This is a genomic window from Eximiradius sp. (genome assembly GCA_937127445.1).
Classification (GTDB): Bacteria; Bacteroidota; Ignavibacteria; order Kapaibacteriales; family UBA2268; genus JAKIZO01.
In genome coordinates this window covers 235,687-293,357 of record CAKZLY010000014.1, presented here as the reverse complement: position 1 = coordinate 293,357, position 57,671 = coordinate 235,687, and the positions used below count along the sequence as shown (strand labels likewise).

General features: G+C 37.6%; 44 protein-coding genes and 1 tRNA gene (2 of these 45 only partly in view). 24 read left to right on the top strand and 21 right to left on the bottom strand.

Going from position 1 to position 57,671, the window contains the following annotated elements:
• The 7 genes from atpD to AC6QZF_RS04000 form a co-directional block, all read left to right on the top strand.
• On the top strand, window positions 1–1,038 hold the 3' portion of the coding sequence (gene atpD, locus AC6QZF_RS04030) for a F0F1 ATP synthase subunit beta (RefSeq protein WP_499798585.1). It extends 372 nt beyond the left edge of the window; the window shows 1,038 of its 1,410 coding nt (coding positions 373–1,410); the start codon falls outside the window, past its left edge; the stop codon is at window positions 1,036–1,038.
• Window positions 1,039–1,052: 14 nt separating this feature from the next.
• Window positions 1,053–1,466, top strand: a complete 414-nt coding sequence (atpC, locus tag AC6QZF_RS04025; RefSeq protein ID WP_499798584.1) for an ATP synthase F1 subunit epsilon — start codon at window positions 1,053–1,055, stop codon at window positions 1,464–1,466.
• A gap of 26 nt (window positions 1,467–1,492) precedes the next feature.
• A complete protein-coding gene (gene guaB / locus AC6QZF_RS04020) occupies window positions 1,493–2,956 on the top strand; it encodes an IMP dehydrogenase (RefSeq protein WP_499798583.1) in 1,464 nt (487 codons plus the stop codon).
• A gap of 17 nt (window positions 2,957–2,973) precedes the next feature.
• Entirely contained in the window at window positions 2,974–4,095 is a 1,122-nt protein-coding gene (locus AC6QZF_RS04015; RefSeq protein ID WP_499798582.1) for a M24 family metallopeptidase, read from the top strand.
• Window positions 4,096–4,097: 2 nt separating this feature from the next.
• Complete coding sequence (locus AC6QZF_RS04010; protein ID WP_499798581.1) at window positions 4,098–5,411, top strand: glycosyltransferase; 1,314 nt, start codon at window positions 4,098–4,100, stop codon at window positions 5,409–5,411.
• Between the two features lie 189 nt (window positions 5,412–5,600).
• Window positions 5,601–8,879 (top strand): TonB-dependent receptor, encoded by a 3,279-nt coding sequence (locus AC6QZF_RS04005; RefSeq protein WP_499798580.1) that lies wholly within the window; start codon window positions 5,601–5,603, stop codon window positions 8,877–8,879.
• Between the two features lie 129 nt (window positions 8,880–9,008).
• A complete protein-coding gene (locus tag AC6QZF_RS04000; protein WP_499798579.1) occupies window positions 9,009–9,524 on the top strand; it encodes a hypothetical protein in 516 nt (171 codons plus the stop codon).
• On the opposite strand, the gene era is transcribed toward AC6QZF_RS04000, so the two are convergent.
• Genes era through AC6QZF_RS03980 form a run of 4 tightly spaced genes read right to left on the bottom strand, consistent with a single transcriptional unit; the run spans window position 9,505 to window position 12,684 of the window.
• Window positions 9,505–10,416, bottom strand: a complete 912-nt coding sequence (gene era, locus AC6QZF_RS03995) for a GTPase Era (RefSeq protein WP_499798578.1) — start codon at window positions 10,414–10,416, stop codon at window positions 9,505–9,507. The two genes, AC6QZF_RS04000 and era, sit on opposite strands and share 20 nt — an antisense overlap.
• Before the next feature lie 6 nt (window positions 10,417–10,422).
• Complete coding sequence (locus tag AC6QZF_RS03990; protein ID WP_499798577.1) at window positions 10,423–10,722, bottom strand: DUF3098 domain-containing protein; 300 nt, start codon at window positions 10,720–10,722, stop codon at window positions 10,423–10,425.
• Window positions 10,723–10,738: 16 nt separating this feature from the next.
• Window positions 10,739–11,428 carry a 2-C-methyl-D-erythritol 4-phosphate cytidylyltransferase gene (ispD, locus tag AC6QZF_RS03985; RefSeq protein ID WP_499798576.1) on the bottom strand — a complete coding sequence of 230 codons (690 nt, stop codon included), beginning with the start codon at window positions 11,426–11,428 and terminating at the stop codon, window positions 10,739–10,741.
• Between the two features lie 59 nt (window positions 11,429–11,487).
• Window positions 11,488–12,684 (bottom strand): aspartate aminotransferase family protein, encoded by a 1,197-nt coding sequence (locus AC6QZF_RS03980; RefSeq protein ID WP_499798575.1) that lies wholly within the window; start codon window positions 12,682–12,684, stop codon window positions 11,488–11,490.
• 132 nt (window positions 12,685–12,816) lie between these two features.
• Here AC6QZF_RS03980 and AC6QZF_RS03975 point away from each other — a divergent pair, with 132 nt between their 5' ends.
• From AC6QZF_RS03975 to AC6QZF_RS03940, 8 genes are all read left to right on the top strand, one after another.
• A complete protein-coding gene (locus AC6QZF_RS03975; RefSeq protein WP_499798574.1) occupies window positions 12,817–13,872 on the top strand; it encodes a tetratricopeptide repeat protein in 1,056 nt (351 codons plus the stop codon).
• A 119-nt stretch (window positions 13,873–13,991) separates the two neighbouring features.
• Window positions 13,992–14,888, top strand: a complete 897-nt coding sequence (rsmI, locus tag AC6QZF_RS03970; protein WP_499798573.1) for a 16S rRNA (cytidine(1402)-2'-O)-methyltransferase — start codon at window positions 13,992–13,994, stop codon at window positions 14,886–14,888.
• A 102-nt stretch (window positions 14,889–14,990) separates the two neighbouring features.
• The gene (locus AC6QZF_RS03965; protein WP_499798572.1) at window positions 14,991–16,328 is read left to right on the top strand and encodes a KamA family radical SAM protein; all 1,338 of its coding nucleotides are present in this window, start codon (window positions 14,991–14,993) and stop codon (window positions 16,326–16,328) included.
• Window positions 16,329–16,498: 170 nt separating this feature from the next.
• The gene (locus AC6QZF_RS03960; RefSeq protein WP_499798571.1) at window positions 16,499–17,686 is read left to right on the top strand and encodes an MFS transporter; all 1,188 of its coding nucleotides are present in this window, start codon (window positions 16,499–16,501) and stop codon (window positions 17,684–17,686) included.
• Window positions 17,687–17,764: 78 nt separating this feature from the next.
• Entirely contained in the window at window positions 17,765–18,757 is a 993-nt protein-coding gene (locus AC6QZF_RS03955) for an adenosine kinase (protein WP_499798570.1), read from the top strand.
• Window positions 18,754–20,082, top strand: a complete 1,329-nt coding sequence (locus tag AC6QZF_RS03950; protein WP_499798569.1) for a sugar-binding protein — start codon at window positions 18,754–18,756, stop codon at window positions 20,080–20,082. The genes AC6QZF_RS03955 and AC6QZF_RS03950 overlap by 4 nt, the downstream gene beginning before the upstream one ends.
• Window positions 20,072–20,305: an AtpZ/AtpI family protein gene (locus tag AC6QZF_RS03945; RefSeq protein WP_499798568.1), complete on the top strand. Its 234-nt coding sequence runs from the start codon at window positions 20,072–20,074 to the stop codon at window positions 20,303–20,305. The genes AC6QZF_RS03950 and AC6QZF_RS03945 overlap by 11 nt, the downstream gene beginning before the upstream one ends.
• Entirely contained in the window at window positions 20,302–20,886 is a 585-nt protein-coding gene (locus AC6QZF_RS03940; RefSeq protein ID WP_499798567.1) for a class II aldolase/adducin family protein, read from the top strand. The genes AC6QZF_RS03945 and AC6QZF_RS03940 overlap by 4 nt, the downstream gene beginning before the upstream one ends.
• On the opposite strand, the gene AC6QZF_RS03935 is transcribed toward AC6QZF_RS03940, so the two are convergent.
• Genes AC6QZF_RS03935 through AC6QZF_RS03925 form a run of 3 tightly spaced genes read right to left on the bottom strand, consistent with a single transcriptional unit; the run spans window position 20,863 to window position 25,407 of the window.
• Window positions 20,863–22,941 (bottom strand): chemotaxis protein CheW, encoded by a 2,079-nt coding sequence (locus tag AC6QZF_RS03935; protein ID WP_499798566.1) that lies wholly within the window; start codon window positions 22,939–22,941, stop codon window positions 20,863–20,865. The two genes, AC6QZF_RS03940 and AC6QZF_RS03935, sit on opposite strands and share 24 nt — an antisense overlap.
• A complete protein-coding gene (locus AC6QZF_RS03930; RefSeq protein WP_499798565.1) occupies window positions 22,928–23,452 on the bottom strand; it encodes a chemotaxis protein CheW in 525 nt (174 codons plus the stop codon). Before AC6QZF_RS03930 ends, AC6QZF_RS03935 begins: the two co-directional genes overlap by 14 nt.
• Entirely contained in the window at window positions 23,452–25,407 is a 1,956-nt protein-coding gene (locus AC6QZF_RS03925; protein ID WP_499798564.1) for a hypothetical protein, read from the bottom strand. The genes AC6QZF_RS03930 and AC6QZF_RS03925 overlap by 1 nt, the downstream gene beginning before the upstream one ends.
• Before the next feature lie 188 nt (window positions 25,408–25,595).
• Here AC6QZF_RS03925 and AC6QZF_RS03920 point away from each other — a divergent pair, with 188 nt between their 5' ends.
• Window positions 25,596–29,942, top strand: a complete 4,347-nt coding sequence (locus tag AC6QZF_RS03920; RefSeq protein ID WP_499798563.1) for an acyl-CoA dehydratase activase — start codon at window positions 25,596–25,598, stop codon at window positions 29,940–29,942.
• On the opposite strand, the gene waaF is transcribed toward AC6QZF_RS03920, so the two are convergent.
• The 5 genes from waaF to AC6QZF_RS03895 are packed head-to-tail and all read right to left on the bottom strand — an operon-like array spanning window position 29,901 to window position 34,479.
• On the bottom strand, window positions 29,901–30,926 hold the full coding sequence (waaF, locus tag AC6QZF_RS03915; RefSeq protein ID WP_499798562.1) for a lipopolysaccharide heptosyltransferase II: 1,026 nt from the start codon (window positions 30,924–30,926) through the stop codon (window positions 29,901–29,903). The genes AC6QZF_RS03920 and waaF overlap by 42 nt on opposite strands.
• 1 nt (window position 30,927) lies before the next feature.
• Window positions 30,928–32,004: a glycosyltransferase gene (locus AC6QZF_RS03910; RefSeq protein ID WP_499798561.1), complete on the bottom strand. Its 1,077-nt coding sequence runs from the start codon at window positions 32,002–32,004 to the stop codon at window positions 30,928–30,930.
• Complete coding sequence (locus AC6QZF_RS03905) at window positions 32,001–32,741, bottom strand: glycosyltransferase family 2 protein (protein WP_499798560.1); 741 nt, start codon at window positions 32,739–32,741, stop codon at window positions 32,001–32,003. The genes AC6QZF_RS03910 and AC6QZF_RS03905 overlap by 4 nt, the downstream gene beginning before the upstream one ends.
• Before the next feature lie 6 nt (window positions 32,742–32,747).
• A complete protein-coding gene (locus AC6QZF_RS03900; RefSeq protein WP_499798559.1) occupies window positions 32,748–33,290 on the bottom strand; it encodes a TRM11 family SAM-dependent methyltransferase in 543 nt (180 codons plus the stop codon).
• Window positions 33,291–33,315: 25 nt separating this feature from the next.
• On the bottom strand, window positions 33,316–34,479 hold the full coding sequence (locus AC6QZF_RS03895; RefSeq protein ID WP_499798558.1) for a glycosyltransferase: 1,164 nt from the start codon (window positions 34,477–34,479) through the stop codon (window positions 33,316–33,318).
• Window positions 34,480–34,560: 81 nt separating this feature from the next.
• Between AC6QZF_RS03895 and AC6QZF_RS03890 the strand changes: the two genes are divergently transcribed.
• From AC6QZF_RS03890 to AC6QZF_RS03880, 3 genes are read left to right on the top strand one after another with little or no spacing between them, the layout of a single operon-like run.
• Entirely contained in the window at window positions 34,561–35,370 is an 810-nt protein-coding gene (locus AC6QZF_RS03890) for a class I SAM-dependent methyltransferase (RefSeq protein WP_499798557.1), read from the top strand.
• 47 nt (window positions 35,371–35,417) lie between these two features.
• Window positions 35,418–37,364, top strand: a complete 1,947-nt coding sequence (locus AC6QZF_RS03885) for an NAD(+) synthase (protein ID WP_499798556.1) — start codon at window positions 35,418–35,420, stop codon at window positions 37,362–37,364.
• Complete coding sequence (locus tag AC6QZF_RS03880; protein ID WP_499798555.1) at window positions 37,361–38,023, top strand: response regulator transcription factor; 663 nt, start codon at window positions 37,361–37,363, stop codon at window positions 38,021–38,023. Before AC6QZF_RS03885 ends, AC6QZF_RS03880 begins: the two co-directional genes overlap by 4 nt.
• An 81-nt stretch (window positions 38,024–38,104) precedes the next feature.
• Here AC6QZF_RS03880 and AC6QZF_RS03875 read toward each other — a convergent pair whose 3' ends face one another.
• The 4 genes from AC6QZF_RS03875 to AC6QZF_RS03860 are packed head-to-tail and all read right to left on the bottom strand — an operon-like array spanning window position 38,105 to window position 44,355.
• Window positions 38,105–41,218, bottom strand: a complete 3,114-nt coding sequence (locus tag AC6QZF_RS03875; RefSeq protein WP_499798554.1) for an efflux RND transporter permease subunit — start codon at window positions 41,216–41,218, stop codon at window positions 38,105–38,107.
• 10 nt (window positions 41,219–41,228) lie between these two features.
• A complete protein-coding gene (locus tag AC6QZF_RS03870) occupies window positions 41,229–42,266 on the bottom strand; it encodes an efflux RND transporter periplasmic adaptor subunit (protein WP_499798553.1) in 1,038 nt (345 codons plus the stop codon).
• 23 nt (window positions 42,267–42,289) lie between these two features.
• On the bottom strand, window positions 42,290–43,711 hold the full coding sequence (locus AC6QZF_RS03865) for a TolC family protein (protein WP_499798552.1): 1,422 nt from the start codon (window positions 43,709–43,711) through the stop codon (window positions 42,290–42,292).
• Window positions 43,711–44,355 carry a TetR/AcrR family transcriptional regulator gene (locus AC6QZF_RS03860; protein ID WP_499798551.1) on the bottom strand — a complete coding sequence of 215 codons (645 nt, stop codon included), beginning with the start codon at window positions 44,353–44,355 and terminating at the stop codon, window positions 43,711–43,713. Before AC6QZF_RS03860 ends, AC6QZF_RS03865 begins: the two co-directional genes overlap by 1 nt.
• Window positions 44,356–44,549: 194 nt before the next feature.
• Here AC6QZF_RS03860 and AC6QZF_RS03855 point away from each other — a divergent pair.
• From AC6QZF_RS03855 to AC6QZF_RS03845, 3 genes are all read left to right on the top strand, one after another.
• Window positions 44,550–44,631: transfer RNA gene (locus AC6QZF_RS03855), tRNA-Ser, on the top strand.
• A 348-nt stretch (window positions 44,632–44,979) separates the two neighbouring features.
• Entirely contained in the window at window positions 44,980–45,597 is a 618-nt protein-coding gene (lspA, locus tag AC6QZF_RS03850; protein WP_499798550.1) for a signal peptidase II, read from the top strand.
• Window positions 45,584–46,666 carry an RluA family pseudouridine synthase gene (locus AC6QZF_RS03845; protein WP_499798549.1) on the top strand — a complete coding sequence of 361 codons (1,083 nt, stop codon included), beginning with the start codon at window positions 45,584–45,586 and terminating at the stop codon, window positions 46,664–46,666. Before lspA ends, AC6QZF_RS03845 begins: the two co-directional genes overlap by 14 nt.
• Here the strand turns inward: AC6QZF_RS03845 and AC6QZF_RS03840 are convergent.
• The 5 genes from AC6QZF_RS03840 to ppk1 form a co-directional block, all read right to left on the bottom strand.
• Window positions 46,663–47,853, bottom strand: a complete 1,191-nt coding sequence (locus AC6QZF_RS03840; protein WP_499798548.1) for a sensor histidine kinase — start codon at window positions 47,851–47,853, stop codon at window positions 46,663–46,665. The genes AC6QZF_RS03845 and AC6QZF_RS03840 overlap by 4 nt on opposite strands.
• A gap of 18 nt (window positions 47,854–47,871) precedes the next feature.
• On the bottom strand, window positions 47,872–48,486 hold the full coding sequence (locus AC6QZF_RS03835; protein ID WP_499798547.1) for a hypothetical protein: 615 nt from the start codon (window positions 48,484–48,486) through the stop codon (window positions 47,872–47,874).
• Window positions 48,487–48,488: 2 nt separating this feature from the next.
• Window positions 48,489–48,866: a response regulator gene (locus AC6QZF_RS03830; protein ID WP_499798546.1), complete on the bottom strand. Its 378-nt coding sequence runs from the start codon at window positions 48,864–48,866 to the stop codon at window positions 48,489–48,491.
• 10 nt (window positions 48,867–48,876) lie between these two features.
• On the bottom strand, window positions 48,877–50,166 hold the full coding sequence (locus AC6QZF_RS03825; RefSeq protein ID WP_499798545.1) for a peptidylprolyl isomerase: 1,290 nt from the start codon (window positions 50,164–50,166) through the stop codon (window positions 48,877–48,879).
• Window positions 50,167–50,269: 103 nt separating this feature from the next.
• Complete coding sequence (ppk1, locus tag AC6QZF_RS03820; RefSeq protein WP_499798544.1) at window positions 50,270–52,363, bottom strand: polyphosphate kinase 1; 2,094 nt, start codon at window positions 52,361–52,363, stop codon at window positions 50,270–50,272.
• Between the two features lie 271 nt (window positions 52,364–52,634).
• Here ppk1 and AC6QZF_RS03815 point away from each other — a divergent pair, with 271 nt between their 5' ends.
• Together AC6QZF_RS03815 and AC6QZF_RS03810 are read left to right on the top strand one after the other, a co-directional pair.
• Entirely contained in the window at window positions 52,635–55,745 is a 3,111-nt protein-coding gene (locus AC6QZF_RS03815; RefSeq protein WP_499798543.1) for a PAS domain S-box protein, read from the top strand.
• A 14-nt stretch (window positions 55,746–55,759) separates the two neighbouring features.
• Window positions 55,760–57,671, top strand: the 5' portion of a protein-coding gene (locus AC6QZF_RS03810; RefSeq protein WP_499798542.1) for a PAS domain S-box protein. 1,820 nt of this gene lie beyond the right edge of the window; 1,912 of the gene's 3,732 nt are visible here — the first part of the coding sequence; the start codon lies at window positions 55,760–55,762; the stop codon falls past the right edge of the window.

Here is a 57,671-nt window from a genome sequence, read left to right as displayed (position 1 = left end):
GCTCTTTCGACAAAAAAAGAAATGTTCGAAACAGGCATTAAGGTTATAGATTTAATTCAGCCATTTACAAAGGGTGGGAAAACAGGGCTATTTGGTGGTGCAGGAGTGGGGAAAACAGTAATTATTCAAGAATTGATACATAATATTGCAAAGCATCATGGTGGTTATTCTTGCTTTGCAGGTGTAGGTGAACGCACACGTGAAGGGAACGACCTTTATCTTGAAATGACAGAATCAGGAGTAATCGATAAAACTGCTATGATATTTGGTCAGATGAACGAACCGCCCGGAGCACGTTCGCGTGTTGCACTCACAGCGCTAACAGTTGCTGAATATTTCCGCGATGTGGAAGGGCGTGATGTATTGCTTTTCATCGATAACATATTCCGCTTTATTCAGGCTGGCTCAGAAGTATCAGCACTTTTGGGACGTATGCCGTCAGCTGTGGGTTATCAACCGACATTGGCAACAGAGCTTGGGTTTTTGCAGGAGCGTATTGCTTCGACCGATAGAGGTTCGATTACATCTGTTCAGGCTGTGTATGTTCCTGCGGACGACCTTACGGACCCGGCACCTGCAAATACATTTACTCATCTTGATGCAAAGACAGTGCTTTCCCGCCAGATAACTGAACTTGGAATTTATCCAGCGGTAGATCCACTTGATTCAAGTTCGCGTATTATGGACCCACTTATTATTGGTGAAGAACATTATAATGTTGCTCGTGCTTGTGTAAATGTTCTTCAGACATATAAGAATTTGCAGGATATCATCAATATTTTGGGTATGGAAGAACTTTCCGACGAAGATAAATTAACAGTATATAGAGCACGCAAAATACAGAAATTTTTCTCGCAACCGTTCTTTGTTGCAGAGCAGTTCACAGGTTATCAAGGACGTTATGTAAAGGTAACAGATACAGTAGCAAGCTTCAAAGCAATTTTGGACGGCGAATGCGATGATATCCCAGAAACATTCTTTAGTTATGCTGGAACAATTGACGAAGTATTCGACCGATATAAGAAAAGTAGAGCATAATAAAGGTGCAAAAGTTGGAAGCAAAAACGTTATATATAGAACTTGTTACTCCCGAAAAGAGAATATTTTCGGGGAATGTGCAATCTGTGTGGTTTCCGGGTTCGTTGTCACCTTTTCAGGTATTGCCAAATCACGCGCCGATAGTATCTTCGCTTGATGCAGGAATACTTAAATTTCTTGATGAACAGAACAAAATTGTAAAATATGCGATTACGGGTGGGTTTGTTGATTTGCACAACAACAAAGCAAGCATAATGCTTGAGAAAGCCGTTTCAGCAGATATTTTGAAGCTTGACGCTGTAAAATTGCAGTTAGAAAAAGCAAAAGAAAATCTAAATAAAACAAAGCAACCAGAAGAAAAAATAAGAGCACAGAAGGAATTAGATTTTGCAAAAGCTTGCTTAAGTATTTTGCAAGAAGAAAATTGATATTTTTGATTGAAGAAGAGGCGTTTATGGAAGAAAAAATATTGTTTGAAGGGATTACATACGATGATGTTTTGCTAATTCCGGGATATAGTGAGGTTTTGCCAAGGGATACTGACGTTAGCTCGCGCCTTACTAAAGCAATAAAATTGAATATACCGATACTTAGCGCTGCGATGGACACAGTTACCGAAGCCGAAATGGCTCAGGCTATTGCACGTGAAGGTGGTCTGGGCGTAATTCACAAAAATTTGAGCATTCAGCGACAAGCAGACCAGGTCGATAGAGTGAAGCGTTCTGAAAGCGGTATGATTAAAAAACCTATAACTTTGACAGGAGACAAAACTGTTGCTGATGCGCTCGAAATGATGGCTAAATATAAAATTTCTGGCATTCCTATTATTGATGAGAACAAAAAATTAATCGGAATAGTTACTAATAGAGACTTGCGGTTCAATCCCGAACGAAGTGAGTTGCTCGAAAACATAATGACAAAAGATAACTTGAAAACTGTACCTGTTGGAACAACACTAGAAGAAGCTGAAACACTACTTCAAAAATATAGAATAGAGAAACTTCCGGTTGTTGATGAAAATTACACTCTTTGTGGATTAATTACTTTTAAGGACATACAGAAAAAAAAGCAATTCCCTCGCGCCTGCAAAGATGAACAGGGACGATTGCGAGTTGGTGCAGGTGTGGGGATTTCGGCGGATACGATGGAACGGGTGGCAGCCTTGATAGAGGTTGGAGTTGATGCTGTATTTGTTGATACAGCACACGGTCACAGCCGCGGTGTAATTGAAATGGTGAAATTGATAAAGAGCAAGTATCGCGAATTACAGGTGATTGCAGGTAATATCGCAACAGAAGAAGCGGCAGAAGCACTCATTCGTGCCGGTGCTGACGGGTTGAAAGTCGGAATTGGACCGGGTTCGATTTGCACAACGCGAATAATAGCCGGGGTGGGTGTCCCGCAGCTTAGTGCAGTGATGAATGTATCGAAAGTAGCAAAGAAATATGACGTGCCAGTAATTGCTGATGGTGGAATAAAACAAACTGGCGACATAGCTAAAGCAATTGCCGGCGGAGCTGATAGCGTAATGATTGGGAATTTGTTTGCTGGACACGAGGAAAGCCCGGGAGAAAAGATTATATATGAAGGTCGAGTTTATAAAATTTATCGTGGGATGGGTTCACTTGGTGCGATGAGCCAGGGTTCAGCAGATAGGTATTTCCAGGACGTGGAAGAAGAGATATCCAAATTTGTGCCTGAAGGAATAGAAGGACGAGTTCCGTTCAAAGGCAATGTTGGTGATACAATATATCAGATTGTCGGTGGATTGCGAGCATCGATGGGATATTGTGGCTGCCGAACAATTCGAGAGATGCAGCAGAAAGCACAGTTCAATAGAATTACTTCGGCGGGATTACGAGAATCACACCCACACGATGTAAGAATCACCAAAGAATCGCCAAATTACTATGTATAATATATAATGAATCTAAAATGACTTATTCTCAACCAAATTTTATAACGCAATATCCAAAAATTGTAGACAAACGTTTTCATCAGTTGCGTTTCAATATTGAAGAAAACAAATGCGAAGCAGCGGTAATAACAAAACTTTCGAATGTCAGGTATTTAACTAATTTTTCGGGGTCATCGGCTTTTCTATTTGTTACAGATGACGAAGTGCATTTCGTTACAGATGACAGATACGAAGAACAAATAAAGACAGAGCTATATGATCTACCAAATTTACAGGTACATATTACCAGAGATGTGTGGGGATATCTTGCTAAAAGCAAATTTTTGAAGAAAGTTGAAAATTTAGGTTTCGAAGCAGATCATATTCCTTATGGCGAAGCAGTCGAAATTCGTAATCGAATCAGACCATTAAAATTCAAGCCAATCAATAATTTAGTAGAACGTTTTACATATCCGAAAGCACCGGAAGAGCTTGAATACATAAAACAAGCTTGCAAAATTGCCGAGAAAGTATACGAAGAAATGCTTAATTTCATACAGCCGGGAATGACAGAAAAAGATATAGCAATCGAAATTGCTTATCGCACACGCAAGCTTGGCAGTGAAGGCGATCCTTTTGATATTATTGCTGTATCGGGACCACGCACAGCGCTAGTTCATGGCAAACCATCGGACCGCAAGATAAAAAAGAATGATGTGATTTTACTTGATTTTGGTGCAAAGGTACAAGGTTTCGGTTCGGATATTACACGAACTTTTTGTGTAGGCAAAGCAACAAAAGAGCAAAAAGCAATTTATAAACTGTTATATGATGCAAAAAAAGCCGCTTGCGAGGCTGCTCGCCCGGGTATGAACGGGAAATTGCTCGATGCAGTTGCACGCAAAATGATTGATAATGCGGGTTATGGGATAAACTTCCAGCATTCATTAGGTCACGGAATTGGACTGGAAGCGCACGAGGGACCAATAATTACCTTCCGACGCGACGACCAGATAATTCCCGAGGACGTTGTGCTTGCTATCGAGCCGGGCGTGTATTTCCCCGACAAATTTGGAATGAGAGTGGAAGACGACATTTATATAACCCGCAATGAAATAACAATGTTAACTAATGCACCAGCAGAATTAATTGTCATTTAACTATGGATTTTGAAACTGACGATAAATTAGCGGGAAATAATTCAAGCAATCTCAATACACTATTTATTGCTTATTATTTCCCGCCGATGGGACTTAGCGGTGTTCAACGAAGCGTAAAATTTGCAAAATATTTGCCTGAAAATGGGTGGGACGTTTCTATACTAACCACAACACCAGCAGTTTACTACGCTTATGATGAAACATTGCTTGAAGAGTTGAATAATCTAAAAATTTCTATTTACAGGACACCACCTGATGCAACGCGTCTGGCTAAAAAAAAAGGTTCAAACTTAGTACAATATCCATCACATTTATCTCAGAAGTTAAAAAGAATAATTCTGCAATCTTTTTTGCAGCCCGATAGCAGGATTGTTTGGAAGAAGAAAGCAATAAAGCTTGCCCAAGAAATTATAGAGAATAATCATTTTCATACACTACTGGCGACCGCCCCACCATTTACTGATTTTCTAATTGCTCGTGAGTTATCTGATAGATATGAGCTACCATATGTAATTGACTATCGCGATCTCTGGGTAGATAACGCATATTACTATTATCTTACACCCTTTCACAAGATGAGAGCAATTAGGATGGAAACAGAAGTGCTGACCCGAGCAAAACGAATAATAGTCATCAACCGATTTATGAAAGAAAAATTGCTGCAAAGATATAAATTCCTATCTCACGAAGATATTACAATTATTCCACACGGTTACGACGAAGAAGATTTTGCACCATACAGGCAATTGCAGCCAGACCCAAATTATTTCACAATTACTCATTCCGGATTGTTCCCGGACGACCTTACACCCAAGTATTTCTTGAAAGCTTTGTCTATGTATTTGAAGAAGACACAGGAAGCAAAAAACAAAATAAGAGCTGTGTTTATCGGACTTATGAGAAAATCGCACGAGAAGCTTATAAAAAAGTATAATTTAGGTGACAACGTTGTGCTGAAAGGCTATTTGCCACATAGCGAATGCATAAAGGGACTGATGCAGTCCGATGTGTTGTGGATGATGTCACCAAATAACATAGTAACCCCTTCGAGATTGTATGAATATATTGGTGCACGAAAGCCAATTTTGATTTCAATACCGGATGGGAATATCAAACAAACAGCACTCGAAACAGAAGCCGCCATTGCAACAGAGCCACGCAACACAAAAGCAATAATCGAAGCAATTGATGCTTATTTTGAGATGTGGAAGAAAGGCTCTTTGCCCCACCCCAATATTAAAAACAGTCAGAATTATGAACGCCAATATTTAACAAAATTGCTTGCAAGAGAATTAGCATTTTCCGCAAATTACTAATGTGGAAAAGTTTATTTTTCAATTCTCTGCAATTATTATTAACTTGTTAATAATCAAGGTAGTTCGTTGTTTAGAAAGAGTTTCAGATTAGTTTATCAAAAATTAACAATACGTTGTGAAAGAATTAAGAAAAAAGGATTAATTTGCATAAAATAAACTGTTTTATTTTTCATAATAAAAGGGCATCATATGCTAAAAAAAGTATCCTTAATTATTCTTGCTTTCTTAGCAATAATCAATTTTGCTTATTCGCAAGGCGGAACAACCGCATCAATTAGCGGTCGTGTTACTGATGCAGACGGCAAACCATTGGCAGGGACAACCGTAAAAGTTGTACATCAACCAACGGGGACAACCGCCGGTGCAGTAACAAACAATGCCGGAAGATTTAACATTATGGGTTTGCGCGTAGGTGGTCCATATACTGTTACAATTTCGATGGTTGGATATGAATCGCAAATCAAGGAAAATATCACATTAGGTATAGACCAGAATTATAGTATGAATATTCGCCTTGTGGAAAAAGGTGTCAAAACAGGGACAGTAGATGTAATAGCAGACAAAAATGAAATTATCTCATCGAATAGAACGGGTGCATCACAATCAGTAACAGAAAGTGAAATTAAGAGCTTACCGACGATTGCTCGCTCAATACACGACTATTCGAGATTGTCTCCTCATATAATTTCATCAACTTCGGAAGGTTCGAATGTCGGCGGAAGAAACAGTAAATACAACAACATACAGGTAGATGGTGCGATAATGAGCGATGCATTCGGATTGTCGTCTGCTGGCACGCCCGGTGGTCAAGCAGGGACAGAGCCTATATCGCTCGATGCAATTCAGGAATTTCAGGTAGCAGTTGCACCATTCGACGTTCGTTTAGGTGGATTTACAGGAGGATTGATCAACGCTATAACTCGAAGTGGTTCAAATTACTATCATGGTTCAGCATATTTTTATGGTAGGAATGAAAAATTAGTTGGAAATGCGGTGATAAAAGGTCCAGATGGCAAGTACGCACCGTATCCAGATTATACAGATTATCAGGCAGGAGGACGCATTGGGGGGCCAATCATTAAGGATCAGCTTTTCTTCTTTGTAAATGGTGAGATACGTCAACGTGCAGAACCACAAACTCTTGCATACAAAGGTGAAAGCGGTCCGAATGTTTTCGGTCTATCAAGAAATGAACTTAAAGCATTACGTGATAGTGTAATTACAAAATATGGTTACGACCCTGGTTCTTACGATAAATATACTCGCGATGTAAATAACTATAAGATATTTATGCGTTTGGATTATAACATATCTAATCAGCATAGATTGACTTTACGCCATAACTTTGTAAACGCTGACCAAGATAATTCTGTTACTCGTTCAGCAACTTTCTTTTCGTATTCTGGACAAGAATATATATTCAAAAGTATGCAAAATCAAACTGTATTGCAGTTAAATAGCGTTTTAGGTAAAGATTTTGCAAATGAATTTCGCCTTGCTTATACACAAATTAACGACGAACGTGACCCGCAATCTAAGCCATTCCCAAGTGTTACTATCTCATCGTTGGGCGACGACAAGCGAAGCTCGGTAAGTTTCGGCGTAGAACGTTTCTCGCAAGCAAATGCTTTGGACCAAAGCATTCTCGAAGTAACTGATAACTTCAACTATTTCTTTGGCGATCACGTATTTACTATTGGGACAACCAATCAATATGTTACGTTCAGCAACTTATTTGTTCAAGATGCTTTCGGAACATATACATTTTCTGGATTAGATAATTTTTATAATAATAAGCCAAACAGATATTATTACAGTTATTTGTTACCGGGTGGCAAAGAAAGAGCAGAATTTTCGTACTGGCAGTTAGCATTCTATGCACAAGACGAATGGAAGATAATGCCAAACCTTAAACTTACATTTGGATTACGCGGTGATCTTTATACCTTCCCAGATGAACCTTCATATAATGCAAAATTCGATAGCGTTTTTAATATGAAAACGTCAGAGATGCCAACAACATTTGCATTTTCACCTCGTTTTGGTTTCAACTATGACGTATTCAGCGATAAAAACACACAGGTGCGTGGAGGTGTAGGGCTTTTTGCTGGTCGCACACCTGGTGTATGGATTGGCAACCAGTATGCAAATACGGGTGTTGACTACGGACGCGTTGATGTTACAAGCAATGTACCTGCATTCGAACCTGACCCCAAGAAACAGCCAAAACCCGGCGACCCGGGCTCAACACTTCAACCTGTAAAAACAACTGAGGTAAATATTACAGACAAGAACTTCAAGATGCCACAAATATTACGTTTTAATGTTGCCATAGACCAGCAAATAACTGAGGGATTAATTGGAACTCTTGAATTTATTTATGGAAAATCTATTAATGAAGTATTGTTCCAGAATATTCTACTTGTTGATTCACTTGATAACAGTGGCAATAGAGTTACTTCTATAGACGGCAGGCCGCTTTATTTGAGATACAGTAGCAATCCAGTACTAAGAAGTAATAGTTATACAAACGTAATTTATATGACAAACACAAGCAAAGGCGATCAATTAAGCATTTCGGCTCAATTGCAAAAACCATTCAATCAAGGTATTTTGCCAAATTTGAGTGCTAATTTTGCTTACACATATTCGCTTGTTCGCGATGTGAATAGTGCTACCTCGAGCCGTGCTATTTCTAATTGGATGTATAATCCAGTACCAGATCCAAATAATCCAAAGCTTTCAACTTCTTTGTTCTCCATTCCTCACAGAATCTTAGCAAATGTATCATACAGATATGAATACTACAAGAATGCTGATATTACAGTAGGGCTATTCTACGAAGGACGTTCCGGTTCGCCGATGTCATTCTTGTATTACACTCAAAGCAATATCACGTGGGATAGAGATGTGCTTATAGACACACGCGTTCGTGACGCAAACAATGATAATGTGTGGGGCAACGACCTCTGTTATATCCCAAACAAACTAACTAACAACAACGGCGTTTGGCAAGATGATAAGATGATACTTGTCAACGGAGATCAAACTTATACCGCACCAGATGGAACACAGATGAAATACGCCGAAGCTTTAGAGAAGTTCTTAAGCGATTGGGATGGCCTCAAACGCGGTAAAATTATGGACCGGAATTCATTAAATCAACCGTGGCGTCATCAAGTTGATTTAAGAATTAGTCAGGAAATTCCAACAATTGGCAGACAAAAAGTAGAGCTCACACTCGATATCTTGAATGTATTAAACCTTCTCAATAGAGAATGGGGACAGGTAAAATATGTAAGTAACAGTACATATAGCTTGATGCGTTTCGAAGGTTACGACAAATCAGGTAAAATTCGTGCAAGCTACTTCCCGAACACAAGAGGATACAAAGGCGACGACATATTCGAAACAAGCGACTTCTGGTCTCGCTGGCAAATGCAAGTTGGTATTAGATATACATTCTAATATTTGGCTATTGCAATAATTTGAACGAAGGCACAACTAAAGGTTGTGCTTTTTTTATATTTTTTTCGGAATTTCTCGCTTTGAATAATTAATTTGCAAATATTATTCTGTGGAAATAATAAAACAAAAATGGAACAGAAAACAAAGATATTTCTAAATTTAACAAATGGAATTGAAGCCATAGAACGATTTGGGTTGAAACTGGAGGGAGTATCGTTTATTCGTTTGCAGTCCTGCCATTGCGAAAGTAAAAAGTTTGTAGATATATTGAAAGAACTGGATTATAATTTTCTGATGCATCTGGCGATGGGTTATCGCTGTGTTGTGTATGATTTTGGGGCCAAAAGTCCAACAAGCAAAGCCTTGTATATTGGACTTACGTGGGTAAGATATGTGTTATATAGGCGTTGGTTTGGGAAAATCACACCAGTAGAAATAAAGGGATGGGATTTAAGTCATAGATTTGATATGTTCTATAAGCAAATTGATGACAAAACAAAAAGAAAGCTGGACTATTTCAAGAAATTTCTTTTTACTGATGAAATATTCATAGAAACAATATCGGACGCAACAATAAATGATAACAAACCAGATTATTTTCGAGGAATAATAGAAAAAGAATTGTTCAATAGCCAAAAGATTTAAGTTGGCGAGGATTTTGCCGCCATTTAGGACGAACCTTAACAAATAAATCCAGATAGATAGATTTATCAATATGATTTTCGATAGCAATTCGAGAAAGTTCGCCAATTTGTTTAATTCGCTGCCCATCTTTGCCAATTATTATTGGTTTTTGAGTAGTGCGTTCAACGATAATTTCGGCATTAATATACCATTTACCTTTTTCTCGTTCTTTAAATTCGATAATTGAAACTTCCGTAGAATAGGGAATTTCTTCTTCACAAAGCAAGAAGATTTGTTCCCGAATAAGTTCGGAGACGAAAAAACGTTCGTTTTGGGTGCTTAGAATGTCTTGATCATAGTAAAATGGGGATTTTGGAATGTATTTAGCAATAATTTCAATTGCTCTTGTAACATCATTAGGTTCGTAGGCAGAAATAGGTAAAATTTCAGAGAAAGTGTTAGTTTTTGCAAAGAAGTTAATTGCAGGAAGTATAGTTTTTTTGTCTTTTAGCAAGTCGATTTTGTTGAGTAGAAGAATTTTAGGAGCAGGAGATTTATCAAGCAGTTCAAAAAAAGTGCTATGGAAAGGTTCTTTGTGGGTAGAATATTCAGAAACGTCATATAAAACGAGCAGCACATCAGCTGAAAGCACTTCTTCGGAGACATATTCCATCATAGCTTCGTGCAAAGCATAACGCGGTTTAATAAAACCAGGAGTATCGACAAACACAATTTGAAGGTTATCTTTTGTGTAAATACCCAAAACACGTTTGCGAGTAGTTTGGGGCTTCGGAGTAACAATTGATAGTTTTTCGCCAAGAACAGTGTTCATAAAAGTAGATTTGCCGGCATTGGGTTTTCCAATTATCGCAACAAAGCCGGCAAATGTATCTTTTGTATGAGTATTATTCATTATTCATTATTGATTATTCTCGGGAGAATTCTTTTTTTTCGAAAAGAATTTAATTAAGCCCAAAGGAATAATAACACAATAACCAATCACAAGTAGGAAAGGGGACACAACAGTTGCGAAAGGGTTGTTCCATTTGCCATCGGGAAGTGCAGGTTCATCTGTTACTCCTGTAGCCATAAGCAAATATCCGAGCAGAACCACAGCTATTCCCACACCAATAACAATCAAATCCTTTTTTTCGAGCGGGAATTCCCACTTAACAGATTTAGCCTGAACATTAGAGTGAATATTTCTTTTCTTTTTCATAGCTCACCTATTCACTTTAATTTTTTTCTTTCATAATTAATTCAGCAATTTTTAAATCGAATGGAGTAGTGATTTTAATATTTTCATCTTCTCCATCTATAACGGTAACTTTATATCCGATGAACTCGACAAGAGAAGCTTCATCGGTGCCAAAGAAGCTGGCTTCCTTAGCTTTACGGTAAGCAGAAGTAATAATATCAGTCCAAAATCCTTGTGGAGTTTGGATAAGTGATAATTTGTGCCTTTCGAGAGTTTTCACAACAAGCCCGTTACTTGTCTTTTCTTTGACAGTTTCTTTTGGTGGAATTCCTGGAATAACAGCACCAAAATCTTCTGTTTCATTGATAATGCGCTGGACAAGCTTTGGAGAAGCGAAAGGACGAACGGCATCGTGAACCAAAACAATTTCAGAATTCTTCACTGTTTCAGAAAGCAAACCATTATAGACGCTATCCTGACGTTCCAAACCACCGATAATAATTTCTTTAACTTTATCGCATTTATATTTTTCGATGAGTTCTTTGGTAAAGGTGTACCATTCATTATGAACAGGGATAACAATGGCTTCGACATCTTCAACAGTATCAAAGATGCGAATTGTGTGGACGAGAATAGGGACACCTCCCAGCTCTGCAAATTGCTTTGGCACTTGTGAACCGAAACGTTTTCCTATCCCCCCAGCAGGAATAATAACACTACTTTTCATAAATAATTTTATTTTTTTAATTTATTGTAATTAGTAAATATAACGATTTTTTTCGTAAATTACTGTAAATTAATTTTATTTTCTAAGCTGACAAGCGATAGATGCAATTTAGTTAAGAACAGTTCTGCTTCGTCTTTTGTGATAGTAAGCGGCGGAACAATTCTCAGCGCATTGCCTGAAGCAGCATTAGAGATTACTTGATTTTTCAGTAGTTCGTCTACAAGCAACTGAGCATCGAACGAAAGAAGAAGCCCGAGCATAAGCCCGTGACCCCGCACTTCAACAATCATTTTTGGGAAATGCTCTTGCAGCTGAAACAATTTGTTTTTCAGATATTCACCAATATTAAAAACGTTTTCCATTACACCATTGAAAAGTTCCTCGACAACGACAAGTCCGGTTGCACAAGCAACAGCATTACCACCGTAGGTGGTACCGTGATTGCCGCGGTCCCACACATCAGATAAAAATTCTTTTGCAAGAATAGCACCAAGAGGCAATCCTCCTCCAATTCCTTTTGCCATAGTTACAATATCGGGGCTAACTCCGAAGTGCTCGAAACCGAAGAATTTCCCTGTGCGTCCCGCACCGCATTGAATTTCATCTGCAACGAGCAGGAAATTAAATTTATTGCGCAATTCTTCTAATTTATCGACAAATTGCTGAGTTGGCGAAACAATTCCTCCTTCTCCTTGAACAAATTCAAGAAAAACGGCAGCAGTTTGGTCGTTTATGTTGCGTTCGAGTTCTTCAATATCATTAAATTTCAGGACCAAAGTATCGGGAAGAAATGGTCCCATATTTTCTTTGTATTTAGGCTTGTCCATGATTGAAAGAGCACCATATGTTCGCCCGTGAAAACCACCGGTGAAAGCAACTATTGTCTTTTTCCCGCGACCAAAAGAATATTTGCGAACCAGTTTAATAGCACCTTCGGTTGCTTCGGTTCCGGAATTAGTGAAAAAGACACGTGAGTAACCTGTATGCTGAGAGAGTTTCTCAGCTAATAATATTTGCGGTTCCTGGTAGAAATAGTTCGAAACGTGCATATATTGAGAAATTTGCTTTTGTACAGCTTCAATGATTTTTGGGTGGCTATGCCCAAGAGCATTGACAGCAATTCCCGCAAGGAAATCCAAATATTCATTGCCGTTGCGGTCCCAAATTTTTGCACCGCTTGCGTGGTCTATTTCAATTGGCAGACGTTTATAAGTTTGGAAAAAGACCTGATGTTCACGATTAATTAAATCATTCATTTTTTCTCCGCCATTACATTAAAAAAAAGCAAAATTATAAAAAAGTTGACTATTTCGGCATTTAAATTGGAGAATATATTAATAAAACATACAAATATTATCGAAAATGTTGAAAATAAAGGAAATATAGAAATGAAAGGCAAAATTCAACACATTAAATCATGGAGAATATCAGCAGTGTGGCTGATAATATGCACATTTACTTTTGTTGGATGCGCTCCATCAGCAGTACGAACAGGAAACAAACCAATCAAAAAAACAAGTTCCGCCAAAGTACAAAAACAGGAAATTCCTATTAACGATAAAATTGCTGAATTCGAAAAAAAAAATAATGTTCAAAGAAGCGAAAGTAGTTCTCAAAACAGGATATTACCTTCATTAGAGGAACAGCTCACCGCAATCAGTAATGAACAAATAACAATGAAGAATCAAATCGCGAATTTGCAAAAAGATGTTGATGAATTGCGTTACACGCTCGACGAAATCAAAGGTTCGCTCGAACAATCGAATGTTGTAGGAAAGAGAAGTGCCGTAGCAGGAATTCCAGTAAGTAGCGAACAATCCGCAGAGACAAAACAACATAGAGCAAGTAATGCTTCTAATTCGAACATTTTGCTTTCGGACGAAGAAGCCGGGAAAAATTACATACAGCAAACCCAAAAATCTGCATCTTTAAGTACACAAAAAGCAAGTAATTCAATAAATACAAATTCAATTAGCAATCAAGCTGTTCAAAAAAGCAGTTCGATTATACAAAAGAGCACAGCTCGGGCGGTTGAAAAGACGCAAAGCAAAGTAAACGAAGGCAACCATCAAGAGAATACCGAAAAAGTCGATATGACGCAATCATTAACATTAATGAGCCAAAGACAATTCGATAAAGCTATTGATGAGCTTGAAAAAGTTGCAAACAATACAAAAAATGAAACAATTAGAAATGAAGCAAAGTATTTGCTTGCTGAAAACCATTCGCAGCTTGGCAATTATGAACAAGCAGCAGAAATATACACTGAACTATTAAAAAAAGGCAGTGGCGAAAAAACAGCAGAAATTGCAATTAAGCTTGCAGATTGCAAAATAAAGTTGGGACGAATAGCAGAAGCAAAAAATACTTACCGCGAAATTATTGAGAAATATCCAAGAAGCGAATATGTCCCGAAAGCACGCAAAATGCTACAGCAAATGTAGCAATACATAAATGAACTTGAATTAACAAGTTGCCAAATCCAATTTCAGTTAAATTAAGTCGTTAATATTTAGTAAATTTGTAAAATTAGAATTTTACAATTGATTTAGGATATTTTAATTTGGAAAACAAATCGAAAAAAGGGAAGCTTTTTATTGTATCGACACCAATTGGCAACAAAGAGGACATAACTTTACGTGCTTTGGGAGTGCTAAAAATTTGTGATTTTGTCATTTGCGAAGAGCTCAAAGAAGGCGCACGATTACTAAAAAACATAAACCTTGAAAAAGAACTTGTTCCACTCAACGAGCAGAACGAGATAGAGCAGACGTTTAGTGTATTGGAGCGGCTGGAAAAAGGAGACCGTGCTTGTTTAGTGTCTGATTGCGGGACACCTTTGCTTGCCGACCCGGGGCACCATTTGCTCAAAGCGGCACTGAAAACTAGCATAGAAATTGAAGTTGTTCCAGGAGCATCAAGTATACTGACGGCGCTTGTGCGTTCCGGATTTGATGCATCCTCGTTTTTCTTTGCAGGAATGTTGAGCCGCAAGGAAGAAGAACGCGTGCACGAACTCACTCAACTTTCTCACTTCCCAAAGACAGTAATTTTGCTGGAAACACCGTATCGATTGAAGCCATTGCTCGAAGCAGCTGCTCGTGTGATGCCAGATAGGCGTGCCTATATTGGTATGAACCTTACAATGATGTACGAAACACATCATTACGGCACCTTTGCTGAACTTTATGAAAAGTTCAAAGACGAAAATATCAAAGCAGAGTTTGTTATTTGCTTTGAGGGACACAAGCAAAACACTTTTTCGAAAGCAGCAGATAAACTTTACAGCCAGTCTGATTATTCAAGTCGCCCTCGAAACAAAAATTATGGGAATTACAAATCTGACAGAAATTTCAAATCCGATAGGAATTATAAATCTGATAGAAATTTTAAGTCTGACAAAAAGCGTTCATATAAATCTGACAATTTTAAAAAGCCAAAGGACAATTCTTCTTTCTAAAATTGGGATTGATAAACATTTGTTTAAAAGAATTTGCATTTTATAAAAAAAAATGCTATATTCTTTTGTAACGCAATTTTGTTTATCACCTCAACAGCTTAGATGAAATATAAAGCATATACAAGAAGCAATTACAAACAGATACCGCAAATAACGAATTTGACTGAGAAGGAAATTTTCGATATAGATGTGGTAAGCATTATTTTTCCATTCAAGACAAACAATTATGTAATTGAAAGATTAATTGACTGGGCTAATTACAAAACTGACCCACTTTTTATGTTAAATTTTCCACAAAAAGGAATGCTGAAAAAAGAGCATTATCAAGAAATTGCAACTATGCTTCGAACGAATACACCGCAAGAAATAATTAAAAAGAGAGCTAATGAAATACATATGCAGTTAAATCCGCACACAAGCGGACAGTTGGAGCTAAATATTCCACAGATTAACGGGAAAAAGTTGTTTGGATTTCAGCATAAATACAAGCAAACATTGTTGATATTCCCAAGCCACGGACAAACTTGCCACGCATATTGCACATTTTGCTTTCGTTGGCCTCAATTTATTGGTGTAGATGAATTGAAATTTGCAACTCAAGAAACTGAATTGATGGTGGAATACATAAAGAACAATCCGCAAATTACTGATGTGCTTTTCACCGGTGGCGATCCATTAATTATGAAAACGAGCAAGCTGCGACAATATATTGAGCCATTGCTCGACGATAGCATTTCGAATGTACAGACAATACGTATAGGGACGAAATCGCTTGCTTTTTGGCCATATAGATTTACAAAGGACGACGATAACCAAGAATTGCTTGATATATTCCGCACAATTGTTTCAAAAGGGCGAAATCTTGCTTTTATGGCACATTTCTGTCATCCGAATGAACTGGCGACCGAAGAAGTTAAGGAAGCAATAAAACGAGTGCTCTCGACAGGTGCAATTATTCGAACTCAATCACCAGTGCTAAAGCATATTAACGACCAACCGGAAATATGGGCAAATATGCTACGTACGCAGATAAATTTAAATCTAATTCCCTACTATATGTTTATTCCACGTGATACTGGTGCAAAAGATTATTTCTCGGTTTCGCTTGAAGAAGCGTGGGATGTATTCAGAAAAGCATATCAAAAAGTTAGTGGAATTTGTCGAACAATTCGTGGGCCGGTAATGTCGGCAACTCCGGGAAAGGTACAAGTATTAGGTGTAACAAAAATAAAAGAAGAGAAAGTATTTGTGCTTAGATTTATACAGGGAAGAAATCCAGATTGGGTATGCAAGCCGTTTTTTGCAAAATACGATAAAAAAGCACAATGGCTTACTGATTTAGAGCCGGCTTTTGGCGCGAAGAAATTTTTCTTCGAGAGCCAGTTAGAGAAATTCTATCATTCTGCGATAGAAGATATTGAATATTACGATTTCGAGTAGAATTATTAATAATCTTGTAATGAAAAATTAAATTGATTTGCCTCTCAAACGAGTTGCAAAAGCTATATGCTTGAGAGTTTTTATAACAATTTCAAATATAAAATCGCTCAAAACAATTAAGTTTTGTTTTCGTCTAACAACCCTATTTTGATGAATATTTCGGGGGCGAATTGAAGCATATAACCCGAGCAGTGTGGGTATTATCGTTAGTAAGCTTTTTTACAGACATAGCGAGCGAGATGTTATATCCGGTTTTGCCGATTTATCTCAAAATAATAGGTTTTTCAATATTATTCATAGGAATATTGGAAGGAATAGCCGAAGCAACGGCTGGGCTTAGCAAAGGCTATTTTGGGAAACTATCGGACGTTACTGGAAAGAGAGTGCCGTTTGTTCGGATGGGGTATGCATTGAGCGCTATATCAAAGCCGATGATAGTAATGCTTGCTCATCCCATCTGGGTGTTTTTTTCGAGGGCACTGGATAGGTTAGGCAAGGGGCTTCGCACAGGTGCAAGAGATGCTTTGCTATCGGACGAAGCAACACCAGAGACCAAAGGCAAAGTGTTTGGATTTCATCGTTCGATGGATACACTGGGTGCAGTAATTGGACCGCTATTAGCATTGATATATCTGTTTTTTTACCCGCAGGATTACGTAACTTTATTTTATCTGGCATTTATTCCCGGAATTATCGCAATACTATTCACCTTTTTTCTGAAAGACAAGCAAAGAACTACTGAAAAAAATTGCAAAAAGACAGGTTTCTTCTCGTTCATTAAATATTGGAAAGAAAGCCCGCAAACATACAGGAAGATTGTAATTGGATTGCTTTTATTTACTTTGTTTAATAGCTCTGATGTATTTTTGCTTCTAAAAGTTAAGCAAGCCGGACTTAATGATACAATGGTTATCGGCACGTATATTTTCTACAATTTAATTTATGCAATATTTTCGTTTCCACTTGGGATAATGGCCGACAAATTCGGACTTAAAAGAATATTTATAATTGGTTTGGTAATTTATGCAGCTGTATATTTTGGTTTTGCGTTGAACGAGAATTTACATGTATTTTATGGGTTGTTCTTTCTTTACGGCATATATGCAGCAGCAACGGAAGGAATATCTAAGGCGTGGTTATCGAACGTAACAGACCAAAAGGATACAGCAACGGCGATAGGTGCATATTCAGCATTTCAGAGTATTTGCACAATGCTTGCAAGTGCGATAGCAGGGCTTTTGTGGTATAAATTTGGCAGTGCAACAACATTTGTTGCAACAGGAAGTATAGCGATAATTGTCGCGATATATTTTATGCTTATAATAAGGTCTAACGGGAAAGAACTACAGACTCAATAAACTTTTTCTACTATTATCTTTGCTAATCATTAAAAAATCTTTATTTTTGTTTAATTATATGTAACGTTTGGATTTACTATGAAAGATATTCAGCTATTTGGATTAGGCAACGGGCTTGTTGATATTCAATATGAGGTCGAGGAAGCCGATCTTGCTGAATTAGGCTTGAAGAAAGGTGAAATGCGACTTGTCGAAAGTGAGGAGCAACGAGTATTGCTCGAGAAATATTCGCATCGCAAGTTCAATAGATGCAGCGGCGGAGCAGCAGCAAATACGATTATTTGTTTTTCGCAGCTTGGCGGCAAAGCTGCTTATTCAACTGTATTGGGAAAAGATGAATTCGGGGAATTTTATGCAAATGAGTTCTTAAATTTAGGCATAGAATTAAAAGCCGAGATGCTTGACAACTACCCAACGGGGATATGCTTTGTATTTATTACACCAGATAGCGAACGCACTATGCATACTTCGCTTGGTGCAACTGCTTTTTTCGGCAAACACAACATTGACGAAACAATAATATTGCGTTCACAATGGATTTATGCCGAAGGATATAAGTTTACAGCACAAAGCAGCACCGAAGCGCTATTTTATTCAGTTGAATTAGCGAAGAAGCACGGGACAAAGGTTTCACTAACATTTTCGGATGTGTTTATTATAGAAAGTTTTCGCAAGAATTTGCAAAAAGTAGTAAATCAATCCGACCTCGTTTTTTGCAACGAAAACGAAGCGCTTTGCTACACAGGCAAGCAAAGTGTAGAAGATGCTATCGAAGCATTAAGCCGCGAGTGTCCAAACGTTGTTGTAACTCTTGGTGGAAACGGCTCGATAGTTAAATGGGAGGGCAATATTTACAGGATTCCGTCCTATCCTGCAAAGTCGGTTGATACAACAGGAGCAGGTGATTGCTTTGCAGGTGGTTTTATGTATGGGATTATCACAACGGGCAGCCCAGTGATTGCTGGACACATAGCTTCGGCTGTCGGTGCACGGGTTGTTTCGCAAATGGGCGCCAGAATTTCGGGCGATTTAAAAGAACTTCGTGATGAAATTTTATTGAAAGTAAAATGAGAAAATTCGTTAGTGTCGTATTGTTTTTAGTTGTTGTTTGTGAATTTGCATATTCTCAGAGCGGAATACGTTTCCCTGAATTATCCAGACGATTGGAAAATTATTTCAACAAAGAAATGATCCAGGATTTGCAGAGGGAATTCCCACAGGGAAGTGATTATACAATTTGGGGATGGGATGTAGGAGATTTTTCGGGCGATGGTGTTCCAGATGCGGCATTTTCGGTGAGAATTGCCGGGCAGCGTGGGCGAATTATGCAAGTTTATTTGTTTGTTGATATTGATGGATATTTTGTTAAAGCGGGTCAATTTGCTTATGAATTTGTTGAGTTGCCGCTTGAAATTGGAGTTGTAATCAGAGATAATGCTTGCTATGTTACTCAAAAGCACAAGCAGTTCAATTGGTTAATACGCGGTTACCGCTTTGATAATGGTGCTTTGATAATGCTGGATGAATTTATAACAGAAAGAATTGATGAATATACTTACGAATCTCATAAAAATTATCAGAATTTGCAGAATACAGATAAATTCATCGTAACAAATTCAGACAAAATCCGCTTTATTGCTGAATATACCACTATCCCGTCATATAGAAGAGGTCGCCAGATATTCAAAGGTTATAGTTCAGAAGTGTATATTGATAATATAAATTTCGTTCCGAAAGGTGCTTTCTGGTGGGGAGGAAATGAAGATTTGTCTTTTTCAATAAGTTCTGTTTGGGACGAAACTTATTTATATATGACGGTAAAAGTGAAAGATGACAGGATTGTGCCGCAAAATTGCGACACCTGCATTTGCGATTATGTGGAAGTTTGGTTTGACGTAAATACAAATGGGAGCAATCGATTTGCTAATATAAAAGGTAATAAATTAACGTTCAAAGAAAGCATAGAAAGTGGAATATTTAATATCAAAATATATCCAGGCAACTTTTTAGATAGAACTGCGTCGGTAAAGGTAAGCACAACAGACGAATTAGAACCTTATCAGAAAATTGCTGCTCACGATATAATGGCAATTTCGGATATTCAAGATACGATGTATTTGGTGCGTTTCAAAGTGCCATTTGCATTTTTTGGAATACAGGGCAATCCAGTTGCTACTGGCAAACTAATCGAATTTGGTTGCACAGTTTCAGTACATGATTACGATAATGAATTTCGTCCAGAAGAATACACACGCAAGAATAGTTCAGTATTCGACCCGCAAAATCCTGCTACATACGGAGCGTTAGTTCTTGTACCTGACGATATGTGGTATGGCTCATCGAAAAACATATATTTAGAGGACATTCTCAAAACGCTTGTAGAATATGGTTTCTAAAAATAAAGTAAAAGTAAAGGATGCGCTTTTCCGCTCGATGAGAGAGATGGCGCCGTTTATGAATTTAGGTATGCAGATGGCTCTTCCCGTTGTATTATTTACTTTGCTTGGATGGTGGATAGATAGCAAAAACAACTCCTCCCCACTTTTTATTTTATTATTCGCAGCGATTGGAGTATTTGCAGCATTTTATTATTTTTTCAAGGCTATAAAGAAAAAATGATCGAAGGATATATCAAATACAATACAATTTGCATTGGGAATGAATATCCCGAAGCAATACAAATTGTTGATTTGCAAGTTTTGCGAAATGATTTAAAGATAAACAACTTAATTGGAATGCTACCAGATGGGACTGGCTATGGTAACGTTAGCAAGAAGTGGGATAATAAGATCATAGTTACCGGCTCGCAGACTGGTGGCAATGCAATTCTCAATTGTAGCGATTACTCAATAATTCACGATTACGATATTTTGAAAAATACATTAGTTTATAGCGGATTGCGTCCTCCATCGTCGGAAACTATTACCCACATTGCAATTTATGAAGCGAAACCAAATACAAAGTTTGTTTCTCACTTGCATAATAATGAAATTTGGAATAAATTAATCATTAATGGAGCTAAGACTAACGGTTTATCAGAATATGGGACCGTAGAAATAGCGTTAGAAGCGAAAGAATACGTTTCTGGAATTACTGGTAACGCAGGTATTTTTGCATTAAGTGGGCACAAAGATGGAGTAATTGCTTATTCAGATGGGTTAAAGTCGATTATTACTTTAATTCATGAACATATTAAGTAACTTCTGCACATCGATTATCATTACAGGCTTGTTGTTGTAAACTGACGAGGCTGCAACAAACTGGGTTACACTGAGTAGTTTATTCGTGGGAGCGGGGACAAGTTCTGCCTCACCGACGAATTTGTCGAAAATCAGAGCAATATTGATATTAAAGTCGTTCACCAAAAGAACGGGTTTATTTTTGCTAATGTATTCGGCTTCAATATTTAAAACTTCTCGCATATCAATTGATTTGGCGTCGTGGAACTGCTTGCAAAAAGTTTTTTCATCTATAAGAGCTTCGCAATTAAGCAGTGGCACTGCATAGAGATTGCTTGCAACCTCGAAAACAAGAGATTTCAGCAATACATAATTCATATTGAATGAAATAGTAAGTTTTGTGCCGGAATTGGGTTCAGAGTTAATATCAACACGACCGTTGTTATTGTTTATCAAATTGAATAAGCCTTCGGAACGCAAAGCAATAGATGAAGCATTTTCACCTTTGCCATCATCAATAATCTCAATAATAAGTTTTCCGCTCAAAGTACGAGCAGAAAGTGATATTTCAGCTATTTCGGGCTTTTCATTTCGCAAATTAGGTGGCTCGATATTGTGTATGATTATATCGCGGAGCAATTGCGGGAGAAGGATTTCGAGCAAAGTGTACAATTCTGAACCGATTCGGACAAATCTGCCTGAAATTTTGAGGCTAACTTTTTTGTTTGCATAGTTTGCTAAGTCATTTGCAAGTTCATTATATCCACGAACTAAGTCGCCAAAAGCAACTGAACGAAAATTATAAAGACCATTATAGATTGTATTAATTCGACTTTTTATATTTTGTAGATACTCGTCTGCTGTAGTAGAATGAGAATCCAGTTGTGAAATAATTTCATCAAGTTTTTTCGCATTGTTCGTTGCAATTTCGGTAAGAGCCTCTGTATTTGTAATATTATACAAGATATTATTATTATCGAGCTGGATTTGTCGAATGAGCGATTTCAAAGATTTGAGGTTGTTAATAGAATTAGCAATTGGAGCAAGGTTTGAAATTATATTGATAGTAGCATCGAGCAAACGATTATATTTGGAATAATCATTGAGCTGAGACGACTTGTAACCAAAATAATAGAGTTTATTATCGGAAAAAACATCACTATCCGAGCTTAAGAACGGAATAATTTCGTCGCTTGCTAATTTAGCAGAAGGTGTTGGTTTCAATTGTTCCTGTTCGGTAAGGAAGGAGCGCAGAAAATCAGAATAAGTGTCTATATAATCGCTATAATCCTTGATTTTGTCTATGATTGCTATGGCACTTGTTGCGGCAATTCCCTTGAACAATCGATTGCAGTTCAATAATAAATCCATCTGATATGGATTAATCGGGACATTGTGTTCGGCAAGGAAGCGAATAAAATCACCCATAGCGTCAGCAAGGTCGAAGGCTTTCGATACGCCCGCACTTATTGCAGCACCTTTGATAGTGTTCAAAGCCTGTGAAATTGGAACAACATCTATTGCTTCTTTTTGATTTTCAGATTGTTCCAAAACTTGCTCGATAGTGCTAACAGAACGGGCGATCGCGTACTTAAATTTTTCGAGCAAAATACCTTTGCTTTGAAGTTCGTCGGTAGCTGTTTCGGGTTTTGTTTTTGTTGGTTGAACTTTTTTTATTCTATGTGGTGCTGCAATTGATTGCAAATCAGCAGTAATTTCATTGATAATTGCGAATTCCGAATTAAGCAATTCAAGAATTTCGTAAGCGGAAAATTGTATAATTGAATAGTAGAAATCATTTGCACGTAATATCACATCAATATCGTTCGGGAACAAATCTAATCGTTTTTCTTTTGCGAGTGAAATTACTTTAAGCATCACATCAGCAATAAGAACAGCATTATTAACCGACAATTTCTTTGCGGAAAGCCTGATTTGATTAATAGAATTGGCAGTGTTTGCCAATAGTTCCGAAATTCGATATTTTTCGTAATCGAGCAAGCAAGTCTCGATTATATCGCAATGACGGCGGCAAGTTTCCTTAAGATATTCAATATTTTGCTCAATATTGCTCAAATTCGAGTTCTCTAATTAATTCAAATATCATTTCGATATTTAGAAAATAGTAATCTCTTTGCTGAATTTTAAGGCTGCCGTGCAATGAACCGTCAATTTTTGAGGACGTATTGAGAGCAAACGGAAAACGAACAAAGTCCACTTCTATCCCAAATCGAAAATCACCGTCGTTGAAAATTATTGTACAGAAATTCTCGCTGTTGTTCTGGAAATTACCCAGTTGCTGTAAATCAACTATCGGTAAGATAGATCCTTCGTAGGCAATAAGTCCTGAAATCCATTTAGGAAAATCTTTATTTGTGTATTTCTCTCGATTTGGAATTACTATTTCAACAAACTTACTATTAGCAACAAAGTTAATATTGCCAATTTTGAAAGGCAATAAAATAAGTTTTCTATTTATACTACTTAAATGAGATTGTTCGAAATTCTTATTTGAAGACGAGTCAGACTTGAAAAAGTCATTATCTGAAAATTTTCTTTTATAATATTTAATCTTACGGACCGCCATTATATTTTCTCTGAAATATCAATCAAATCTTCAATAATTCCACCGAGTTTTGAAAGGTTGCTTTTTGCTGTTTCCGTATTTTTCAGGATGTTGCGAAATTCGTCGACCACATAATTAAATTTAGTTGAAATAGAAGCAAGGCGTTCGTTGAATTTTGAGTACTCAAGCAGCATTTTGGCGATATCAGATTGGGTTGGAGTGTTTTCCAAAACTATTTCAATAGTTTCCAGGTCGTTGCTACAAGCATAAATTGCATTTCGTGCTTCGGTAGCAAGGTAATAGAGCTGGTCTTGTGTGTTGAGAAGATTTTCGGATATTTTTTTGATTTCGGTAGACAATAATTCCATTTTGCTTGAACTTACCCTTTCGGCAAAGATGGAAGAATTTACTGCGATAAGGTATGTATGGTCTGATATTTTTTTCAGAGCGTTCAGTTCTGCAAAGATTTTATCAAGTTTATCTGTTAAAAGTTTTGCTTTGGTGCGAATGATAATTGCTTTTTGCTTAATTTTTTCTTTTGCCGAATTGTTGTTGAATTTGGAAGAAATTTCCGTGGGTGTTTCCCATCGTGAAAGTTCCTGTGCAGTGGTTGCAAGTTGGGTAATTTTGACAGTCAAGCCGGTAGTTTTCTCAATTAAGTTTTCGAAGGCAAGTTCAGCATTTTCCTTCAGTTGCCCAATTTTATCGATTACGGCGATCAAACGATTAATTTTAATTTCAATGAAATCTTGCAAATCAAATTTATCTTGTTGCAAATCGTAAATAGTTTTATTTATTTTATTTAATGATTTAATTAATTCATCCTTTGCAATTTCACCTTTGAATGATTTTTCGATAACTTCATTTTCAAATTCACGGCTTTTACCTTCGGCAACGTAGTTAAGTAATTTCAGAAAGTTCTGTTCTTTTTCGTTCAATTTTTTGGCAAAATTGTCTGAAACGCGCACAGAATAGAAGACAAGCAACACCGCAACAAGGATAGCAACAGCAAGAACCAATTTCAGTCCATTTACTCGCAAACCCGAAGACATAATTTTGGGTTGCTGTGGGAAATCAATCAATACTAACAAGTTCAATTTACTTGAATAAATAGTTGAACGACCCCAATCATAGTCGCAATTCTGGGAATCTATGTTGTTCAGGTGCAAGCTATCAGCCCAGGCTAAAGTGCTTTTGCGAGGCATTGCCCCGACCGAAAGAAGAACATTTTTAGAGAAGGCATCATAATAAGCGATATTATAATTTAGCTTTGATATGTTGAAATCGATTATGCCCGAAAGTTTGCTGAGAATACCCATCATTCCGATAATTTTGCCCTGTCGGTTGATTAGTCGGCGAAAGGTGACAGAATAAATGTTATCGTTAATGTTTTGCAAAATGGTGAAACTTTGACCTTTGAATATTTTTTCGATTAGTAATGCAACCGATTGATTTTTCCCGGGGCTAATCAAATTAAGTTTAAAATTATCAGGAAGATAGTAGAAGGTGTGATTAATGAGAAACATGTCGCCGCTTTCGCTAATTCTCTGGAATAAGAGAATATCGCTGCCTGAAACTGATTTCAAGAATTGCAGAAAAGGATGTATTTTATTTCTTTCGTTCCTGCTTAAATTAATATTACCGAAGTATAGAGAAGGTATGCTTTCGTAATACATTTTTTCAAATGGGACATCAGGAAGGAGTCGCCAGCCAGGACCAAATTTCAAATTTTCGTCAATAGCATAAGCAGCTCTTTCGAAATTAACAGAAACATTTTGTTCTATGTATTTGCAAAGCAAGTCTGTTGTTTTACTAATTTGTTGCGAAACTTTCTTCTGCTCGGGACTTTGCTCGGTTGGCAAACTGCTCGAAAGAGCATAAATCCCAATTGCAACAATAATTCCGAAGAGGGTGATGCTCCCAAAATTTGCTTTAAGAAGCGTTCGCAAAAAGTATTTTTTTTCGTCGAAATTCAATTTAATTTCGCTCCGTATTTATCAACAATTGATTTATCAAATTTCTTGCCAAAAATTCACAACAGGTAAGTCGCTGTATTCTAACAACTTACAACAGCGCATATTTTGAATAATTTAGAAATAATTAAATGTAAATTATAATGATTTATTTTTAATTTTGTAAAAGAGGAATATAAAAATGGTGTTAGATGCAATTAGCAGCAGGAATTTGTATAGGTGCTTCGAGCGTTAAATTAGCAATTCTCCGCCAAACAAATTTGGAAGGGCTTGCCATTCATAATTGGGAAGTGCAACCTCATAACGGAAAGCCACAGGAAGTAATCAAGCACTTATATAAGAAATATAATCTTCACAAAACACCTATTACATTCACTGGCAGGAAGTTTCGTTCGATTATCAATGCAACCAATATATCAGAACCGGAAGCAACAGAAATTGCATATAACTATCTTTACGGGACTGGAGAATTCGATGCGATTGCTTCGCTCGGTAGTGAAACTTTCCTTGTTTATACTCTCGACAATTATGGGAAAATCTCTGGTATTATCACAAAAAACCAGTGTGCTTCAGGAACAGGCGAATTTTTTCTGCAACAAATAAAGCGAATGCACCTTTCGCTCGAAGAGATAAACGAAATAACCCAAGATGCCCAACCTTTTCGTGTTTCTGGACGCTGCTCTGTTTTCTGCAAGTCTGATTGCACTCACGCACTCAACAAAGGTGTGCCAAAGGCGGAAGTTGCATCAGGACTTTCGCAAATGATTGCCGAAAAAGCTCAGGAACTGCTCGAAAAACATGAAATAGAGCGGGTATTGTTGCTTGGTGGCGTAACTCGCAATAGTGCTGTGATGAAATTTTTGCAAGAGAAGTATCCAGATGCAGAAGTTTCTGATTTTTCGGATGTTTTCGAGGCATTTGGTGCGGCAATATACGCCTACGAAAACAAAGTCGAGCCAATTGCTGATTACGAGCAAATTTTCAAAAGCAAAGAAAGTTCATTTGCGTTTTTGCCACCGATTGCGAAGTATGCGGACAAAGTCAAGTTCGAGAAAATCAGCATACGTCGGGCAAATGAAGGCGAACGCTGCATCATTGGACTGGACGTGGGTTCGACAACTACAAAAGCGGTAGCACTAAGTGCTGAAACAAAGGAAATACTTGCTAAATCTTATCTATACACATACGGCAATCCTATCGAAGCATCTAAGAATTGCTATCGCGACCTTCGAACGCAATTGCCCGGTAGCATACAAATCATTGGCATTGGCACAACCGGTTCGGGACGCCACATTGCCGCACTTCACGCCGAAACCGAAGCTGTCATAAACGAAATTACCGCACATTCGACAGCGGCTGTGCATTTCGACGAGGGTGTCGATACAATTTTTGAAATTGGCGGTCAGGACGCAAAATATACTTACATAGTCAATCGAGTTCCAGCCGATTACGCAATGAATGAAGCCTGCTCGGCAGGAACTGGGTCGTTTCTGGAAGAAGCAGCAAGCGAAAGCCTAAAAGTAGCACTCCGAGAGATTGAACAATTGGCAATGAATGCGGATAATCCGCCTAATTTCAGTGACCAATGCGCTGCTTTCATCGGTTCAGATATAAAAACTGCACAGCAAGAGGGAATATCGCGTGAAAATATTGTAGCAGGGCTTGTTTATTCTGTTTGCATGAATTACGCAAATCGTGTAAAAGGTAACCGTCCGATGGGGAACAAGATATTTATGCAAGGTGGGGTTTGCTACAACCGTGCTGTGCCAATTGCAATGGCTGCCATTACAGGCAAAGAGATTATTGTTCCGCCAGAACCTGGACTGATGGGGGCACTTGGTGTGGCACTCGATGTGTTGAACAAAATAAATCTTGGAATATACAAAGAGAAAAAATTCGATCTCGATGTTCTCATAAATCGCGAAGTATTCTACAAAAAGCCATTCATCTGCCGTGGTGGCAAAGAAAAATGCGACCTAAAATGCACAATAAACTTAATACAAATTGAGAACCGCACTTATCCTTTTGGTGGCGCTTGTGATAAGTATTATTCAATCAATCTTAAACGCGATGCAAACATTCGAAAATTCGACTATGTTTCATTACGAAATCATTTGTTCTTTAAAAAGTATGCACCAGAAAGCGATTTGCTACCAGATGCGAAAACCATTGGAATTAACAATTCGTTTTTGACGCACTCGCTTTATCCACTGTTTTATAACTTTTTTACTCAATTAGGCTTTCGGGTTATAATCCCAGAAAAGCCAGACAAAAGAGGTTTCGAGCGAGAAATCTCATCGTTTTGCTTTCCGGCGCAACTTTCGCTTGGTTTGATGGAAGAATTACTAAATCAAAACCCCAATTACGTATTTCTTCCAGCTGTTTTCGAGATAAACGCAGGCGACAGAGAACTGCAGAGGCTTGATTTCAATTGTACTTGCGTATTTGTAAGCGGTGAGGCGTTCTTTTTGCGGCAGGCGTTCAAGGATAGATTGCAGAATATTCCGATTTTAACTGAAAACCTCAATTTTGCGAATGGTTTCGAGCGGGAATTAGATAAATTTTGCAATATTGCAGCAAAAATTGGCATAACAGACAAAGAAAAAATTCGTTCGGCACTTGAATTTGCAATTGAGATGCAACACCGCTGCCAGCAAGAAGCATACGAGCTTGGTAGGCAAGCGCTCAAAGAAATAGAGCAATCACCTGATAAATTTGGTGTTGTGCTTGTAGGTCGGCACTACAATTCATTTCCTGATTTTGCAAATAAGGGCATACCGCAGAAGTATGCGTCGCGAGGAATTTACGTTTTGCCGTTCGATTTATTCGATTGTTCGGCGGAAACAATCGACGATGATATGTTCTGGGAAGCAGGCAAAAGAATTTTGCGTGTTGGCAAATTTATCAAAAAACATAAACAACTATTTGCAACTTATATAACAAATTTCTCGTGTGGACCTGACTCGATGATTATTAGTTCGTTTCGGGATATTATGAAGGACAAACCATCGCTAACGCTCGAACTCGATAGTCATTCTGCCGATGCAGGGATAAACACACGAATTGATGCTTCAATCGATATTATCAATAACTATCTTCGAATAAATAAAAGTTCTCACTCAAAATCAATAAATTTAGCACGAATTGAATTTGCCGAGCCTGTTGCTCGTTTTGTTACATCTTCGGGGCAAGTTGTGCCACTGAACGATCCAAGCGTTGAAATACTTATTCCCTCGATGGGTGAGCTTTCGGCTAAATTTTTTGCTGCTGCATTGAGAACATTAGGCTTTCGGGCAAAAGCATTGGATGTACCAACACCTGAAGTATTGAAGCTCGGGCGGGCAAATTGCACTGGCAAGGAATGTCTGCCGCTTATTATTATGGTAGGCTTGCTTGTAGATTATATCGAAAATCACTGGGATGGACAGGGGAATATAGCATATTTCACTGTTCAAGGAGCTGGGAATTGTCGACTTGGACAGTATCCGGTATATATACGTCAGTTGCTTGAACGACGTGGTATAGAGAATATAGCACAAATGGTGCTAATGAACGAGGACGGTTTTGCTGGGCTTGGTGAAAATTTTGCTCTGCGTGGCATTCAAGCAATTCTGGCTGCAGATGTTATCGAAGATATTCGCAATGCTATTCTGGCTAACGCTGAAAACCCAGACGAAGGAATAGAGATTTTCCATAAAGAGTATGATAAATTAATTCAAGATTACGAAAGTGCCCCCGAGCAGATATACAATCATCTGGAAAAGTTTGCGTATGCTTTGAAGCACAAAATTCCCGCAAGAATACCAATAGAAAAATCGCGCTATATTGCATTTGTTGGAGAAATTTACGTCAGACGCGACCATTTTGCCCATAAGTGGTTGAACGAGTATTTTGCGAAACGTGGATTTGTTTTGCTTCCGGCTCATATTTCGGAATGGATTTTCTATGTAGATTATTTGCTGCAAATAGACTTGCTCGAAAGCGAAAAATCGCTTCGGAAGAAGTTCGAGCGGCAAATTCGTAATTTCTTCATGCGCGACGCCGAAAGAAGAATCAAAAAGACGCTCGAAAAAAGTGGATACTATAAGTTTCATCGTATAGAAATTGAACCGATTTTGAAGCATAGCAGGCACTTGCTGCCATACGAATTCAAAGGTGAACCTGGTCTAACTCTGGGCATATCTCTCAAAGACGGACTTGAAAAATATTGCGGAATTATCAATTTCGGACCATTTACCTGTATGCCTACACGATTTACAGAAGCAGTAGGGCTACCTGAGATGAACATTGATGGGAAATTGCGGGCGAAAATGCAATGCAATCAGGATATTTCGTTTGCAAGCATTTTCGATGGAATTGAGAGAATACCGTTTTTGACAATTGAAACAGACGGGAACGTGTATTCACAAATAATCGAGGCACGACTCGAAACATTCGCACTTGCCGCTGAAAGGGTTGCCCAAGCACGTGAGAGCCGTACAAATGGAGTTCAAAATTTAAGTTTTCGACAGCGAGTTAGCAAATTTTTCAATGATTAGTTGATGAACATACTCGGGCTTGATTAATTCCATACAGTTGTGATGACCGAGCGGGCAGCGGTGGCCGCCATGCTTGCTGCAAGGACGGCAATCGAGAGTCACTTCAAGCATTTTATCGTTCGGGCGGTATGGAAAGCAACCAAATCGCTGAACAGTGGGACCAAAGAAAGCGAAAACGTCCGTTCCAACTGCGTTAGCAATATGCAACGGACTGCTATCGTTGCAAACAAGTAAGTCCATCTCGCTAATCAATGCAGTGGATTCGAGTAAATTTAATTTCCCAGCCAAATTAAATGTATTTGGGTTTTGAGAATGGGAAATGATTTTTTCGCAAAGTTCATTTTCTTGCTTACTTCCTATAAGAAATACATCAATATTATCTGAAAGAAGCAATTTTGCAAGTTCAGCATAATATTCCCAGGGCCATTTTTTTGTTTCCCAGACGGAGCCGGGAGCAATTGCAATTTTAATATTGTTGGGATTGCTGTATTTGTCAATAATTTCTTTCGCTTTTAACACTTCCGCTTCGGAGAGAAAAATTTCGGTACTATCAGAAAAAGATTTTTTGCTCAGCGGTTCGAGCAATTTTAATACTCTCAAGCGATTGTGCAAGCCTTTGGGAAGAAGCACTTTATCTGATGCAAAAAGTAGTCTTCTGTAACCTATACGGCGACCTATTCCAGCAAATAAAAGAATAAAAGCACTTGTATATGAACTTTGTACCGAAATTCCGATGTCGTATTTTTCTTTGCGGAATCTTTGAATAATGTGAAAGAAGCTAAAAATTTTTCGAACAACACCGCTCTTTTTATCAAAAGTGTAAATTTTATCAATATACGGATTATATTTAAGAATAATTGAGGATTGTGGAATTACAAGTACATCAATTTGTGCTTTCGGAAAAACTTCGCGCAAAGCACGGAAAATTGGCGTAGTCATAATAAGGTCGCCGATGAAGGCAGTTTGAATAACCAAGATTTTCATATTATTCGTTTAGTATTTCGTAATACAGATTAATATTTGCTTTAACAGTTTTATTAATGTCAAAATCTTTTACGATTTCGAGCGAACGCTTACCAAAGCGGTGGCGCAAGTCGGCATTGTCTGCGAGCAGCCGGAGATATTCAGCAAGTTCAACGGGATTATCGGGTTGCACCAGAAAACCATTTTCGTTGTTTCGAACAGCTTCTGGAATTCCACCGACAGCGGTCGCAATAATTGGCAACCCTACCGACATTGCATCGAGTAAAGAAGTGCCCAGCCCTTCTTTTTTTGAAACAAGTGCAAAAATATCGAATGCTTTGAGATAATTGCCAATGTTTGTACGATATCCTTCGAAGTGGAAATTTTCGAGGGAACGTTCTGCTGCAATTTTTTTCATTTGCTCTAAAAGCAAGCCATCGCCCACGGCAACAAAGGCAATAGGTTTGTCTTTAAGTAAAAAGGCAACATCGAGCAGTAAAGGATAATTTTTATGCCCGGCAAATGCGGCAATTGTACCAACAATTATTTTGTTTGGGAACTTATTGCGAATGGGTAAGCCATCTGAATTCTTAAACTTACTTAAATCAATACCGCTTCGGATAGTAGTTAGGCGATTTTTGGGGAAACCACAATCGAGCAAGACATTACAAATTGCATCAGAAATGCAGACAATTTTAGTAACACGTTTGTTAAGATATTTCCATCGATTGAAAAAAGTGAGTTTCACTGGAAAATCAACACGACGTGAAACGACAATTTTCACGTTAGAATTAAATAGAGTTGATATGACCGCAATACTAAGACTATGCGAACAGTGGCAATGAAATATGTTGTAACCAAACTCCTTTGCGATTTTTGCAATTTTATAGGCTGAGGGAATATCAAATTCACTTCGCAATGGGAGCTCGAAATGCGGCAGGTTCAAATTTTTCAATTTTTCGGAAAAGGCAGAAGCAGACGGGACACAGATATTTGTCGCAAACCCCTGATCAAGCATTGATTGGTAGAGGTAAAGTGCTTGCTGCTGCCCTCCGCGCCAGGTGCGACCGGTGTCTATATGTAACACGCGAGGTGTCATTTGCTTTGCTTTTCGATGATTTTCAAATATTTGAGAGCAACACCAAAAGCAGAAATGAACGACAAGATAAGCCCGTTGCGTCCATCGAGGAAGCCGCGGTCGAGCAGATACATTTTACAAAATTTAGCAATAAAGCTGAGGAATGGTTTACAAATGCTATATTTTTTCCCTGTATGTTGCTCTGCGGCAATATCTGTATAGAAGTCGATTTTCCGCAAATGGGATTTTATTGTTGGGTAAGTATAATGATAGATTGGTTCCTTGATTGTGCCGATGGGAACATTCCCGACAACACTTTCGTGAAGCGGCTTATCGTTAAAATTAGCGTGCTTGCGATTGAAAAGACGCTTTGGAAAGTCGCGTTGCCAGCCGCAGTAGTTAATCATTTTGTCCAAATAGAAAGACTTACGCTTAATTCGGTAGAGAAAGAACTCAGGGTTTTGCATTATTTGCTGGATGTGCTGTTTGAGTTCGTCGCTTACTACTTCATCAGCATCGATAGAAAAAATCCAGTCGTTCGAGGCAAGTTCGGTGGCATAACGTTTGGCCCGACCGAAGCCTTCCCATTTTTCAAGCAGAAAAACCTTCGCACCAAGCGAACGTGCAATTTCGCAGGTGTGGTCTGTAGAACCTGTATCGAGCAGAATTATTTCATCGGCGAAGTCAAGCGAACGCAAGCACCGAGAAACATTATTTTCTTCGTTTTTGGCAATTATAACAGCAGAGAGATTAAGCATAGTTCTTCAATTTTCTTTATCATTAAAAGCAAAAATAGATTGAGTTTTTACCTTCCCTTGTATCACACAAAGCGGCGAAATATCAATGCCAATCAAATTTACTCCTAGCAGTTGAGCTTCGAGGGCAGTAGTTCCACTTCCAGAAAAAGGTTCGAACAATGTATCACCTTCTCTAAGCTCAATACTGTTTATCAGAGCCCTAATCATTTGCGGGTGAAGTTTCCCTTTGTAAGGATAAATCCAATGAGTAAGGTACTGATTAATTGAAGAAGTGGTATTTTTTGCAATTATATGATAATAGTCAGTGTAGAAGTTTTCGACTGTTTTAAAATATGAACTTTTTGTTCTAACAAGTTCGATTTTATCATTGGATTTATTTAAAATTTCGAATTCTCTTAATCCGTTTGTGGTTTTATATTCAATTCCAAGCGAAGATAATTCCAATTCAGCAAGTGATAGTTCATAGATAAATTGAACATTATCAAGAAGAACTAAATCAGTGTTTTTCATAATCGCGGTAGAATTGATATTGCTTATTTTATTTGTCATCGAATATCCATTTAAGATAAAGAAACTACATCAACTTAATTTTATTTTTATTTGCATCGGCTTTTTGCTGAACAATTTCGTAGTGCAAGTCTGCAATTTTTCGGGCAAGGCTATCCCAGGAAGCAATAGACTTATAAGTCTGAATATTTTTTTGATATTTTTCGAGCAAGTTTTGCTCGAAGACAATTTTGATTGCATCAGCCAAAAGCAAAGCATCAGGTTTTGCAACAAGATAGCCGGTGTTGTGTGGTTCGACAGCTTCGCGCAAACTCCCGACATTCGTAGCAACTACGGGCAAATCGAAATGGTAAGCGATAGCAACAATTCCGCTCTGTGTAGCCGAGCGATACGGAAGGACGCACACGTCAGCAGCCGAGAAGCAAAGCGGGACTTCACTATCAGAGATGTAGCGAACGTGTTTTGTGATTTTGTTTTCAACTCCGTGCTGTTTGATAAGTCTGTCGTATTTATCGAAGTTGCCGTAGGGTTCGCCAGCAATTAGTAAATAATAATCTTCGGGTAAATATTTCAATGCTTCGATAAGCAAATCGAGACCTTTATAATCACGAATAAAGCCAAAGAAAAGCAATATTTTTTTATCGAAAGGCAAGAAGAGTTTGTCTTGAGCAATTTTTTTCGGGATTTTTTCACCGAAATGGTTGTAAAGCGGGTGAATATGTTCGATATATTTTGCGTCTGGCTTGAATTCTAATAGGTCGTTTTTCACAGTATCGCTCATAACGACAAAAGCATCGTTATGTTTGAGAAAAAAGTTAGTCAATTTAATATCGCCGGGGCGTTTTTCGTGTGGCTTGACGTTATCCAGAATAGAAATTCTAGTAATTTTTTCGGGCAAATACTTGCAAACAGTGGCAAGCGAGGGAGCAAAAAACGGCATCCAATATTTTGTAAGCAGTAAATCTGGGTCGTAGCGGCGTATTTTTTGAGCTGAGCGTAGATAGCTCATCGGATTAATTGTGTCGAGTATTCGTTCAGCAATAAGTTTATCGACTTTATCGGTAGGAGACACAAATTGCGTTTGTCCGGGGAATAGAAGCGATGGGTACTGCCTCGAAAACGTATAGGCTTTGACTTCAGCAAATTTTTCAAATGCACGGAAAAGTGCAGCATTGAACTGAGCAATACCACCACGAAAAGGATAGAATGTCGAAAGATATGCTATTTTCATATAAAAGCAATTATTTATTAGAAATTTCGTTTTTTGATATTTAAATTTAACTAATTTATTAAAAATATCCGATTAAAAATAATGGTAGATGAAATTATCACACAAGCGGAACGAAGCGGTCTTGGGAAGGCAGATTTTTATTATTGGCGTTATCAATATGAATTAGGCAGGGATATAATTGTGCCATATTTTCAGAAAAACATCTGCGAAATAAAGGGCAAGAAAATTGCTGAAATAGGTTCTGCCGAGGGTGGTGTGCTTCATTCATTTGTTAGAGCCGGCGCTGAATATGGGTTAGGCACTGATATAGCTAAAAATAGATTGGAAAGCGGACGAAAAGTGTCCGCTGCTGCGCAACTGAATGTGGAATTTACTTCCCATAATATTCTTTATGATGAAATACCTTCAAAATGGCAAAATTACTTCGATATAGTAATATTGCGAGATGTAATAGAGCATTTATCAGAAACCGAGCTTGCAATTGTAAGAATTCGAGAATTATTGCGTGAAGGTGGATTTCTCTACGTTACATTTCCGCCGTATCGCTCGCCCTATGGTGGTCATCAACACACGCTTGCTGGCAATTTTATAACAAAATTGCCTTATATTCATTTATTTCCTGATTTTATCTTCAAAAAAATGATAAGTTCTGGTAGGCAAATTGACCAAGAGGAAACGCTTAGATTGCGGGAAATTAGGCTTTCCTCAAAAAAATTCAAAGAATGTGTTTATTCGGCGGGCTTAACAATTGCAAAAGAGGATTATTATTTATTGCGTCCAGTATTCCAAAAAAAGTTCGGACTGCCGTCACTAAAAATTGGAGCAATTGGGAAAATCCCGTTTTTTGGAGACTTCCTGTCGCTTGAATGTATGTATGTTTTGAAAAAATAGATTTGGTATAAATTTTGCCGTAATAATCGATAAATGAAGGGGAAAATATGCTGATAAATTTGAACAAATATAATATAGCACGCTTTGCGGTTGTCTCGCCTGAGGTGAGAATTGCCGATGTGCCATTCAATGTAGAAAAAATCAAGGAAGTAGTAGAAACGGGGCTCGAAAACAAGTGCAATTTTTATCTGTTCCCTGAAATGTCGATAACGGGCTATTCTTGTGGCGATTTGTTCTTTCAAGATAATTTAAATCGTGCAGTAGAGCAAGGGTTGCTGGAATTGCAGAAATTTACTCAGCAGCAAGCAGTTACAATTGTGATAGGAGCACCTTTGCGTTCGCTTGGGAAAATGTTTAATTGTGCCGTTTTCATTTCAAATGGTCAAATTTTGGGAGTTGTTCCTAAAACATTTATTCCGAATTACGACGAATATTACGAAGAGCGATGGTTCTCGGGTGATGAGGATAGACACTGCAACACATTAGAGTTAAATGGCAACGAAATTCCATTTGGTGCGGATTTAATATTCGAAGCAAGGGATTTTCCATTGCTTCGAATAGGAATAGAAATATGCGAAGATTTGTGGTCCGTAGTGCCACCAAGTTCTGATTTAGCGCTTGGTGGAGCAAATGTACTGCTTAATTTATCCGCGAGCAGCGAGTATTTAGGCAAAGCAGAATACAGAAGAAATCTGGTAGTATCGCAATCGGCACGCTGCCATGCTGCTTATCTTTATTCTTCGGCTGGGCCGGGGGAAAGCTCGACTGATTTTATTATGTCTGGGCATTGCATTATAGCAGAAAATGGCAGAGTTCTGGAAGAAAGTCGCAGGTTTTCGTTCAACACGCAAATGATCATCTCTGATGTTGATATTGAAAAACTTAATTCCGAACGCTTGAAGAATAGTTCTTTTGCTACGGGACGTACTCAAAAGCAATTTAAAACAATTAGTTTTCAGTTTGGAACAGTATCGACAACTAAACTTTTGCGCCATATTCCTAAGCTACCGTTTGTTCCCCGTTCGTATCAGCAGAAAAAAGAAGTATGCGAGGAAATCCTGAACATACAAATCACAGCATTATCAAAACGCTTGAAACATATTGGGATTCAGAATGTTGTTCTGGGTGTTTCTGGTGGACTTGATTCAACTCTTGCTTTGATTGTTTGTGCTAAAACTTTTGAAAGACTCAGCTTAAACAAAAAAGGTATTTTGGCGGTTTCTATGCCTTGCTTTGGGACATCGAGCCGAACAAAGATAAATGCACAAAAGTTATCTGAGGCGCTTGGAGTTAGTTTTCGTGAAATTGACATAACAAACACAGTTAGGTCGCATTTTGAAGATATTTCGCACAATGAGAATCAGGTTGATATTGTATTCGAGAACGCACAAGCACGGGTAAGAACATTGATATTGATGGATTTAGCAAATAAGTTGAATGGTATTGTTGTTGGAACGGGCGATTTATCGGAAGCAGCATTGGGATGGAGCACATACAACGGCGACCATATGTCAATGTATAATGTAAATTCGGGTGTTCCGAAAACACTTGTAATGTATTTGATTGACTGGGCAAAGGACAATATGTTCGAAGGAGAAGCGTCGCTAATCCTCGGTAGCATTATGAAGACACCGATTTCACCGGAACTTTTGCCTGTAAGCGAGGACGAGCTTGTTCAGCAGACGGAAAAAATAATTGGTCCATATTTGCTACACGATTTCTTCCTTTACTATTTTGCCCGATTTGGTTATTCGCCGACAAAGATTATGATGATGGCGAAAGTAGCGTTTGGTGATAAATTTAAAAATCACGAAATAAAAGAAAGTATGAAAAAATTCATTACACGATTTTTCGTAAATCAATATAAGCGTTCGTGCATACCCGATGGAGTAAAAGTTGGAACAGTTGCTCTATCGCCTCGAGGGGATTGGAGGATGCCGAGTGATGCAGTTATGGAAATATGGATATCAGAAATAGATAGGTCCGAAATATGATTGATTTTTTCGATATAAATAATCCATTATTGATAGTAATAGCGGACGATCACGAAATAGTGCGTGCAGGGCTTAAGCGTTTGCTGAACATTGAAAAATCTTTTAAGATAATTGATGAAGCACACAATGGCGAGGAAGCGGTTGAGCTTGTAAGCTACCATAAGCCACATGTGTTGCTGCTTGACATACTTATGCCGGTAATGACAGGCATCGAAGCATTGCCTTTGATAAAAAAGATGTCGCCCGGTACAATGGTTGTTATGCTTACAGCGTTTGAGGACGCATTACATATCGAGCAGGCAATTGATGCAGGTGCCGATGGTTATCTATCAAAAGATATAGCATCAGCTGATTTAATAGATGCGATAAAAAAAGTTGTTTTAGGCGAAAGAGTGTTCAGCAAATCAATATTGAATATGATGCAACATAATCTGCGCAAATCACAGGAGAATGCCAAACCAATATCTATTACCAAAAGGGAGCAGGAAGTGCTAAATCTTATTGCCGAAGGAAAAACTAATGCAGAAATAGCTGAAATACTGTTTTTAAGCGTTCGTACTGTGGAATCGCATCGTTATAATTTAATGCAAAAGCTTCAATGCTCGAATACAGCGAGTTTGGTTCGCTATGCAATAAAAAATAAAATCGCGAATGTATAAACTTACATTTTTTCGCTATCTAATAAAATCAGGCTGCACTTTGACGAAAAGGCAGCCTGATTAATTATTTTTTATCTGATTTTATGCTGTTTTCCTTTTGAAAATTCGTTTAATTTTGCCGAATACTGCTTTACCAAATGCGTTATTTAAATAATCGGCAGAAGGAATAACATAAATTGTAAGAACAGTCGAGACGAGCAATCCACCTAAGGAAACAATACCGAGTGGCATACGCAATTCTTTGCCGAAATCCCCGATACCCAAAGCCATCGGAAGCATACCCAAAATAATAGCAGCAGAAGCCATAATTTGCGGTTTTAGTTTTGTTGGAGCAGCCTCAATTAGAGCGTCTCTATGGCTCATTCCTTTGCGAACTAATTGGTTAGAGTAATCAAGAATGAGAATTGCGTTGTTGACCACAATCCCCACAAGCATTATTATTGCCATCATAGAAATTGTATTCATAGTTGCACCAGTAATAAACAGGATGCCCAGCACACCAATAAATGATAAAGGCAAAGTGCTCATAATGATAAGCGGTTGGACTAAATCTTCGAGCAGTGCAGCAAGCAACATATAAGTAAGCACAATTGCAATTAAAAACGCGCGCAACATTTCTGCAACAGTTTCATTCATCATCTCGGCACTACCACCCCATTTGTAATAGTATCCGGCAGGCATCTCAATTTTAGCGAGACGCTTTTCAATTTCGTCGGTAACCTGACCTAATGGGACACCAGCTGCGGGAGAACCGGTAAATTTAATGGTTGTGAGTTTATCTCTGTGCAAAATCTTTGCAAAACCTTTAGTAAAGCGAACTTCACCTAATTGCGACAAGCGGTATGGACCGTTTGGTGTTGCAATCGGAATATTACCGACTTTCTCTGGTGTGTTGTAAGCATCGTCGAAAAGTTTTACTTTAATATCGTATTCTTCGCCTTTTTCCCTATATGTTGTAGCAACGAGACCTTCCATCGAAGCGCGAAGAGTCATCGCAACATCCATAACAGTAATACCAGCTTCTTCTATTTTTTCACGATATGGATAAATTGTAATTTCCGGTTTGCCAGAACGAGATGAATTATCGAAATTAATAAGCCCGGGAACATCTGATATTTCATTAATAACTTTTGTTTTTAATCGTTCGAGCACCAATGCATCATTTCCCATTAAGTAGAATTCGATTGGAGCGCCGGGACCACCGACATTTTCAGCAAAGTCAACTTTAATTTTTGCGTTTGGGATATCAGAAAGCAAGTTTGTAAATTCAGTTATGTATTCTTGAAGAGTAGTTTCGCGTTTGTTTGCATCGGTTACAGTTACATCCATCGATGCAAGGTTTGTGTTCTTATCCAGTTCGGTTTGTTTGCCTAAGCTTGTAATGATTTTAGTAACGTCTGGGTATTGGCTAATACGGCGTTCAATTTCTGCCATAACAATAGATGTTTCATCAATATTATATCCATCGGGCAATTCCACATCAATTCTAATTTGTGAATCATCAATACGAGGGAAGTTTTCGAAACCAATAGAAGGGCCCAGAACTATAAAGCTTAGAATTAGCAATCCAAATGAACCGAAAGCAACAAACGAAGCATAAAGTTTTCGGCTAAGGACCCACGCAAGAGTACGCTTATAGAATTGCTCCACTTTCGACCAGTATTTTTCTATAGCTGCACCGATCTTTCCAACTTTAATTTGTTTTGGGAGCAAAATAGAAGCAAGCATCGGAGTAACAGTAAACGAAACAAGTAGAGAGAACAATGTTGCATATGTTACAGTGAGAGCAAATTCACGGAAGAATAGCCCAACCATAGAAGTCATTTGGGCAATCGGTAGGAACACAACAAGGTTTGTCATTGTAGCAGCCAGAACAGCGACAACAACTTCATCCGTTCCCTTGGCGGCAGCTTCTTTGTTATCCGAGCCGAGTTCTTCTTTGTGTCGGAAAATGTTTTCAATTACCACAATTGAGTTAGAAACAAGCACACCAACAGAGACAGACAATCCCATAAGAGTCATGGTATTTAACGAAAACCCTGATACTTGCATCAAAAAGAAAGTAGAAACAATGGAAATTGGCATCGCCAGAGCAACGATAAAGGTTGTTCTAATATCGTGCAGGAAGAATAGTAGCACTAATCCTGTTAGAATAACGCCCATATAAATGTTAGAAAGAGCATCGCTGACAGAACTTTTGATAAATGTAGAGCGGTCCAATGCGATATCTAATTTCATGCCTTTCGGCAAAGTTTTTTCTATTTGTGGCAAAGATTTGCGTATCGCATCAGCAACATTTACGACATTACCATCTGGTGACTTAACTATACCAATATTAATCACATTATCAAGTCTGTCTTTCAATTTATTATCAAAGAATACAGCGCGTTCGCGGACATCTTTTCCTTCGTCGAAGACTTCGGCGATTTGCCCAATTTTTTTCAATCCACCGATTGTAGGAATTTGTAATTTTTTAATTTGTTCTGGCGACGAATATTGTCCTTGCATACGAACTGTGTATTCCTGTCCTTGTAGTTTAAAGTATCCAGCAGGAACATCAATATTATGAGCTTTTAAAATTTGAATAAGTTGCGGAAGTGAGATATTGTTTTCGTATACGGTACGGTTGTCGAGTTTTACTTGAATTTCACGTTCTTGCCCGCCAGTGATGGTAACATTAGCAACACCTTCGATTTGAGAGAAGCGGTCGCGAAGCACTCTATCGGCGTAGAAATACAGGTCGCGAGGGTCGGTTTGTTCTCCCGAAAGAATCACATTAACTACAGGGAAAGCCTGCAAGTCCACTTTTTGGATAATAGGCAATTCAGCATCATCTGGGAGCTGGCTCACAATAGCATCAACTTTATCTTTTACTTCCTGGTTAGCAATATCGATATCTTTATCGAGCTCAAATTGAATAATAGAAATGGAAACGCCTTCGAGCGAGTAGGAATCAATTACTTTAATTTTAGAAACTGTCGAAACAGCGTCTTCGATTTTTTTGGTTATCTGAGTTTCAATTTCTTTTGGACCGGCACCTGGATAAACTGTTGAAATGGTTACATACGGGATTTCAACATCAGGCATCTGGTTGAGAGTAAGGCTGAAATATGCCAATCCACCAAATAATACGAATACGATGATAAGCATACTCATCATTATTGGGCGATTGACAGATATATGAGCAATTTTCATATTTACACCTCTAATTTACAATTTTAACTTTACTACCATTGCGAAGCAGGAAAATTCCTTCTGTGATAAGGTGATCGCCGGGGTTCAAGCCTTCGGTAATTTCAATATCGATGCTACTTTCGACACCAGTTTTCACCGCTTGTTTGTATGCTTTACCATTTTTTTCAATGAACACGTATTTATCGTCTCCATCGAAAACTATATAACGACGAGGCACAACGATTGCACTATTTTTCTTATATGCGTTTATGCGAATATCAGCTGTAACACCGCTGCGGATTTTTCCGTGAGAATTGTCGAAGACAATTTCCACGCCATAGGCGTTATGTTGAGGGTCGATGGACAAATCAACAACAGATACTTTTCCAGTAAATTGATCACCATTTATTTTCATTGTTGCGTCCATACCAGGTTTGATATATTGAACTTCAACAGGAGAAGCCCAAACTTTTGCTTTCATTTTGTTGAGTTGAGCAACTGTAAATAAATTGTCGCCGGCTTTGACTTTATCACCTTCTTTAACAAGCATTTGTGTAATTGTGCCACTTATTGGCGATTCGATATAAATCAATTTATATATAGATTCCCAGTTGCGTTTTGCAACTAAATATTGAGCTTCGGCGTTGTCGAAATTTTGTTGTGAGGTTTCGCCTGCAGCAAGCAATTGCTTCATACGCTCATAGAGTTTTTTAGCGTTTTCGTAACCAATTTTTGCTTGGTCATATTGAATACGAGGATTGTCTTTTGGGAACTCAACAATCACTTGTCCCTCGCTAACGCGTGAACCAACTTTAGCATTAATTTTTACGATTTTGTCTTCGATAGCAGCTTGTTGCATTGTTTCTTTAATACCGGAGACTTTAGCAAAAAAGCTAAGGTCTTTTTCAAATCCACGTTCACCAATAGTCATAATCCTAACGGGGACACCTGATTCGGCGCGAATTTGTTCAATACTTTTGCCTGGTTTCACCTTTTTCTGGCAGGCGGAAAGGGACAAAACTACAATTAATCCAAATAAAAGTGTTTTTGATAAATTAAAGCTTTTCATAATTTATATAACTCCTTGAATTATTAATTTTCATCAATATATTTAGAATAAATTGTGAAATATCTGGAACTAATGTTACCGAGCAAGGCTTCAAGTTCGTTTTTAGCAATTGTCCAGTCGTAATACGATTGCAAGAGATTAGTTTTAGCCTGACGAAGAGCAAGGTCTGCATTTTCGATTTCGAGCTGGCTGCCGGTTCCTTCGCGATAGCGAGCGGTAGCAATTTCGTAGCCACGTTCAGCAAGTTTCACATTGCGTTCTTGAGCTTCGATATTAGATTTAATACGTTCCAAATCATTTATTTTTGATTTTACTTGAATAGAAATAGCTTGACGAAGTTGCATAATCTGGTAGTCAGTTTTTTCAACTTCAATGAGGCTTTGCTGAACTTTGTTTGTGGTTCGCATACCGTTGAATAGGTTGATGCTAAAACTCAATCCAACGATAGCACTTCTATAATTATTAAAGTTTAAATTATCAGAAGATCCATTAAAAGAGTAGCTTCCAAATGCAACAAGAGATGGCCAATAATCAGAACGATTCACTTCAACATAAGCATTATTGACACGGCGAAGGTTCTCCAGGGTGAGCAAATCGTAATTGTTTTTCATTGCCTGTTCAACAGCGGTTTGTTCGGGAAGAATATTGCCTTCGTCATAGTCAATTTCACCTTCGACGTCAATATCTTGTGATTGAGGTATAGCCATTGAAATTTTCAATGCTTCCTTAGCCATTTTCAAAGCATTTTCCATTTGAAGCAACGAAGGACGAATGTTTTCTACGCGAACTTCGGCTGTGAGGGCATCGAATTCCGAAACAATTCCTTGTTCGCGTAGAGCTTTCACATTAGATAAGTTTCGTTGAGCATTTTCAAAACTTTCGCGGGTTATATCTAATAATTTTTTAGTAAGAATGACTGAGTAAAAGTTTTTCTTAATTTCTGTTATTTTAGAAACAATATTAGATTTCAATGAAACTTTTGAGGTTTGAAGATAAGTGCCAGATGCGCCGATACCTTCGAAAACTGTGGAGTTGAAAAGGATTTGTGATACCTGGAGTTTTGTCTCGTATGAATTAGTTTGTGCAAACGATTGTAATTTTGTTTTCATTGGCAAAAATTTCGAATTATCGCGAGGCAGCAAACCTTCGTCGAACAGTACTCCGTAGGTTGCATTTGTAAGCATTGAGGCAAAATCTGGAAAAGCTGTTTTTGGCTTTTCGACGAAATGATTGAATCCAGCCGATAAATCCACTGATGGCATAGCATAGCCGTAAGCTTCGCGAACAGCGGCGCGCGCTTTTTCGATTTCGAGAACCGCTTGCTTGATGTCGTAATTGTTCTCTAATCCTGTTCGAATAGCGTCTTCGAGCGTATATACCTTAATCTGAGCGGAGGCAGCAAGCGTGCTTATTGCTATAATGGTTAGGAATAATAGTTTTTTCATCAACTTTCTTGAAAATTTATTGAACATAATTTTTTGCAAAAGTCAGAATATTGTTGGCGAGCTGAGTCGGTGAGCACACCTCTGAACATAACATTAAGAATAGTTTCTACAATCTCTTTTGGCGAGGCTTGCAATCGCATAATCATCGATGGAGTAACAAGATTTTGCACAAGAGTAAGGTGCATATGAAAAAGGACTTCAATATTCACATCAGAACGGAAGAAGCCCATATCGACGCCAGTTTTAAAGATACGGACAAAGTTTTTTTCGATTACTTTTTGGCGAAACTGATAAATTTTATCCCAGAGATGAGGAGTATATTTTTGCATATCATCGAAAAATTCACGGGTAAATTCAATTGCCGAATCAGCATTCAATTGCCATATTTTGTTAATTTCTTCGATTAGATTAGCCTGTGGGTTTTGCTCGACGTATTCAATAATGTTCTCGACGAAAGATTTGATTTTTTCGAGTTCTAAATCGATAATAGCTTCGAACAATTCTTCTTTTGTTCGGAAATGTTCGTAGAGAGTGCGTTTACTAATACCAATTTTTTGAGATAATTCGTCAGTACGGACATTTCGGTAACCAAGTCGAACAAACTCTTCGCGCGCAACTTTAAGTATTTTATCTTTAACGTCCAAAGTAAACTCCAAAAACTTAAAAAACAAAATCAGTTTTTTTGATGCACAAAAATAAAAAATATTTCGAAGAGAATACGTAATTTTTTTACGTAAGTTTCAATTATTTTCAATTATTGATGGAAAAGCGGAGCCGACAAAAAAAATTTTTTGGAAGAAAATAAAAAATAAATTAATTTTGTAGTTCAAGACGCTACGGAGGATTCGCATAATGGTATTGCAGCGGTCTTGAAAACCGCCGGGCGCAAGCCTGTGGGGGTTCGAGTCCCTCATCCTCCGCAAGAGATATACATTCGATTACATTTCTTATTCGAAATATCTTATATAATTGCTCACTTTTTAGTCTTTTTATTTTCGACTTAGTATTTATTGGTACAACCTGCAAATCGTATAGCAACATAAGAGAGGTCTTGTATCTAAAATTTACTTTTTTATTTTTGTAACACTTTTGGAACATATATTTCGTAGAGATGTTATGAGCTGTAAGCAGAATAACACCTTTTTATTAATTATTATTTAAAAAGTTATCATTTATCTCGCGACTAAATTTCAATTTGCACTATTTGCAAAAAATTAGTTTATTTTTTGCTATATTTGTTCTTTATGTGATTTATTAATGAAAAATTTATGGAAAACAGAGAAAATAATAATATATACTTTATCGTTTCTATTTTATTAATAATATTCGATCAAGCGACTAAACTTGCCGTGAAAGGCTTTAATTTGTTCGGGTGGCAGCACGAAGGAATGTATTATGGGGAGTCAATACCGATTTGGGGGACATTACTGCAACTTACATACATAGAAAATCCCGGGATGGCTTTTGGAATAGAATTTGGCTGGGGAAAGATTTTTTTAAGTTTATTTTCCATATTTGCTTCAATTGTGCTCGGCTACTACTTATATAAAATCACTTTTGCTCAAAAAGCTGTGAAAATTGGGATTAGTTTAGTGTTTGCTGGTGCAGTTGGAAATTTAATCGATAGAGTTTTCTATGGTGTTTTTTACGGGACACAGCCTCTTTTTTATGGGCATGTGGTAGACTTCATACAGGTGGATATACCAGACATAAACTTTATGGGCATAAACTACACGCACTTCCCTATTTTCAATATTGCGGATAGTTGCGTTACTTGTGGAATAATTCTATTGATATTATTTCACAATAAACTACCAGGAATAAAAGAAATCTTTGGGAATAGAACGCGAACAGAGGATTTGCAGAAAGAAAATGCAGCCGAATAATAACTATCCTGAGAAAGTCGAAACTATTTATAGATTTAGCATCACAGGCGGGCAAAAGCCTGAACGAGTGGATGTTTTTTTAACACGGGCGATTGCAGGAGCGACTCGCAACCGTGTTCAAAAAGCCATAGATGCAGATTGTGTAAGAATAAACGGGAAACCTGCAAAAGCAAGCCGCAAAATTCAGCCTGGCGATGAAGTTGAATGCATAATTATGAAACTTCCGCCAATAGAGCTAATTCCTGAGCCGATACCAATTGAAATAGCTTATGAAGATGAGCATCTTGTAGTTGTCAATAAGCAGCGAGGATTGGTTGTTCACCCATCGATTGGGCACAGAAGCGGAACACTTATTAATGCGTTGCTCTATCATTTTGGGTTGCGCGAGGCAATAAAACTTGAGATCGAAGAAGAGGACGAAGAAAGCGACAATGATGATGAACTAACCGATGAACAAATTTATGCAAGCGACGCTGTACGTCCGGGATTAGTGCATAGAATTGACAAAGACACTTCGGGTCTGCTTGTTGTAGCAAAGAATGCAACAATTCACGCAGAATTGTCGCGACAATTTGCCGAAAAGACAACCGAACGCGAATATCAGGCAATTATTTGGGGCAATCTGAAGCAAGAGAAAGGCACAATTGTCGGAAATATTGGGCGTTCACCCAAAAACCGCAAGATTTTCACTATTCTTCCGAAAGGTGGGAAATATGCCAAAACTGATTACGAAGTGCTTGAAAATTATAAGTATGTGTCGCTCGCTCGGTTTGTATTGCATACGGGGCGAACACATCAAATCCGTGTTCATTCGCACAACATTGGGCATCCAATTTTTGGGGATCCAACTTATGGTGGGACAACAATTGTATTCGGCGGGGAAAACCCAAAATTTCGTTCCACAGCAGAAAAGTGCTTAGGTATAGCGAACGAGCGTCAAATTTTACACGCAAAAACGCTGGGATTTTATCACCCAGCGTTGAAGCAATTTATGCGTTTCGATAGTCAGCTTCCAGATGACTTCCAGCAGATTCTGGAATTATTCAGAAAAGGCGGTTTTGCTTATTAATTCGGGCAAGTGGGTAATTTTATAGTAAATTTACTTCCAACGCCCAGTTTACTTTCGGCAAAGACTTCGCCACTCATTTTCTCGACAAACTCTTTGCAGATGACAAGTCCAAGCCCCGTTCCAACTTCTTTATTAGTTCCGAGTTTAGATTGTGTTTTATCTAATTTAAATAGGTTGTTTAAAGTGTCTTCGTCCATACCCACTCCGTTGTCTTCGACAAAAATATAAGTGAAATCGTTATCGATACGGCAACTAACTGATATTTTACCTCCATAATTTGTAAATTTAACAGCGTTGGAGAGTAGGTTCCGAATAACAGTTGCGAGTAAATTACTATCGCAACAAACAGTTGAGTTGCAGTTTTCGGAGATGTAAAAGGAAATTTTCTTCACTACTATCTGTGAAGATATATCGTTTGCAGCCAATTTAATTATCTCGGACAGATTATGTTGCTCAATATGAATAGAAAATTTGTTTAGCTGGGAGCGAGACCAGGTAAGAAGATTTTCGAGCAACTTATATGTATGTGAAGCTGAGTTTTTGATTTCATCAATTATATCGATAATATCTTCTTTGCTGAATTGTTCAATATTATCTTTAAGTATTTTAACAAGTTTATATTGAGCGGAGATCGGATTTATCAAATCGTGAGCAATAATGGAAAAAAACTTGTCTTTTGTGGAATTCAGCAATTCTAATTTTTTTGTATATTCTTTGAGTTTTTCTTCGGCTTCGGTGCGACGATTTAATTCATCAATTGCTTGGTTTTTAATCATCCTATATTGCTGAACCTTATTGAATAAAGTGGCAACGTTTTCGACAGCAATGATTACGTTGTATGAGCCAGTTTCATTGGTTGAGATAGACGAAAGAGTAACCGTTTGAGCCTGGTATTTCCCATCAATATCTTTGATTGGGATAAAGTATTCATTAAGCATCGGAGAAAGCACCATCGGTGGACGCCCTTCGAACATCAATTTTAATCTTGCCTTGTATTTAGGTGCCTGCAAATGTGGAAACAATTCAAATATATTTTTAAATATTACTTCTTCGCGTTGAATATTAGTCCAGGCTTCAAGGGTTCTATTCCAGAAAATAATATTGAAATTACTATTAATTATGCAAATACCTATTGGTATATGGTCGTAAGTAATTAAAGGATTTTCGTAATAAATATCTTTGAGCATAGCAATACAGAATAATATTTAACTAATTTTGTTTACATACTGGTCAATAATACTTACGAAGTATTGGAAGGATTTGATATTGAAGAATAGTATAATATCACCGGAAATTTTAAGTTCTTCAATGAGAAATATTGCTTTGCCAAGAAGAACTACTTCGTCGATAAATTTCAGGCGTTGTTCGAAAAATTCCTTTTTGTAGTTTTCGAAAAAGACAGGCACATAGAATTCGAATTCGTGTTCGAGTGAATTACTGAAAGTAGCAAGAATAGCATTGAGAATAATATTACCGATTTCAACCAGAGCGCCGGCTTTGATTTCGTCGAACTCGTAAGTATCGAGCACCTGACGTGAGAACACATTAACTAATTTGTTAGCACTTTCCTGCGAAAAGACGAGTTGAGAAATACCAGAAAAACTGTTGTGAAATTCCATATTCACAGCTGAGTAATCTTCCTTTCCCAAATCTTTTAGTTCTTCGATAAGACGGTCGGAAGAGATAATGCGAATTCTTGGGATAGAAAGTTCAATTTCGACGTTGAGTATTCCGCTAAGAATATTTGTGCTTTCATTGATACCAATATTAAGCAGTTCGAGAATAGATTCTTGCTGAATTTGAGTAAGTTCGTAATTCATAACTAACCTCCGCGAGAAAAAAGAGCTTTTTCGACAGCATCGAACAAATCTTGTTCGGCAACTTGCTTTTTCAAGATGGCAACAACCCCCAGTTCACTGAATTTGTCTAAGATAGCCTTTTGTTGGTTAGCAGAAATAACAATAATGGGGGAATTGATACCCATTTCGCGCATAATTTTGATTGTAGTAACTCCATTAATGCCCGGCATGAGGTAATCAACAAGAATGCAATCAAATTGCTCGTTTTTAAGCAATTCAATTGCATCTGTCCCACTGCTTGCTTCTTTAATAGAATTAAATTTTTTTGAAAGAATTTTCTTAATTGCCATCCGCGCAACTATGGAATCATCGACTATAAGTATTTTTTTGCTATTGTCCATACGCAACCTTCTATTTCTTAACTTCCCAATAAATTTCTTTTCGCAATTTTTGGATATAATCATTGTATATTTTCATTTTTTTATGATCAAGTGCGATGTTGCTTATATATTCATAGTCTTGTTTGAGAGTAGCGTAATGCTCGGGAATAGTTGCTTTTTTATAAATAATATGGAAAGCAGGTTTATTTTGGACAACATTATAAGAAAGAGGGTCGGAAATACCGCCATCTTTAAGTTGTTTAATTTGTTCGCGGAAGTTCGAGGGGAGTTCATTCATAGGCAGTCTGCCAATGAGCCCACCAAAGCCGCGAGTTTCTTTGTCGTCGGAATGGAGGCGGGCAAGCTCGGAAAAATTATTTTGTTCGATAGCGACTAAACGAAGGGAATCCAGAAAAGCACGAGTACGTTCATAGTCGTCTGACGACTGCGAAATTTTGAACAGAATATGGCGAGCGTGTATAGCATCTTTCTTTTTCTCGACAACCTGAATTAAGTGAAAACCAAATGGCGTTTCGACAGGGCGCGAGATATCGCCAGATTCGAGCGAAAAGGCAGCATTTTCGAATTCGGGGAAGAACTTACCACGAGAAACCCAGCCGAGGTCTCCGCCTTTCGAGGAGGTAGCAAAATCCTGACTATAGCGAGCAGCAAAACTTTCGAAAGCACCACCGTTGAGAATAGAATCCCTAACACTTCGTGCAAGTTCCAAAGCTCGTTTCTTTTCGTCCTGTCGTACATCAACATATTTGACAAGGTGATAGATTTCATAAGTATCTGGCACTTTGGGGATAGAATCGCGGTATAATTTGAAGAATTCTTCGACTTCTTTTGGTGTAATTGAAACATTTCCAATAAGTTGCTGAACAAGGTTAGCAGAAAGCAATTTATTGCGAATATCGTCGCGCAGTTCGAATTTTATTCTATTGATAGATTTTTTATAAACTTGCTCAACTCTTTCTTCTGAACCAAACTGCTGAATTAAAGTTTGTAGAAAAGCTTGCCAACGAGCTTCGATTTGTTCGTCAGTAACTACGATTGAATCCTCGACTGCTTTAGTAATAAGTAGCTTTTCATTTATTAATGCATCAAGCAATTCCTGAAAGAGCTTTGGGTCGTCGGGATTTACTCGTGGGTCTTGCTGAGCCATCATCAGAAGTTGTCCACGCACATCGCTAAGCAAAATCACTTCATTACCGACAACAGCCAGCACTTTGTCCATTGTTTCTCCTCGTGAAAGCTGACTTTGAGCGTATTGTGAACTAACAAGCAGAAGGCATATCAACAACAAAAATTTCTTCATACAAAGCACAAAAAATATTGAAAATAATAGAATATAATTTATCACAAATAAATGATAAATTCAAATTTATAACGAATTAATCAATAAAAAAAGTCAATAGTATTTAATTATTTTTATTATTTTTTAGTAGATATTCTTGCACGGAAAACTGTTTAGCGCCCTTCGATAGGGATAGTTTTTCGTAAGAGCCATCGGGAAGCAATCGCCAAGATTTAGAATTGTCTTTCCAATAAAGATGGAGAAGTTCAATAAGTTGTTGCTTTAAGTTATTTTGATAGACAGGGAACATTATTTCTACTCTGCGATGCAAATTGCGTGTCATCCAGTCGGCACTTGAAAGATAAACTTCTTCGTTGCCACCATTTTTGAAGTAGAAGACACGGCTATGCTCTAAGAAACGCCCAAGAATAGAGCGGACCTCGATATTTTCGCTAATATTTGGGACGCCAGGTTTCAGGCAGCAAACACCACGGCAAATAAGTTGAATTTTGACACCTTTGCAAGAAGCTTTGTAGAGTTCAGCGATAACTTCTTTTTGAGCAATTTGATTAAGTTTTGCAATAATAAGTCCGGGATTATCGGGGGAATGAAGTTCGGCTTCGCGGCGAATAAAAGAAATCAATTTATTATGCAAATTAATCGGTGCAACAGAAAAATGTTTCCAATTATCGTAATGAGAATAACCCGTAAGGTAGTTGAACAAATCAACAGCGTCGTCGCCAAATTCATCATTTGCGGTGAACATTGCGATATCGGTATAGATGCGAGCAGTAACCTGGTTGTAGTTGCCAGTGGAGAGATGAAGATATTTTTTTAATTTACCGCCTTCGCGACGAACAATAAGAGCAATTTTGCAGTGGGTTTTCAGTCCAGGAACGCCATAGACGACGTGAACGCCAACATTTTCGAGTTCCTTTGCCCAGATTATGTTGGACTCCTCGTCGAAACGAGCTTTAAGTTCGACGAAAGCAGTAACGTATTTTCCATTTACGGCGGCACGTTTAAGAGCCTCGACGATAGCCGAATATCGACCAGTGCGGTAGAGAGTAATCTTGATAGCGAGGACGTCGGGGTCGTCGGCAGCTTGATTTAAGAACCGCAAAGTGCTATTTGTAAATGAATCATAGGGATGATGCACAAGCAGGTCAGATTGACGAATAGCTTCGAACACGCCGGGACCATCTTGCTTGAATTGAGGTAGGTCCCGTGTAGAGAATGGCTTATCTTTAATATCTTTGAGTTCGAGTTTTAGCAATTCCATAAAATCGGGAAGATTGAGCGGGCGGTTCAGAGTATAGACGTCAGTTGGTTCTAAATCAAGAGATTTCATAAGGATATTAGCGACGAAGTCGGGCATATTGGAATTAACTTCGAGACGGACAGCGGCACCACCCCATCGGCGTTGTTTCACTTGTTCGGCAATTTCTGAAAGCAGGTCTTCAGCTTCGTCTTCGGCAATTTCAATATCAGCATCACGAGTAACACGGAAAGTGTTCGACGAAAGAATAGTCATTCCGGGATAGAGTTGTTCAGCAAAAGCACGAACAACTTGTTCGACAAGAATATAGTTGTTTTTACGTTTGCCGTTGAGAGGTATAAATCTTGGTACAACAGTAGGAATTTGCAAGAACCCTATACGGCGATCCTCATCATCAGCTAAATTATCTTGAAATGCAAAAGCAATGTTTAAGCTACGATTAATCAGTCGCGGGAAAGGGTTTGCAGGACCCAAAGTAAGAGGAGTAAGCACCGGCATGATATTCTCACGAAAATATTTTTCCAGATAAGATTTGTCCTTTTCATCAAGTTCGTCGAATCGATGGAAGACAACACCGTATTTACGAAGTTCAGGTAAAATTTCTTCGTTTAGCAGTCTTTCTTGCATCTGGTATAGCGGGAGCAGAGCGTTGCGAATTTCTGTGAGTTGCTCGTGAGGGGTTTTGCCATCGTAAGAGTATTCGATAACACCTTCGGCAATTTGGCTTTTCAGCCCGGCGACGCGTATCATAAAAAATTCGTCTAAATTGGAGCTGAAAATACATACGAATTTAAGACGCTCAAGCAAAGGATGTTGATTACCTTCAGCTTCGAGCAACACTTTGCGGTTAAATTCAATTAAGCTGAGCTCGCGATTAATATAATACTGAGGAGCGAAAAAGTCTATTGTGTTTGTTTGAGTTTTATTTGATTTATTCATTGTGCTTCCTACAAAATTGCAAATGAGAAATATAAATTAATATTTATATTTCGAAAAATCAAGCAATTATAATATTTCAGATAAAAATAAAATTTATATAAATTGAAATAAATTTGTTTAATTATAAATTATTAATTTTTTAGAACAATAGAAAAATCAGTAGTTTTACTTAATTGAAGATTATTATTTTTGATTAAATTTTTTGCAATATTGTGATAGTAACAAAGTCAATACAATAACAGTGATAGTATTAATACATTTATAATAATAAATGATGAAAGAAAAATCATTAAAAATAATTGCGGACCACATTGCTGATTGGATATATTGGATGACCCCGCAAGGGAAAATAGAGTTCCATTCAAAATCAGTAGAGCAATTCACAGAGTATTCGATGGAAGAGATAGAAGTAAATAATAATTTTTTGATAGATATTGTTTACGATGAAGACAAAGAAAAATATATTGAACATGCAAAAGTCGCTTATACTGAAAATCCCAACACATTCGAAGTAGAATTTCGAATTGTTACGAAAAGCGGACAAATAAAAACCATTTCGCACATATGCAGGCCAATTTATGAAAACGGCAAATATATAGGGAGAATAGCCGACAATAGAGATATCACATTTCAAAAGGCACAATCAGAAACGATATTAAATGAAAAGATGCGATTTGATTTGTATATGCAAAGCATACAGGATGTAGTTTGGGAGGTTGATGAAAATTACATTATTAAATATGTTTCGCCTGCATTTGAAAAGATTTCGGGTCTGAGTTGTGAGGAAGTAATAGGGAAATCTGTGTTAAAATTATTGGACATTTCGGAAGAAAGTGAATTGTTCGCTTTGTTGATGAATAGGGAAAAAATTTTTTTAGAAAAAGGAACAATAGAAGATGCCGTTTTTGAGGTCCCATACACAACACCAAAAGGCAATTTAGTATGGCTTGAAGTTAGTTCGCAACCAGTGTTTAAAGAAAAAGTTTTGGTTGGTTTTGTTGGAGCGGCAAGAGATATTACAAAAAGGAAATCCTATTTAAGAAAGCTGGAAACTATTACAGATATCATTGATAATAGCATTATGGAATATGACATTGCAAATGGGCAAGTTGCATTAAATCATAAGTTCTTTAAAATATTAGGGTATAGTCCTGATGAATTTGAAAACAGTATAGAAAATATTATTGAACATATTCATATAGAAGATAGGGAAAAAGTAGAAACAACAATAAAGGAACTTATTTCAAATAAGCACGGACAATTTAGTCACGAATATAGGATGAAGACAAAAGATGGAAATTGGAAGTGGGTAAAATGTAATGGTAGAGTAACTGAATGGGATAAAGAAGGCAACCCAACTAAAATTATTGCTGCACATATAGATATTGACAAAGAAAAACGTTTGCAAGAAGAAAGGCTACAACTACTGAATTCTGCCATCAATTCTACAACGGAAAGTGTTGTCATAACTGATGTTCGAGGAAACATACAGTATATAAATCCTGCATTTTCGGAACTAACAGGCTATTCGCTGGAAGAAGCAATAGGGAAAAATCCAAGGGAGCTTGTTAATTCCGGTGAACAGAACAAAGAATTCTACAAAACTATGTGGAAAACGATAGCAAACGGTAAAACTTGGAAAGGAGAAATTATCAACAGGCGTAAAGATGGTTCAAAATATATAGAGTTTTTAACAATAACGCCGGTAAAAAACGACAAAGGTAAAATCATAAATTATGTCGCTATAAAGCGTGATATAACATACGAAAGAGAGTTAATAAAAGAACTCAACAAAATAAACACAGAATTACAAGCAATTTATGATAGCTCACCTGTACTAATTAGCTTATTGGATACCAACTCAAGGATAGTCTACGCTAATAAAACAACAACAGATTTCCTGGGGATTCCACTTGAAGAGCTTATTAACAAGAGAGCCTGTGGTTGTTTTGGTTGCATACACGAGAAAGATTCGGATCTTGGCTGCGGATTTGGACCTGATTGCTCTGAGTGCAAATTGAACAAAGCTATACAGAAAACACTCGAAACCAGACAGAGTGTTACCGGTATCGAACACAACGCAAAACTTATGCTCAATGGTATGCTTAGAGAATACACATTTCTGGCAACGACTTCTTTTATTCAATCTGGGAACAGTGAATATGTATTATTAAATTTGCTCGATATAACAGAAAAGAAAATTAATCAGAATTTGCTTGAACAAAGCTACAAAACGTTCAAAGCGTACATTCAGGCTGCACCGATGGGAATAGTCTCGATTAGGAAGGATGGCATCATTCATGGCTGTAATCGAGCATTTCAGGAATTAATTAAAACATCAGAAGAAAATCTACTTAATAAAAATATATTATATTTTATTTTTCAGAAGCACGATTTATTTATAGATACACTTTCAACTTTAAATAGTGAAAATAGAACAATTGAAATAATTATGCAAGATGCAAAAGAAAAAGTATTTTGGGCGAAAATTTCTGCTGTGTTATTAAAAGATGATGAAATATTGTGTTTTATAGAAGATATTGACGATAAAAAGCGAGCTGATGAAGAGCAGAGAGCACTATTAGATGCATTAAAACTGTCAAACCAAAAGATAGAACAAACACTGGAAGAAAAGAATAATCTAATAAAAGAGCTCGAAGAAATCAAGCAACGACTTGAAGAAACTATATCGGCAAAGGATAACTTCTTCTCAATCATTTCGCACGATTTACGTGGACCATTCAGTGGTTTTTTGGGACTAACCGATATGATGGCCAAAGATCTGGAAGATTTGTCCTTGCGTGAACTTCGTAAGATGTCGCAAGCAATATATAATTCAGCAAATTCTGTATATAAATTGCTTGATGACTTATTGCAATGGTCGCGATTACAACTTGGGAAAATACCGTATAATCCTGAGCAAATCACATTAAAAGAAATCATAAATAATTCACTATACACTTTGCGAGAAATTGCAACCAATAAAGAAATTGATTTGTCGATAAATGTGCCTGATGATTTCGTAGTTTATTGCGACAGGAATATGATAACGGGAGTTGTAAGAAATCTTGTAACGAATGGAATAAAATTCACTCATCGTGGCGGAAGAATTAAGATTTTTATTAACAAGGTAGAAGGAGATTTTGCTGAAATTGCTGTCGAAGATAACGGGGTTGGTATTCCCGAAGAACATAAAGATAAGCTATTCAGAATAGATGCACAAATTACGACTAAAGGTACTGAGAAAGAAACGGGTTCGGGACTTGGACTAATATTATGCAAAGAATTTGTTGAAAAACACGGCGGAATTATTTATCTTAACAGTAAGGAAAATAAAGGTTCAACATTTTACTTCACTCTTCCTGTTGTTAAAAGTACTTGATTTATATTGAATTTATGGGAAATGGAGATATTAATATCGACGAAATCCTTATAAAAATAAGTAATCTCGAAAGAGAGCTAAGCAAAGCAAGAAAAATACAGAAGGCTTTAATTGAGCGTATTGAAAAAATCCAATCAATTGATGAAAACGACTATGGGCTGTTCGAAACAAATGCCTTACTTAATGAAATTTTAGAGAAGAAGAATTTAGAATTTCAATCTTTATGTTCCGAGCTAGCACATTTTGAAGAAGAGAAAAAGTCTTACGAAAGAAGCTTAAAAGCAAAAGAGAAAAGACTTTATGCAGTAATCAATTCTCTCGATGATATAGTATGGTCGGCTACTTATCCAGAGTTAAATTTACTATTTACAAACCAGAGTATAGAAAAAATATTTGAGTTCCCCGCGGAAGATTTCATAAAGTATCCTCAATTATGGTTGGACATAATTCACCCAGAAGATAGGTCGGAATTAGAGAAAAGGATTGAGGTTGCAAAAGATGGAACTACACAAGAGGTAATATACCGTGTGTTTCTGCCAAGTGGAAAAATATGCTGGATCAAGAACCGATTTCGAATAACAATTGCCGAAGAAGAGCAATATAGATTGGATGGAATTGCTTCTGATATAACGTACCAGAGAGAAGCAGAATTGAAGCTTCTAAGCAGTGAACAAAAATTTCGAACACTTGCCAATTACACTTATGATTGGGAATATTGGCTCGACCCCGATAACAAATTTATGTATATTTCACCATCTTGCGAACGCATAACGGGATATTTGCCAGATGAATTTATAACAAATCCCGACTTGCTTCACTTTATAGTTCATCCTGATGACTATGATTATTTCTCTAATGTAACTAATTTAAAATCGGAATCTCGGACTGTAGAACTCGAATTTAGAATAAAACGCAAAGGCGGCGAAATAAGATACATCCAGCACATAAATAGGCCAATATTCGACACACAAGGGAATTTTTTAGGGCGCAGAATTTCAAATCGCGATATAACAGAGAAAAAACTTGCAGAAATCGACTTAAATCGCCAGAAAAAATTAATTGAATCAATATTAGACAATGCACCAATATTTATTTGGCTTAATGACACTGAAAGCAATACGATTTTCGAAAATATGCTAATGCGTATAAACACAGGAAACGAGAATGGGTTGTCCTTTACAGAAGATGAACTTAAAAAATTACAAGAAACCGACCAGCAGGCAATTCAATCGAATTTACCTATTGAATTTGTAGAAGAAGTAACTTTCAACGATGGGACAAAGCACTACCTGCAAATAGTGAAATCACGAATGACAGACGAAGAGGGGAAAATTATTGGCGTGTTGGGTCTTGCTCTGGACATAACTGAAAGCAAGTTAGCAAACGAGGCATTACGCGAAAGCGAGGCACGCAACCGTGCTCTACTTGATTCTTCGCCCGATCTTGTATTTATATTAACTCGAGAGGGTAAATTCATTGATTATCATACGTCAAATCCCAAGCAATTGCTTATTCCACCAAGGTTTTTCATCGGCAAAAAACTCAACGAAGTACTTGAAATAGATATTGCAAATAATCTTTATTTTTATCTTGAAAAAGCATTAGAAACCGGTGAGCTTCAACGTTACGAGTTCAATATAAATTATAAGAATGAATATAAATATTACGAAGTTAGAATAAGCCCGTTTGGGAATAATTTATTAATGGGAATTGTCCGCGATATAACAGAGAATAAGTTAGCAGCTAAAAAATTAGAAGAAATGTATCGATTAAACTCAATAATCAATGAATTATCTTCTGTATTAATTCAATCAACAGCTAAGGATTTGCATAGTGGAATAGTATTTGCGCTCGAAATATTAGGTCGTTTCTCGGGATCTGATAGAGTATATATTTTCACATTACACGAATCAAGCCAACATATTG

What these genes read in the sequence shown, in the direction of transcription:
- AC6QZF_RS03945 (WP_499798568.1), top strand. Translation starts at nt 20,072, where the DNA reads ATGGTTTCTAAAAATAAAGTAAAAGTAAAGGATGCGCTTTTCCGCTCG.
- AC6QZF_RS04010 (WP_499798581.1), top strand. Translation starts at nt 4,098, where the DNA reads ATGGATTTTGAAACTGACGATAAATTAGCGGGAAATAATTCAAGCAAT.
- AC6QZF_RS03875 (WP_499798554.1), bottom strand. Translation starts at nt 41,218, where the DNA reads ATGAAAATTGCTCATATATCTGTCAATCGCCCAATAATGATGAGTATG.
- AC6QZF_RS04005 (WP_499798580.1), top strand. Translation starts at nt 5,601, where the DNA reads ATGCTAAAAAAAGTATCCTTAATTATTCTTGCTTTCTTAGCAATAATC.
- AC6QZF_RS04015 (WP_499798582.1), top strand. Translation starts at nt 2,974, where the DNA reads ATGACTTATTCTCAACCAAATTTTATAACGCAATATCCAAAAATTGTA.
- AC6QZF_RS03845 (WP_499798549.1), top strand. Translation starts at nt 45,584, where the DNA reads ATGCAGCCGAATAATAACTATCCTGAGAAAGTCGAAACTATTTATAGA.
- AC6QZF_RS03950 (WP_499798569.1), top strand. Translation starts at nt 18,754, where the DNA reads ATGAGAAAATTCGTTAGTGTCGTATTGTTTTTAGTTGTTGTTTGTGAA.
- lspA (WP_499798550.1), top strand. Translation starts at nt 44,980, where the DNA reads ATGGAAAACAGAGAAAATAATAATATATACTTTATCGTTTCTATTTTA.
- AC6QZF_RS03980 (WP_499798575.1), bottom strand. Translation starts at nt 12,684, where the DNA reads ATGAATGATTTAATTAATCGTGAACATCAGGTCTTTTTCCAAACTTAT.
- AC6QZF_RS03910 (WP_499798561.1), bottom strand. Translation starts at nt 32,004, where the DNA reads ATGACACCTCGCGTGTTACATATAGACACCGGTCGCACCTGGCGCGGA.
- AC6QZF_RS03865 (WP_499798552.1), bottom strand. Translation starts at nt 43,711, where the DNA reads ATGAAAAAACTATTATTCCTAACCATTATAGCAATAAGCACGCTTGCT.
- AC6QZF_RS03975 (WP_499798574.1), top strand. Translation starts at nt 12,817, where the DNA reads ATGAAAGGCAAAATTCAACACATTAAATCATGGAGAATATCAGCAGTG.
- waaF (WP_499798562.1), bottom strand. Translation starts at nt 30,926, where the DNA reads ATGAAAATCTTGGTTATTCAAACTGCCTTCATCGGCGACCTTATTATG.
- AC6QZF_RS03890 (WP_499798557.1), top strand. Translation starts at nt 34,561, where the DNA reads ATGGTAGATGAAATTATCACACAAGCGGAACGAAGCGGTCTTGGGAAG.
- AC6QZF_RS03885 (WP_499798556.1), top strand. Translation starts at nt 35,418, where the DNA reads ATGCTGATAAATTTGAACAAATATAATATAGCACGCTTTGCGGTTGTC.
- AC6QZF_RS03880 (WP_499798555.1), top strand. Translation starts at nt 37,361, where the DNA reads ATGATTGATTTTTTCGATATAAATAATCCATTATTGATAGTAATAGCG.
- AC6QZF_RS03825 (WP_499798545.1), bottom strand. Translation starts at nt 50,166, where the DNA reads ATGAAGAAATTTTTGTTGTTGATATGCCTTCTGCTTGTTAGTTCACAA.
- AC6QZF_RS03940 (WP_499798567.1), top strand. Translation starts at nt 20,302, where the DNA reads ATGATCGAAGGATATATCAAATACAATACAATTTGCATTGGGAATGAA.
- AC6QZF_RS03830 (WP_499798546.1), bottom strand. Translation starts at nt 48,866, where the DNA reads ATGGACAATAGCAAAAAAATACTTATAGTCGATGATTCCATAGTTGCG.
- AC6QZF_RS03895 (WP_499798558.1), bottom strand. Translation starts at nt 34,479, where the DNA reads ATGAAAATAGCATATCTTTCGACATTCTATCCTTTTCGTGGTGGTATT.
- AC6QZF_RS03815 (WP_499798543.1), top strand. Translation starts at nt 52,635, where the DNA reads ATGATGAAAGAAAAATCATTAAAAATAATTGCGGACCACATTGCTGAT.
- AC6QZF_RS03870 (WP_499798553.1), bottom strand. Translation starts at nt 42,266, where the DNA reads ATGAAAAGCTTTAATTTATCAAAAACACTTTTATTTGGATTAATTGTA.
- ispD (WP_499798576.1), bottom strand. Translation starts at nt 11,428, where the DNA reads ATGAAAAGTAGTGTTATTATTCCTGCTGGGGGGATAGGAAAACGTTTC.
- AC6QZF_RS03930 (WP_499798565.1), bottom strand. Translation starts at nt 23,452, where the DNA reads ATGGCGGTCCGTAAGATTAAATATTATAAAAGAAAATTTTCAGATAAT.
- AC6QZF_RS03920 (WP_499798563.1), top strand. Translation starts at nt 25,596, where the DNA reads ATGCAATTAGCAGCAGGAATTTGTATAGGTGCTTCGAGCGTTAAATTA.
- AC6QZF_RS03965 (WP_499798572.1), top strand. Translation starts at nt 14,991, where the DNA reads ATGAAATATAAAGCATATACAAGAAGCAATTACAAACAGATACCGCAA.
- AC6QZF_RS03840 (WP_499798548.1), bottom strand. Translation starts at nt 47,853, where the DNA reads ATGCTCAAAGATATTTATTACGAAAATCCTTTAATTACTTACGACCAT.
- AC6QZF_RS03900 (WP_499798559.1), bottom strand. Translation starts at nt 33,290, where the DNA reads ATGACAAATAAAATAAGCAATATCAATTCTACCGCGATTATGAAAAAC.
- era (WP_499798578.1), bottom strand. Translation starts at nt 10,416, where the DNA reads ATGAATAATACTCATACAAAAGATACATTTGCCGGCTTTGTTGCGATA.
- AC6QZF_RS03835 (WP_499798547.1), bottom strand. Translation starts at nt 48,486, where the DNA reads ATGAATTACGAACTTACTCAAATTCAGCAAGAATCTATTCTCGAACTG.
- AC6QZF_RS03955 (WP_499798570.1), top strand. Translation starts at nt 17,765, where the DNA reads ATGAAAGATATTCAGCTATTTGGATTAGGCAACGGGCTTGTTGATATT.
- AC6QZF_RS03990 (WP_499798577.1), bottom strand. Translation starts at nt 10,722, where the DNA reads ATGAAAAAGAAAAGAAATATTCACTCTAATGTTCAGGCTAAATCTGTT.
- guaB (WP_499798583.1), top strand. Translation starts at nt 1,493, where the DNA reads ATGGAAGAAAAAATATTGTTTGAAGGGATTACATACGATGATGTTTTG.
- AC6QZF_RS04000 (WP_499798579.1), top strand. Translation starts at nt 9,009, where the DNA reads ATGGAACAGAAAACAAAGATATTTCTAAATTTAACAAATGGAATTGAA.
- AC6QZF_RS03905 (WP_499798560.1), bottom strand. Translation starts at nt 32,741, where the DNA reads ATGCTTAATCTCTCTGCTGTTATAATTGCCAAAAACGAAGAAAATAAT.
- ppk1 (WP_499798544.1), bottom strand. Translation starts at nt 52,363, where the DNA reads ATGAATAAATCAAATAAAACTCAAACAAACACAATAGACTTTTTCGCT.